Annotated in this window: 38 protein-coding genes; 33 read left to right on the top strand and 5 right to left on the bottom strand. The window is 34.7% G+C overall.

What is annotated here, in order from left to right; all coding sequences use genetic code 11:
* The 5 genes from HOG71_10100 to HOG71_10080 all read left to right on the top strand — a co-directional run.
* Window positions 1-219: hypothetical protein (locus HOG71_10100; protein ID MBT5991188.1), on the top strand; the 219-nt coding region annotated here is incomplete at its 5' end.
* Window positions 216-1,193, top strand: coding sequence for an alpha-ketoacid dehydrogenase subunit beta (locus HOG71_10095; GenBank protein MBT5991187.1), 978 nt, complete (start codon window positions 216-218; stop codon window positions 1,191-1,193). The genes HOG71_10100 and HOG71_10095, both read left to right, overlap by 4 nt.
* A 12-nt stretch (window positions 1,194-1,205) precedes the next feature.
* A complete protein-coding gene (locus tag HOG71_10090; protein ID MBT5991186.1) occupies window positions 1,206-2,486 on the top strand; it encodes a 2-oxo acid dehydrogenase subunit E2 in 1,281 nt (426 codons plus the stop codon).
* Window positions 2,487-2,629: 143 nt separating this feature from the next.
* A complete protein-coding gene (lpdA, locus tag HOG71_10085) occupies window positions 2,630-3,976 on the top strand; it encodes a dihydrolipoyl dehydrogenase (GenBank protein MBT5991185.1) in 1,347 nt (448 codons plus the stop codon).
* 11 nt (window positions 3,977-3,987) lie between these two features.
* Entirely contained in the window at window positions 3,988-4,611 is a 624-nt protein-coding gene (locus HOG71_10080; GenBank protein MBT5991184.1) for a hypothetical protein, read from the top strand.
* A 53-nt stretch (window positions 4,612-4,664) separates the two neighbouring features.
* On the opposite strand, the gene HOG71_10075 is transcribed toward HOG71_10080, so the two are convergent.
* Window positions 4,665-5,015, bottom strand: coding sequence for an acetyl-CoA carboxylase biotin carboxyl carrier protein subunit (locus HOG71_10075; GenBank protein MBT5991183.1), 351 nt, complete (start codon window positions 5,013-5,015; stop codon window positions 4,665-4,667).
* A gap of 12 nt (window positions 5,016-5,027) precedes the next feature.
* Window positions 5,028-6,575, bottom strand: a complete 1,548-nt coding sequence (locus HOG71_10070; GenBank protein MBT5991182.1) for an acyl-CoA carboxylase subunit beta — start codon at window positions 6,573-6,575, stop codon at window positions 5,028-5,030.
* 229 nt (window positions 6,576-6,804) lie between these two features.
* Here HOG71_10070 and HOG71_10065 point away from each other — a divergent pair, with 229 nt between their 5' ends.
* From HOG71_10065 to HOG71_10035, 7 genes are all read left to right on the top strand, one after another.
* On the top strand, window positions 6,805-7,422 hold the full coding sequence (locus HOG71_10065; GenBank protein MBT5991181.1) for a hypothetical protein: 618 nt from the start codon (window positions 6,805-6,807) through the stop codon (window positions 7,420-7,422).
* A 1-nt stretch (window position 7,423) separates the two neighbouring features.
* A complete protein-coding gene (locus HOG71_10060) occupies window positions 7,424-7,675 on the top strand; it encodes a hypothetical protein (protein ID MBT5991180.1) in 252 nt (83 codons plus the stop codon).
* Between the two features lie 51 nt (window positions 7,676-7,726).
* Window positions 7,727-8,200, top strand: coding sequence for a hypothetical protein (locus HOG71_10055; protein MBT5991179.1), 474 nt, complete (start codon window positions 7,727-7,729; stop codon window positions 8,198-8,200).
* Window positions 8,181-8,900: a hypothetical protein gene (locus tag HOG71_10050; protein ID MBT5991178.1), complete on the top strand. Its 720-nt coding sequence runs from the start codon at window positions 8,181-8,183 to the stop codon at window positions 8,898-8,900. The genes HOG71_10055 and HOG71_10050 overlap by 20 nt, the downstream gene beginning before the upstream one ends.
* A gap of 4 nt (window positions 8,901-8,904) precedes the next feature.
* Entirely contained in the window at window positions 8,905-10,302 is a 1,398-nt protein-coding gene (locus HOG71_10045; GenBank protein ID MBT5991177.1) for a redoxin domain-containing protein, read from the top strand.
* A 112-nt stretch (window positions 10,303-10,414) separates the two neighbouring features.
* Window positions 10,415-11,428, top strand: a complete 1,014-nt coding sequence (locus HOG71_10040) for a zinc-binding dehydrogenase (GenBank protein MBT5991176.1) — start codon at window positions 10,415-10,417, stop codon at window positions 11,426-11,428.
* Between the two features lie 103 nt (window positions 11,429-11,531).
* Window positions 11,532-11,987 carry a hypothetical protein gene (locus HOG71_10035; GenBank protein MBT5991175.1) on the top strand — a complete coding sequence of 152 codons (456 nt, stop codon included), beginning with the start codon at window positions 11,532-11,534 and terminating at the stop codon, window positions 11,985-11,987.
* Here the strand turns inward: HOG71_10035 and HOG71_10030 are convergent.
* The gene (locus HOG71_10030; GenBank protein MBT5991174.1) at window positions 11,958-13,748 is read right to left on the bottom strand and encodes a Na+:solute symporter; all 1,791 of its coding nucleotides are present in this window, start codon (window positions 13,746-13,748) and stop codon (window positions 11,958-11,960) included. The genes HOG71_10035 and HOG71_10030 overlap by 30 nt on opposite strands.
* Before the next feature lie 228 nt (window positions 13,749-13,976).
* Here HOG71_10030 and HOG71_10025 point away from each other — a divergent pair, with 228 nt between their 5' ends.
* From HOG71_10025 to mtaB, 8 genes are all read left to right on the top strand, one after another.
* Complete coding sequence (locus HOG71_10025; GenBank protein MBT5991173.1) at window positions 13,977-14,516, top strand: hypothetical protein; 540 nt, start codon at window positions 13,977-13,979, stop codon at window positions 14,514-14,516.
* A gap of 319 nt (window positions 14,517-14,835) precedes the next feature.
* A complete protein-coding gene (locus tag HOG71_10020; GenBank protein ID MBT5991172.1) occupies window positions 14,836-15,705 on the top strand; it encodes an SPFH domain-containing protein in 870 nt (289 codons plus the stop codon).
* A gap of 26 nt (window positions 15,706-15,731) precedes the next feature.
* Window positions 15,732-15,884 (top strand): Arc family DNA-binding protein, encoded by a 153-nt coding sequence (locus tag HOG71_10015; GenBank protein ID MBT5991171.1) that lies wholly within the window; start codon window positions 15,732-15,734, stop codon window positions 15,882-15,884.
* A 159-nt stretch (window positions 15,885-16,043) separates the two neighbouring features.
* The gene (locus tag HOG71_10010; protein ID MBT5991170.1) at window positions 16,044-16,670 is read left to right on the top strand and encodes a hypothetical protein; all 627 of its coding nucleotides are present in this window, start codon (window positions 16,044-16,046) and stop codon (window positions 16,668-16,670) included.
* Between the two features lie 101 nt (window positions 16,671-16,771).
* Window positions 16,772-17,443, top strand: coding sequence for an oxidoreductase (locus HOG71_10005; GenBank protein MBT5991169.1), 672 nt, complete (start codon window positions 16,772-16,774; stop codon window positions 17,441-17,443).
* Between the two features lie 12 nt (window positions 17,444-17,455).
* Window positions 17,456-18,883 carry a MiaB/RimO family radical SAM methylthiotransferase gene (locus tag HOG71_10000; protein MBT5991168.1) on the top strand — a complete coding sequence of 476 codons (1,428 nt, stop codon included), beginning with the start codon at window positions 17,456-17,458 and terminating at the stop codon, window positions 18,881-18,883.
* A gap of 67 nt (window positions 18,884-18,950) precedes the next feature.
* Window positions 18,951-19,343, top strand: coding sequence for a four helix bundle protein (locus tag HOG71_09995; GenBank protein MBT5991167.1), 393 nt, complete (start codon window positions 18,951-18,953; stop codon window positions 19,341-19,343).
* 137 nt (window positions 19,344-19,480) lie between these two features.
* Window positions 19,481-20,761, top strand: coding sequence for a tRNA (N(6)-L-threonylcarbamoyladenosine(37)-C(2))-methylthiotransferase MtaB (gene mtaB / locus HOG71_09990; protein MBT5991166.1), 1,281 nt, complete (start codon window positions 19,481-19,483; stop codon window positions 20,759-20,761).
* Window positions 20,762-20,931: 170 nt separating this feature from the next.
* Here the strand turns inward: mtaB and HOG71_09985 are convergent, their stop codons facing one another.
* Window positions 20,932-21,423: a superoxide dismutase gene (locus tag HOG71_09985; protein ID MBT5991165.1), complete on the bottom strand. Its 492-nt coding sequence runs from the start codon at window positions 21,421-21,423 to the stop codon at window positions 20,932-20,934.
* Window positions 21,424-21,540: 117 nt separating this feature from the next.
* Between HOG71_09985 and HOG71_09980 the strand changes: the two genes are divergently transcribed.
* The 13 genes from HOG71_09980 (at window position 21,541) to HOG71_09920 (ending at window position 39,993) form a co-directional block, all read left to right on the top strand.
* On the top strand, window positions 21,541-22,797 hold the full coding sequence (locus HOG71_09980) for a 2-oxo acid dehydrogenase subunit E2 (GenBank protein ID MBT5991164.1): 1,257 nt from the start codon (window positions 21,541-21,543) through the stop codon (window positions 22,795-22,797).
* A gap of 17 nt (window positions 22,798-22,814) precedes the next feature.
* Window positions 22,815-24,872, top strand: a complete 2,058-nt coding sequence (locus HOG71_09975) for a 2-oxoisovalerate dehydrogenase (GenBank protein MBT5991163.1) — start codon at window positions 22,815-22,817, stop codon at window positions 24,870-24,872.
* A 231-nt stretch (window positions 24,873-25,103) separates the two neighbouring features.
* Complete coding sequence (locus HOG71_09970; protein MBT5991162.1) at window positions 25,104-25,607, top strand: flavodoxin; 504 nt, start codon at window positions 25,104-25,106, stop codon at window positions 25,605-25,607.
* A gap of 126 nt (window positions 25,608-25,733) precedes the next feature.
* Window positions 25,734-26,885 (top strand): signal peptidase I, encoded by a 1,152-nt coding sequence (gene lepB, locus HOG71_09965; protein ID MBT5991161.1) that lies wholly within the window; start codon window positions 25,734-25,736, stop codon window positions 26,883-26,885.
* A 33-nt stretch (window positions 26,886-26,918) separates the two neighbouring features.
* Window positions 26,919-28,733: a hypothetical protein gene (locus tag HOG71_09960; GenBank protein ID MBT5991160.1), complete on the top strand. Its 1,815-nt coding sequence runs from the start codon at window positions 26,919-26,921 to the stop codon at window positions 28,731-28,733.
* Window positions 28,734-28,793: 60 nt separating this feature from the next.
* Complete coding sequence (locus HOG71_09955) at window positions 28,794-29,111, top strand: diacylglyceryl transferase (protein MBT5991159.1); 318 nt, start codon at window positions 28,794-28,796, stop codon at window positions 29,109-29,111.
* Window positions 29,112-29,317: 206 nt separating this feature from the next.
* Window positions 29,318-32,446: a leucine--tRNA ligase gene (locus HOG71_09950; GenBank protein MBT5991158.1), complete on the top strand. Its 3,129-nt coding sequence runs from the start codon at window positions 29,318-29,320 to the stop codon at window positions 32,444-32,446.
* Between the two features lie 115 nt (window positions 32,447-32,561).
* Window positions 32,562-33,086, top strand: a complete 525-nt coding sequence (locus HOG71_09945) for a flavodoxin (protein MBT5991157.1) — start codon at window positions 32,562-32,564, stop codon at window positions 33,084-33,086.
* A 229-nt stretch (window positions 33,087-33,315) separates the two neighbouring features.
* Window positions 33,316-34,638: a pyridoxal phosphate-dependent aminotransferase gene (locus tag HOG71_09940; protein ID MBT5991156.1), complete on the top strand. Its 1,323-nt coding sequence runs from the start codon at window positions 33,316-33,318 to the stop codon at window positions 34,636-34,638.
* A 98-nt stretch (window positions 34,639-34,736) separates the two neighbouring features.
* The gene (locus HOG71_09935) at window positions 34,737-38,000 is read left to right on the top strand and encodes a T9SS type A sorting domain-containing protein (GenBank protein ID MBT5991155.1); all 3,264 of its coding nucleotides are present in this window, start codon (window positions 34,737-34,739) and stop codon (window positions 37,998-38,000) included.
* A gap of 170 nt (window positions 38,001-38,170) precedes the next feature.
* Entirely contained in the window at window positions 38,171-38,584 is a 414-nt protein-coding gene (locus HOG71_09930; GenBank protein MBT5991154.1) for a response regulator, read from the top strand.
* Window positions 38,585-38,667: 83 nt separating this feature from the next.
* Window positions 38,668-39,525, top strand: a complete 858-nt coding sequence (locus tag HOG71_09925; protein ID MBT5991153.1) for an MBL fold metallo-hydrolase — start codon at window positions 38,668-38,670, stop codon at window positions 39,523-39,525.
* Window positions 39,526-39,534: 9 nt separating this feature from the next.
* Window positions 39,535-39,993: a hypothetical protein gene (locus tag HOG71_09920; protein MBT5991152.1), complete on the top strand. Its 459-nt coding sequence runs from the start codon at window positions 39,535-39,537 to the stop codon at window positions 39,991-39,993.
* On the opposite strand, the gene HOG71_09915 is transcribed toward HOG71_09920, so the two are convergent.
* Complete coding sequence (locus HOG71_09915; GenBank protein MBT5991151.1) at window positions 39,990-40,697, bottom strand: nicotinamide-nucleotide amidohydrolase family protein; 708 nt, start codon at window positions 40,695-40,697, stop codon at window positions 39,990-39,992. The genes HOG71_09920 and HOG71_09915 overlap by 4 nt on opposite strands.
* Window positions 40,698-40,803: the final 106 nt, after the last annotated feature.

Below are 40,803 nucleotides of genomic sequence, written 5' to 3'. Positions count from 1 at the left end.
TATTTAAAAAACAACAAGCTGGATGGTGATATTGATGAGGAAAAACTCATTGAACAATATAAACAGGAAGTTGACCGACAATTTACAGAAGCAGAAAACTATCCGAAATATAAACTAGAAGATGCTTTCAAATATATGTATGCTGATATGCCTGATGATCTAAAAAATCAAATGGTCGAACATGAGAATTTCTTAAAGTGGAAGGAGGCAAGAAAATGAAAGTAATGAATATGGTTCAGGCTGTTAACGATGCTATCGATATAAAAATGGCTGAGGACAAAGACATTATCGTTTTTGGAGAAGACGTTGGAGTTGAAGGAGGTGTTTTCCGAGTTACTGAGAATTTACAAAAAAAGCATGGAGCCGATCGTTGCTTTGATACTCCTTTAGCAGAATCCGGAATTATTGGAACAGCTGTAGGAATGTGTGTAGCAGGATTACGCCCTGTTGTGGAAATGCAATTTTCTGGTTTCCTCTACCCTGCTTTCAATCAAATTGTTTCTCATGCAGCTCGTTATCGCAATCGGACAAGAGGCAGATATAAAACACCCATGGTTATTCGAATGCCCTATGGAGGTGGTATTAATGCATTGGAGCATCATTCCGAAAGTATGGAAGCATTTTTTGGTCATACACCTGGATTAAAAGTAGTAATTCCTTCAACACCATATGATGCTAAAGGTTTGTTAACAACCGCAATTGAAAGTGATGATACCATTATTTTCATGGAACCAAAAAGAATTTACAGGGCCATTAAACAAGAAGTCCCTGAAGAAAAATTCAGTATCCCTATTGGTAAAGCAAAAGTATTAACTGAAGGTACTGATGTGACTATCGTGGCTTATGGCGCTTTAATCAGAGAAGTCCAAAAAGCAATGATATTGGCAAAGCAGGCTGGTATTTCAGTCGAGTTAATTGATTTAAGAACAATCTATCCTTTGGACAAAGAAACAATTGCTAAATCTGTAAAGAAAACTGGTCGTATTATCACGGTGGCAGAAGGACCAATTAGTTTTGGTGTTGGAGCTGAAATTACTGCTGTTGTTAATGAACATGCTTTTTTAAGTTTGGAAGCTCCACCAAAACGTGTTCAGGGATTTGATACAATAGTACCTCTTCCAAAAGGAGAGCATTATTATATGATTAGTCCAGAAAAGATATTTTACGAAATCGAACGGACCGTTAAATTCTGAAAAATATAAGCTATGAGATATATTTTTAATTTTCCTGATATTGGTGAAGGATTGGATGAAGGAACCATCGCTGAATGGTATGTGGAAAAAGGCCATCAGGTGAAATCAGGTGACCCACTAGTCAAGATGGAAACCGATAAAGTTGTGACAGATATTCCTTCTCCTAAAACAGGCACCATCGTAGCTGTTTATGGACACGTTGGTGACACTATACATGTTGGCAATCCATTAGTTGAAGTTGAAATCGAAGGCATTGAAGGAGAAGCTGCACAAGATGAAGCGAAAACTGATTTGACAACTGAACCTATTGAAGAAGGCGCTGGAGTTGTTGGAACACTTGAAGTTGCAGGTAATGCTGCTTTTTTACCATCGAGCACAGAAGGAATTGCAGAAAGCAAAACAGACGAAAAGAAAACAACACAGAAAGCTTTAGCTACACCTGTTGCCCGAGCAATGGCAAAGGATTTGGGTATTGACATCAATCAAGTTTCAGGCACAGGACCTGGAGGAAGAGTAATCATTAGTGATGTCAAGAAATTCCATGAAAGCTTTGGTCAGGCAAGTATTGCACAAACGATTATTCCTGATCAGACAGAGCGAGTTACTTATGAACCACTGACTCAGATAAGAAAAGCTATCGCCAGAAATATGCTGGCTTCTAAGCAGAATGTTCCTCACATGACCGTACATGATGAAGTTGAAGTAACTGAACTGATTCATATCAGAGCAAAATTCAAAGAAGAATATGCAAAAAAAGAAGTTAAACTCAGCTATCTTCCCTTTGTCGTAAAAGCCACAGCCTTAGCATTGAAAAAATTCAGAACTATCAATGCCCAATTGGATATGGAAAACGAACGCATGATTTTTAAGAATTATGTAAACATTGGAATTGCCGCTGATACCGAAGATGGATTAGTAGTTCCAGTAATTAAGGATGCTGATAAAAAATCAATTTTTGAGCTTGCAAATGAAATTAATGAAATTGCTAAAAAAGCAAGTAAAAGAGAATTAAGACTTGAGGATATGCAAGATGGAACCTTTACCATTACTAATTACGGATCAATTGGAGGTATGCATGCAAATCCTATAATTAATTATCCGCAAGCAGGCATACTGGGTGTGGGTCGTTTAGTAAAAAAACCAGTTGTAGTTGGAAATGAAATTATTCCAGGAACCATCCAACCTCTTTCATTAGCTGTTGATCATAGAATAGTTGACGGAGGTGATGTGACTCGTTTTTTAAATCAAATTATGGAATTCTTAGCAGATCCCATTTCAATGCTAATGGATTAATAAAATTGCAAAATGTTAAACTGTCAAATTATTAATATAGAATTGAACAATAAAATACAACGAATACTATATTCTCAATTTTACAATTTCTCAGTTTATCTATCACTTAATTAAGACTTAAACAAACAATCAATTCTCGGATTATGGAATATGATGTAATTATAATAGGTTCAGGACCTGCAGGTTATGTAGCAGCAATCAGAGCCGGACAAGTTGGATTAAAAACAGCTTTAATTGAAAAAAAACACATTGGTGGTATGTGCTTAAATTGGGGTTGTATTCCTACAAAAGCGCTTATTGAAAGTGGCAAATTTTATCACAAACTAAATCAAGCCAAAAAATTTGGTATTGATGGAATTGATTTGCAAGAAGTAAGTTTTAATTGGGAAAATGCCAAGAAACGAGCAAATACTATCATTAAGAAACTAACAGGTGGCGTTGAGTATTTGCTCAAGAAAAATGGAATTGAAATCATTATTGGAGAAGCAAAAATTACATCCAATAATTCTGTTAGTGTTAACAATAGGACAATTGAAGCAAAAAACATCATTATTGCCACTGGTTCCTATCCTAAGCCAATTAATGCTAATATTCCTGATGATATTCAGGTTCAAATGGACAGATTATTTGAGCTGAAGGAGATCCCTCAAAATATTGTCCTTACAGGTTATGGGCCCACAGTAGCTGAAATGGCACAGTTCTTTAAATTCATTGGAAAGGATGTAACAATACTTGTAAATGAAGAATTCATTATTCATGATGCCGATCAATATTTATCAAAGTATCTGGAGAGAAAACTAAAAGAGGACAAAATAAAGATTATTCATGTAGATGAAATTGGTGGTTACAAAAATGGACAATTACTAGTTGGAGAGAATAAAATAAATTGCGATAAAGTAGTCAATTGCAACTATCGGAATGGTATTACTCCGGTTACAGATATCAAATTAGAGATCAATGAAGATGGTTTTTTACAGACTGATGACAATCTTCAAACAAATGCAGCCAGAATTTATGCCATAGGTGATGTTAATGGTAAAAGCTATTTAGCGCATGCTGCATCTGCCCAAGGCATTTGGTTAATCAATCATCTTAAAGGGATAAAGAATACCTTAAACATGAAGCTTTATCCTTTGAATATTTATACATCTCCTGAAATTGCTCAAATTGGCATGAGTGAAGCCGAGATTAAGGAAGAGGGATACGAATATAAGATTAATGAATTTCCTCTTACAGCAAATGGCAAATCGCTTACTGAAGGCAATTCAGATGGTCTTTTACGCTTATTATCAGAAACGAAATATGGTCAGGTATTAGGTGTTCAAATTATTGCAGAGCATGCAACAGATATGATTGCTGAAGCTTCTGCTTATATGCAACTTGAAGGGACAGTATATGATATTGCGCAAACCATACATGCACATCCTACCGTTTCAGAAATATTTATGGAAGCAGGATTTGATGCAGTTGATCAGGCAATTCATAAGTAGATAATTAGTATTTGATTAAAAATCAACCACCTAACTTCATGCAAATTCAGGTTAATGAATATGATCTTCCGGATATTTCCATACTAGATGATGAAAATTGGCCTGATTATAAATTCTTCACATGGTCACCAGAAAGAATTTATTTGATTCTTGGTCAAAGTAATAAAACTGAAAAATCCTTAATTATTGAAAATGTAATTAAGGACTCAATTAAAGTTTATAAGCGCCCTTCGGGTGGAGAATCAGTGATCCTCACTCCAAACACTCTAGTTATTTCAACATTAATAAAATCTGAAAAACTTGAGAATCCTGCCAAATACTTTGAAACTGCTAACAAAAAAATAATTGAAATACTTTCCTCACTAGGGATCAATAATCTTAAGCAAAAAGGAATTTCTGATATTGCAATTGGTGAAAAGAAAATTCTGGGATCTTCCATTTATCGCAAAACAAACAATGTATTTTATCATGCCGTACTAAATATCTCCGAGGAAACAGATTTAATGGAAAAATATTTAGCCCATCCAGGTAAAGAACCTGACTATAGATTGGGGAGGAAACATGAAGATTTTGTCACCTCAATTCATGCTGAAAATCATAAAATAGAATCAACTAGTATTGCGGCCAGCTTTTAGTCAAAAAAAAGGCTCATCATTTCTGACAAGCCTTTATAACATGAAAGTTGAACTTATTCCATCTCGATAAGCACTGTCAATTTCGGGACAATAGCACCTTCCTTAACTAATACACTTTTGATGATTCCATCCATAGGTGCAAGAATTTGATTATACATTTTCATTGCCTCCAAAATAAGCAGGGTATCACCTAATTTCACTTCATCTCCCTTTTTAACATTAATTTTTCCGACATTTCCAGGAATTAAAGCTTTAATTAGTTTATCATTTGCCGGCACCCATTTCTTCCTCTCTGTAAAAGACTTTGTCAATAAAGTTTTATACTTTGCAGTATGTATGACAAAGGTTGAATATTTGGGTTCTTTGTTAGGCTCAACTTTTTTGATTTCTACTTTCTTAGCCATCAGTCGTAAATTTTAAAATGGTGGTATACCATGTTTTTTCTTAGGTCCTTCTTCTGATTTGTGCTGAGAAATCTCAAGAGCATGAATCAGAAAACTTCTTGTTTCTGTTGGCTCTATGACAGCATCAACATAACCATAAGCCGCAGCAACATAAGGATTTGCAAATTTTTTCTTGTATTCCTTAATTTTCAACTGACGTACTTTATCAGGATCTTCCGCATTTTTAATTTCATTTCTAAAAATGATATTAGCAGCACCCTCAGGACCCATAACAGCAATTTCAGCAGTTGGCCAGGCAAATACAAAATCAGCTTTTAAATGTCGAGAACACATTGCAATATATCCTCCTCCATAAGCTTTTCTGACAATAACAGTGATTTTTGGAACCGTAGCTTCTGAATATGCATACAGAACTTTTGCACCATGACGAATTACACCAGCATGTTCTTGATCTACTCCTGGTAAATAGCCAGGGAGGTCAACTAATGTTACCAAAGGAATACTAAAAGCATCGCAATAACGAATAAAACGAGCTGCTTTATCAGAAGAATCAACATCCAAAACACCCGCCAAAAAGAGAGGCTGATTTGCGACAAATCCAACAGTTTCTCCATTCAATCGACTAAAGCCTACCACAATATTAGGAGCAAACATGGCTTGCACCTCCAAAAAAACAGAATCATCTCCAATGGATCTGATAATGTCTCTTACATCATAGGGTTGCTTGGCATCGCTTGGGAAAATCTTATCAATATTATATTCAGCTGTTTTAGGTTCTTTCTTCAAATAAGGAAGAGCTTTCCGCATATTATTCCAAGGAATAAAGCTTACTAATTGTTTTATTTGCTCAAAACATTCTTGCTCACTTTCAGCAAAAAAATGTGCATTTCCAGTTTTCTCGGCATGTACACGTGCTCCGCCTAATTCTTCCATGCTTATTTCCTCTCCCAACACAGTTTTGATAACTTCCGGTCCGGTAATAAACATTTTAGAAATATTTTCTACTACAAAAACAAAATCGGTTAAGGCTGGTGAATAAACTGCTCCCCCAGCACATGGACCTAAAATCACTGAAATTTGAGGAATTACACCAGATGCTTGGGTATTGCGATAAAATATTTCACCATAACCTGCTAATGAATTAACTCCTTCTTGAATACGGGCTCCACCTGAATCATTAATTCCAATCAACGGAACTTTCAACTTCATGGCATGATCCATAATTTTGGTGATCTTTTTAGCATGCATATACCCTAAAGATCCACCTGCAACTGTAAAGTCTTGTGCATATATGCAAATAGGATATCCATAAATAGTTCCGGTACCAGTAATTACCCCATCTCCGGGTAAATACTTTTTATCCATATCAAAATCTTTCGCAGCATGCTCAACAAACAAATCATACTCATGAAATGATTTAGGATCTAATAATGCGATAATCCTCTCACGTGCAGTCATCTTTCCAACAGACTTCTGTTTCTCAATGGCTCTTTCGCCACCCCCCTCAAGAGCACCTTTCATTCGCTTCTTCAGATCGTGTGTTTTCTGTTTAATTGACATAAAAATGTTTTTAGTTTAGAAATATTTATTACTCAAAGCAACAGATTACTCCAAGCTCGGCAAAAATAAACCTTATTTTTCAACTTAGTTGCATAAGTCTATTGATATAACTCACCTTATGAATACATCTTATTGTTTATCTGCCATTTACACAATAGCATTCCAAACCATAATCTGACTAGAAAAAAGAATATTTTCAATTTTTTTTCGTTATTAAATAATGAAAATCATGACAATACTTCAAATATTTATCCTATTGCTACTGATAATTTCTTGCTCATCTTCAAATAAAACAGATCATAATCAAATCAAAGCTGATGAGATTGTTGATGCACAAATTAATGAAGTAGATCCTCGTGAAATCATCAATCAGGTAAAATTAATTCCTGCACCAGAATCATACTCTCGAGTTTTAGTCAAGGAAAATTCCTTCGCTGAATATTTGAGAAATCTATACTTAAAAACTGAAAATAATGCTGTCGTATTATTTGATGGAAATTTAAAAGAAAATCAAACCGCACAATATAGGGTTCTTAAAATGGATGTTGGTGATAAAGACTTGCAACAATGTGCTGATGCTGTAATGAGACTATGGGCTGAATACTTGTTTGAACAAAAATTATTTGAGGAAATTCATTTTAACTTTACCAGTGGTGATGTAGCCAAATGGAATGAATATGCTGAAGGCTACAGACCAACAATTTCAGGAAATTCAGTAAGCTGGAATAAAACAAAGGATGAAGATTATTCATACCCAAACTTTAGAGAATATTTGAATCTGGTTTTTAATTATGCTGGTTCTTACTCATTAAGTAAGGAGTTAAAAACATGTCCAAAATCCATCTGATATAAAGGCAGGAGATGTTTTTATATATGGAGGATTTCCCGGACATGCAGTTATTGTTTTGGATGTTGCCTTAAATAAAACAAGCAGCGAAAAAGTTTTCTTACTTGCTCAAAGCTATATGCCAGCTCAGGAAATACATATTTTAATAAACCCTGTAAATGACACCATATCTCCTTGGTATCAATTACCCGCTGATGGAATATTGTACACACCTGAATGGACCTTTGAACTAGAAGAGCTAAAAAGCTTTTAAGAATTTTAATTCTCTTATCATTATTCGATTAAATTTGTATTCATAATTATTATGAAGAAAAGCGATTTATCGGTGTTCAAGACTATATTATTCATGGCTGTTTCCATGATTTTAATGCTGTTTATTGGATGGTTAATTATTCCACGCTTAGCCGCTATTTCAATCAGTTCCAAAGCCGACCTCGCTCCTATCAATAAAATGATTGAAAAATCTGATCTGGAAAGGGAGGAATCTATTGAGTTGATTGAAAATATCACCTATAGAGATCTTGAAAATGCTTTGTTACTGGCAAATGATACAATGATAACAACATCAGAAAGGAAATCAGTTTTCATTAATAGTTTAATTCAAAATCAGGATATTGCCATTCAGTTTAACACGCATCTTTCTGATAAACAGTTTATGGAAATGCTTGATAAAATAAACACAAATAAAAAGCTGATCCCTTTATTAATTCCATCATTTAAAAATCTTCTTATCAAACAAGTCGAAAATTACTATGATCATGAAAATCAGAATAATTAATATAGTATCCATTTCAATTTTGATTGGATTAGTAGCCTGTACATCAAGCGAAGTTGCTGATTCAAAAGATGTTAGTCAGTCACAGATTTATCAAAAGTACTATGCTTCATGGGATGCAGAAAATGAAAGCACTTATGTAGAAGCTGTGTATCGTTTTGGTGGTTCGAAAGGAACTTCATTGGTTTTGTCGCAACCAAGTACGATTACAGTGAATGATAAAGAATTAAATGGAACGAAAAAACTATTGAGAGGCTATGTATATGGTAATAAGTCGATCAAGTTTAACACTGAAGAAATTGAATTCTCGTTCACAAATACTGAAAACATTCGTTATAAAAACGCCTATCCTATTATTCCCATTGCTCTTCAATCGCTCCCTGATAGTTTCTACAGAACCAATGGATTACGCTTAACAATATCCGGTAGGCCATTAAATGCAAGTGAAGAATTTCATGTTAAAATAAAAGACTCAAAAGGCCTTGATTTTACCTTCAAAACTGACTTAAAAGGAAGTAGTACCATTTATATCGAGCCATCCGAACTAACCGAATTAAATGCTGGACTTATCAATATTCAGATAACCAGGGTATTTCAAGAAGAATTAAAAGATTGTGCTGAAATAGGTGGTTTTTCAGAAATAGAATATCATTCAAAAATATATACAAGTAGAATTTCCTATAATCAAATTTCAAATAGTTAAAAAGATGAAAAAAAGTATTTTATTGCTAATATCAGGCTTCGCATTTGTGCTTATGTCTTGTACGGATATGTCTAAAACAGCAATTGTCAATGGAATAATTGACAATCAGGTAAACGAAGTAGTCAGTCTGACAAACCTTTCAGACGAATTATCAAAAGCAGATACAGCTATCCTGAATAAAAAAGGAAAGTTCCAGTTTAAAATTGATATTGATGAAGAGGGATTTTACATGTTACGTCATGGTCGTGAAAGAAACATCATTTATTTAGCACCAGGATATAAGCTGAAATTTGAAGTTGAAGCAGAAAAATTAGCTGGAAAACTAGATATAAGTGGAAACGGAAAAGATATTAATCTGTATTTAATGGAAGAGAAGTTATTTCTGGCAGAATTAAAACCCCAGAACCCAATGCTCTATGGTCTGGATGAAGAAATGTTCATTCAAAAGGCAAACGATGTTTTAAAATCATGGCAGGGCTATATTACTGAACAGGAGAATTTGAGTCCAGAATTTAAAAAGAAAGAACTTTATGTGGCTTTATACGATTGGGCATTAACCAGACTTTATTATCAGCAAGCACATCGCTATTTTAGAGAAAACGATAGCTTTATTGTGAGTTCAACCTATTACAATTTCTTGGATACATTGGAAACAAACAATCCCGAATTTCTGGAACTACAAAATTATCGCAGCTTTATTCAGATGAATTTTTCACGAGTTGCAGAGAATATTCTCAAGGAAAATCCAGAAATAAGTGAACGACCTGCAGGAAAAATTTGGGCAAATTATGAAGCTGCACTCTCCTTGTATCCACATCATCAAATTAAATCATATGCATTGTTTCGTGTATTGAAGGAACAATTAGATTATTATGGAATTGATGAAATTGATGAAATATATCAGAATTTTATGATTGAAACAACTGTTGAAAAATATAAAAAATATGTAAAAAAAAGCTATAATAAATGGAAATCTATTGAAGCTGGTAATCAAGCTGATGAATTTAGTTATCCCGATATAAATGGGAAAGAATACGCATTAAATAATTTTAAGGGCAAATACCTTTACATTGATGTATGGGCAACCTGGTGTGGTCCTTGTAAAGTTGAAATTCCCTATTTAGATACACTCGTTAATGAATTAAAAGGAAATAATATTGAGATAATTTCAATCTCCATTGATGAAAACAAGGCAGATTGGGAAGAAATGATTAATGCTGATAAACCTGACTGGCTACAACTTTATGCAGGTAGCTGGAATACAGAAATCACTAATTTTTTCCTGATTCGATCAATCCCTCGTTTTATACTTCTTGATCGTGAAGGTAAAATTATTGATGCAAATGCAGCCCGTCCTTCAGAAAACATCAAGGAGCAAATTTTGGCATTGGAAGGAATTTAAACAAATAAGGATTGAGGATTGAGGATTTCAGATTAGATAGAAATACCTCTCAAATTTTCATTATTATCTATGATCCTTTGCACGAAACAGACGAGTAACGAGTAACGAGCACATGAAAGCCCTAATCTTAACTGAATACCAGTCCAACCTATCGGCTATGCTAAAAGGTTTGAAGGTAGAGGAAATTGAAACGCCTAAACCAACAGGCAACCAGATTCTGGTAAAAATAGATGGGAGTCCTTGTAATCCTTCTGACATTGCATTTATGCGGGGCATGTATAACATTAAGAAATCACTCCCAAAAGTTGCAGGTTTTGAAGGAACAGGAATTGTTGTTGAAACAGGTGATAATCCTGAAGCCAAGCACTTGCTGGGTAAGCGGGTCAGTACGTTTAGTCAGCAAAATGAAAATGGAACATGGTCTGAATACTTTCTGACTAAAGCTAATAATTGTATTCTATTAAAAGATGAAATGCCAGCTGAACAAGCAGCTTGTTTTTTTGTCAACCCTTTTACAGCTTATGGATTATTTGAAAGAGCACAAAAAAGAGGTGATAAAGCTATCATTCAAAATGCTGCAGCTGGAGTAGTAGGTGCATTTGTTCACAAATTGGCAGAAAAAGAAAGAATTCCTTTAATTAACATTGTCAGAAGACCAGCTCATGTTGACTTATTAAAATCGCAAGGAGCTGAATTTGTTCTCAATTTAAGAGATAAAGAATTTGAAAATGAATTCAACAAATTAGCTCACAAACTAAAAGCGACTATTGCTTTTGATGCTGTTGGAGGAGAACATAGCGGCCAATTGCTAAACAATATGCCATCAAATTCTAAAGTCCTGCTTTACGGTGGTTTAAGCGGCCAAAATGCCTCCAATTTTGATATTCTAGGTACCATATTTCATAAAAAGAGTTTTGAAGGTTTCAATCTGGGTGACTGGATGAGAGAAACTAAACCCGAGCATTTCAATGAAGTTTCCAATTTCTTACAGGATTTGATCATCAACAAAGAAGTCGAAACAAAAATCCAGAGAGTCATTAAATTGGAAGATGCATTTGATGGCCTTTATCAATACGTAACTAAAATGTCGGATGGAAAGGTGATTTTTAATCCCACAATCATTTAGGCAATTAAGAAGTTTGCACCAATATCTCTATCATATTGTCAGGATACAATTCCTATTCTTAAGTATAAAAACATTTATTTACATTTGACGAATAAATATTTTTATGATTATTGACAACAAAACAGGAAGAGCATTTGGCCCTGCAGCAATTTTTGCAGGCTATATTGTATTTATTGCAGGTTTCTTTTTTTCATGGTTCGCCCCTATTGTCGTTTTAATTGGAGCATCTATGGCATTTTCTTTTAAAGGCACGAGGATAGATACAGAAAATAAGCGATACAAATCCTACACAAAAATTGCAGGACTATTCAGGCATGGCAAGTGGGCCGACCTGAGCGTCATGGATGAAATTCTCATTAACACCACTGTTGAGCAATATGGTGCATGGAGCCAGACCATGCGATCGACAACATTTACTGAAAAAAATGTTAAGGTAGTGATGCAAGGAGAAACAACTGATTACAGTGTTCCTGTGAAACAATGCAAAACAAAAGAATTAGCCATTCAGGACGCAAGCAAATTAAGTAAACTACTCCATTTCAGATTTGAGACTGAATAACAACAATAATAAAGATGCTATAGCTACAGCGGCATAAACAAAAAACTCATTCCATTCCCTAAAAATCAATTTACCAGATGCAAACAATACGGAGTAAGTCATTATAACTGCACTACCCCAACTAAGAAACAGCATTCCTAACTTGCTTTTGTGAATGTGAGTGGATTGATGTCCAGTAAATATCCCACTCCAAAATCCTTCAGGTTTAACTCTTTTGTAAAAATCGTGTAAAGTTTTACTTTTCTCAGCAGGAGTTAAATAGGTCACAATTATCCATGATACTGTCGTGAATAAAACGGTAAAGAAAAAACTATTTGGAAACTCAATCCCCATTCTAATCTTGAAAATATAATAGAATAAAAAGGGAGCTACAGTAGCTGTTATTTCGCTCCAAACATTAATTCGCCACCAATACCATCGTAAAATCAATACCAATCCTAATCCAGCACCACACTCGATAATAAACTCCCATGTTCCTTTAATAGTTTCCATTTGTGAGGTAGCATAAATAGCAACAAGACTTAACACCACAGTAATGATTCGTGAAACTAAAACCAATTTTGTTTCTTTTCGTTTATCAATAAATCGTTTGTATAAATCGTTCACCAAATAACTACTTCCCCAATTCAATTGAGTCGAAATAGTACTCATATAAGCAGAAACAAAAGCTATTAACATCAATCCTCGCCAACCATTTGGAAGATAATCTCTCATGGCCATCACATAACCCAGTTTTTTGTCATCTACCCCCAATTCGGGATAAAGAACCATGGCGCCTAAGGCCACAATAATCCAGGGCCAGGGACGAATACAGTAATGAGCAATCTGGAAAAACAAAGTAGCAAACAAAGAATGTCTTTCGTTTTTTGCACTCATCATTCGCTGAGCAATATAGCCTCCCCCACCCGGTTCTGCTCCCGGATACCAACTGGCCCACCATTGCACACTGATATAGGCCAAAAAGGTTCCGATTCCAATACCTACAAATTGGCCAGTTCCTTTAATATTTGAAATATGGGGCAGAAACTTCAAGGCATTTGGATCCAATTGTTCTTTTAAACCAGTAATTCCTCCAATTTCGGGTGAACGAAGCATAAAAATGGCCAATACAATACTCCCTGTCATAGCAATAACAAATTGCACCATATCATTAATGGCTACGCCCCACAAACCAGCCAATGAACTGTAAAAAGCTACAAACAACATGGCAATAGCTGCATAATACTCTATTCTGAAATTGAAGACATATTCATTCCCAAGAAGTGAATAGGCTAAGGGAGTTACATCGGGTAAATTGAAAAATATTTTTAAAATGGAAATAAAAGCCAGATTCACCCAACCCATGATCAAAACATTCATAAATAAACCAAGGTATATACTTTTAAATCCTCTTAAAAATGAAGCAGCAACACCTGAATAGCGTAATTCAATGAATTCAACTTCAGTAAGAATATTCGCTCTTCGCCAAAGTTTAGCAAAGAAAAAAGTAGTCAGCATACCTCCTATCAACATATTCCACCAAAGCCAGTTTCCAGATACTCCATTCTCACTGACCAATTCTGTAACAGCCAAGGGAGTATCTGCAGCAAATGTGGTGGCCACCATGGAAATACCAGCAACATACCAGGGAAGTGATCTTCCGCTTAGAAAGAATTCCGTAATACTTTTTCCTGCTCTACCCGATAATCGAATTCCAATAATGATAGATACAAGGAGGAAAAAAACAATGACTATCCAGTCGAGTGTACTCAATATACTCATGAATGTTTCGTATTTATGAAAACAAAGATATTAATATCCAAATGTTGAATTGCATTTAGTTTTGAAACGCATGTGGATTATTTATGCAAATTGACAGAAAAAGAATTCAGCTTATAGATATTGAAGGATTTTTTACATGAGAAATAAATTAATAAAGGACATGATATAAACTAATTTGTTTATCCGATTCTCTTCTATATCTTTGATAAAACCAATAAATCAAATTCTATGAAAAAATTTCTCCTATTTGCTATTATTTTATCGGCTCTTGCTAGTCAAAGCTGTTTAAAAAACTATGGAACCATTAGAGTGCCCCTTACAGTTGAACAATATTTTGATGTTAATTTAACTTCTGGAGTGACCACTTTTTCTGAAATGAAATTAATAGATCTTAGTCAGGACAGCACACTGATTAAATACGAATCTAATATCAACGAATACATCATTAAAAGTGCAGAATTATTTGTAACATCATATACAGGTTCTCAAGACTGTAGTTTTACAGGAGATATTTCCTATAGTGCAGACAATAGCAATACGCCCATTGCATTCGCTTCAGCATCCAATTTCAAATTCTATGAACTTTTCGTAAGCGGTGATGCCTATACTACAAGCCTTATTATTGAGGAGCAAAGTAATTTCTCAGATTTAATAATTAGCGATAAAAGTTTCTTTGCTTATATGAATGGTTCGGTAACGGATTCTCCTATTAACACAACCATCAAACTAGTTCTTGAAATTGAAGTTGTTGCTAATATACTTGAGTAGGAGATAGTCTTAAACATATTGAAGAGGCTTTACTTATAAACGCCTTTCTCACATTATCACTGAAGTCAGGATAAATCAATAAAGTGGGAATCTCTTTGTTCAGAAAATGAGATTCCCATTTTTTTTAATAAAATTTTATTTGGCAGGCTGCGTAATAACCTTAATCAGCAGAATGTTTGACTTTTGAATCAGCCTCCTTATATTGTTTATGTTTTGATTGTTTTTATCAAATTCATTTTTTTTCAAAAATAATTTGGAAATCTTCAATTCGTATCGTATCATTGTGATATCATTTTGATATCATTTAAAATACAAACACATGAAAGAAGAAAAAGTTTTTATGCCAAAATCAGGATATTTATTCCTTTTCCTGTTTTTATTGGGTATTGCTGCCAGCGTGCTGGGTATTGTTTATTTGCAGGATAATGTCTTACTCTTAGTCGCATCTATTTTATTAGGGGTTTTCTGTCTGTTTTTTCTTATTGGATTATTTGTTATCAATCCCAACGAATCCTTAGTGTTGGTTCTTTTCGGAGCATACAAAGGAACTGTCAAAAACAATGGTTTCTTTTGGGCAAACCCATTTTATGTACGCAGGAAAATCTCACTTCGCGCTCGTAATCTGGATAGTGATCCAATTAAAGTCAATGACAAACTGGGAAATCCAATTATGATTGGTGTTGTTTTAGTCTGGCAAGTAGAGAACACCTACAATGCAGCTTTTGATGTCGACAATTACGAGCATTTCGTAGAAATTCAAAGCGAAGCTGCTATTCGTAAACTGGCAGGTGCTTACCCTTATGACGACATTGAAGATGAAGATGCAAGAATCACCTTGCGTGGTGGTGGTGAAGAAGTAAACGAAGAGCTAGAAAGAGAACTTCAGGAAAGGCTGAATATTGCCGGTATTAAAGTTATGGAGTCAAGAATCAGCTATCTGGCTTATGCACAGGAAATTGCTGGAGCAATGCTCCAAAGACAACAGGCAACAGCAGTTGTTGCAGCCAGAACAAAAATCGTTGAGGGTGCTGTAGGCATGGTGGAAATGGCTCTTGACATGCTTTCAAAAAAAGAAATTGTTGAGTTGGATGAAGAAAAGAAAGCAGCTATGGTTAGCAACCTACTGGTGGTACTTTGCTCAGAAAAAGGAACCAGTCCTGTGGTTAATACGGGTACCTTGCACCACTAAAATCTTTTTTGAAACGAAATTGAGTTATGAGCCAAAAGAAATCTTTCGCCCTACGAATAGATCCCAAACTTTTTGATGCCATTGAAAAATGGGCTGCTGATGAGTTTCGAAGCACGAATGGACAAATAGAGTGGATCATTTCAGAAGCACTGAAAAAAGACGGTCGTAAACTGAAATAGTTTTATTTGAAGAACTTTATTTAAAAACGAGCATGTGTATAAGTCTACTCACACACCTGTGCCGAAACACTTCAGTATGCAGGCACAAGAGAATGATTATAATACGAGTTCTCCCGATAAATCGGGACAGGCTATCTAACCTTTAAAACAATTAGACACATGAAGGCTAAAGTCACTGAATCCTATATCCAGAATCTAAAACAAACCCTTAATCCATTAGGAATAGAGGTCGCTTTCTCGAATGACAAAAATCGGTGGGGACAAGTTCAATCAAAACTAACACTAACCACCTATTATAAAGGAATCAGGTTTATGCTGGCTTCATTTGATGCTGGGGATAATAATAGTAATTATGCCTATTCAGGATTATTCATACCCGTTCAAATAAAGAAAAAAGACTTTTTTAAGATGACAAAGTATTATTTACTGAGTCATCTATTTTCTTTTCTTACCAAAACTGTCAAATCCTCGTATGACGAAATAAACAAATCATATTTAATATATGGAAAAGACAGCTTCTTTATAAATAAGCTATTGATGAATAGTGAAGTCCGAAAATTTATTCTCCTAAATTCAAAATACAACTATGGTCTTCGACCTTTAAAAAGAAAGCTTTTTCATGAAGCTGGATTAAAATCAAGGAATGATATTCTTTACATTACAACCAGAACACATGCATGGATTACTGATTTAAATCAGATGGTTTTACTGATTGATTTTGGAAAAACAATAATCGACCATCTGATACAAAAGAGATCAATTCGTAGCCCAGAATTCATTAATTAGACAGATTTTAATCAAGCTTCTCTATTCTTTTGAAATTCATTAATTTTGCTATTCGAAAAACAGGCTTTTTTAGCTTGTTTTTTGCTTTATAACTCGTCTCTATTAATAATAGTAAAATGAATTTGAGAGAAAATAAAATATTCAAAATACAGGAAATCAGAGAGCTCACCGAATCTGCTTTTGTATTGAGATTCGACAGACATAGATTAAATTTTGTCGCTGGTCAGCATATATTAATAGGACTTGATGAAAGTGCAGAATTAAGAGAATATTCAGTTTATAGCGGTGAGAAAGATAATTTTTTAGAAGTATTGGTGAAAGAAGTTGAAGACGGAAGTGTATCGAAACAACTCAAAAAGCTCAAAGTTGGAGACCCAATTCAGGTAGAATCAGCAGTAGGTTTCTTCAGAATAGGTAAAGAAGATATTGATAAGAACCTACTATTTATTGCAAGCGGAACAGGCATTGCTCCTTTTCATAGTTTTGTAACCTCATACGATGACCTCAATTATACATTACTTCATGGAATCAGGTATGCAAGTGAAGCCTATGAATCTGACATCTATGAAAATCATCGTTACATATCTTGTGTTTCAAAAGACAATAAAGGAACTTTTCAGGGTCGTGTTACTGATTATTTGAAAGAAAACAAAATTGACAAAAACACTTTGGTTTATCTCTGTGGAAATAGTGATATGATTTTGGAGAGTAAGGACTTACTTGAAGAACAAGGAATTTCCAACGAGCACATATTTACTGAAGTTTACTTTTAAGATATAGAAATGATAAAATATCATTTAGTAACTCTGGGTTGTCAGATGAATATGTCTGACAGTGAACGCGTTCGGGCTGTTTTAGATGGATTGGGTTACATATGGACAGATAAAGAAGAAGAAGCAGGACTAGTAGGTATTTTGGCTTGTTCTGTTCGTCAGAAAGCAATTGACAAAGTTTACAATCGTATTTCCAAATGGAATAAATGGAAAGATAAACGAAACCTAATTACCTTTGTTTCCGGATGTTTACTTCCTGCTGATCGGGATAAATTTTTAAAACTATTTGACTTGGTTTTTCCCATGTCAGAATTGAACCAATTTCCAGATATGATCAGGCAATATGGAGTAGTAACTCCTTTTGGATTGGAACAGGAACATTCTTCTGAAAAAGAAGTTATAAAAAAAGCGCAAGCCATACCAGATTTCGTCTCTCCCAAAAAAATAGAGTTTAACACAGGCAAAAAAATGTCTGAGTTAAATATTCATATCGAGGATTTTTGGGATGTGGAACCAAATTATGCATCAAATTTCGAAGCTTTTATCCCAATCCAAAATGGTTGCGATAAATTCTGTACATTTTGTGCGGTTCCATATACAAGAGGTCGTGAAGTATCCCGATCCTCTGAAGATATTCTGAATGAACTGAAAAGAATAGTTGATCAAGGTTTCAAATCGATAACCCTTTTAGGGCAGAATGTAAATTCATATGGTTTGGATAAAGGAGATGAAGAAATCAGTTTTACAGAATTACTTGAAAAAATTGGGGAATATGGCAATCAATCTGGCAAAGAATTCTGGCTATATTTCACTTCACCACATCCACGCGACATGGGAGAAGAAGTAATCGAAGTAATCTCAAAATACAATTGCTTGGCCAAGCAAATTCATCTTCCTGCTCAATCTGGGGATGACAATGTACTTATTCGGATGAACCGAAAACATTCAGTCGATAAATACTGGCAAATTATTCATGCTATTCACAAACATATACCTCAGGCAACAATTTTTACAGATATCATTGTTGGTTTTACAGGAGAAACAGACGAGCAATTCCAAAACACACTCAAGTTAATGGAAGAAGTGAAGTTCAACATGGCTTATATAGCTATGTACTCTCCTCGTCCGGGTGCAGCAAGTTCTCGTTGGTCCAATGACATTGATCAGGAAATAAAGAAAAAACGATTACATGCATCATCTGAAGTTCTCAGAAAACATTCATTGGTTTATAATAAAAAGCTTGTTGGCCAATCACGTAAAGTGCTCGTAAAAGGTCAGGACAGGAAAGAAGGTTATTTATCAGCTTATACAGAAGGGCGGATCGTTGTTCGTTTTAAATCAACAAATACAAAACAAATTGGCTCGTTCGTTGATTTAAAAATCACATCCGCTACTTCCCTATCTATTGAAGGAGAATTAATTGAGACTTGGAAAGATTGAGAAAGACTTGCAAGACTGAGAAAGATTGGGTAAGATTTAAGCTTGGGAAACCATTAAAAATAAGAATATGCACAATTTCAGGGAATTAAAAATTTGGGTGGAATCGATCCAACTGACTACTGATGTTTATAAGTTAACCAGTAAATTTCCAAAATCAGAACAGTATAATCTGATATCGCAAATAAATAGGAGTTCAGTATCAATCCCTTCAAATATTGCAGAAGGTAGCTCTCGTAGAACGACAAAAGGCTTTATTCAATTTCTTGACATTGCATTAGGATCCACTTATGAATTGGAAACACAATTAATTATTGCAGGGAAACTTGATTATATTCAAAGTAATAATTTATCAGAGATACTAAACAAAACAATAGAGATTCAGAAAATGATAAATGGTTTTATCAGAAATCTTAGAAATAATGCAACCGGAATTAATAAACTATTGGTAATGACTTTTTAAGACCAAAATAGTCCAGATTAGATTCGTTATCTTTTTATCTTTCCATCTTTCATCTTTTTATCTTTCTGTCTTTTTATCTTTCTGTCTTTCCATCTTTCATCTTTTTATCTTTCTGTCTTTCTATCTAAATTTAGTTCATGAAAAGAATCGCCTTCAAAACCTTAGGTTGCCGATTGAATCAATTTGAAACAGATTCAATTGTCTCTCAATTTCATCATGGTGACTATGAAATAGTTGATTTTTCAGAATCCGCAGATGTGTATGTAGTCAATACATGTACTGTTACCAATCAGGGTGATTCTCGTTCCCGACAAGCTGTAAATTTTGCCAATCGTAAAAATCCTGATTCTTTATTGGTAGTCACAGGTTGCATGGTCAATAATCATACAGATAATCCATCCAATCTTAAGGATGTGACCTATTTTGTTAAAAACGAGCAAAAAAGTTCGATATTTAATATTGTTGATTCACACCTCGAGGGCGAAGTCATCAATCTGGGTGAAATCAAAGCTGACACTTTCAATTACGTCCCAGCAGATAAAACCATGCATACCCGCTCCATGATCAAAATTCAGGATGGTTGCGATAATTTCTGTACTTTTTGTATTGTTCCTAAAGTCAGGGGACGTGCAATCAGTCGTCCTCAAAAAGAAATTATAGATAATATTAAGCAAGTCCTTGATTTCGGTTATAAGGAAATTGTCCTTACCGGAGTTAACATTGGGCGCTACGATTGGAATGATTGGAATTTTGAGAAACTCCTTGAAAGCGTGGTAGACATATCCGGAGACTTTAGAGTCCGCATTTCCTCTATTGAGCCTGATGGATATGGGGATCGCTTTATTGAATTATTGGAACATCCTAAAGTAGCCCCTCATCTTCATCTTTGTTTACAAAGTGGCTCAGATCGGATTCTACTTCAAATGAGGCGAATGTATTCTGTTTCAGAATATCGAAATATCATTGAAAAAATAAAAACTAAAATTCCCGATTTCAATTTTACAACTGATATTATGGTTGGTTTTCCTGGAGAAACTGATCGTGAATTTGAAGAAACAGTCTCATTGGTTAAAGAAATTGGTTTTAGCCATGTTCATACGTTTAAATATTCGATTCGTAATGGAACAAGGGCTGCCAGAATGGAGGATCAAATTGCTGGAAAAGTAAAAACAGAACGTAGTGAAATCATTCGAAACCTTGCCGAAACTAATAAACTTGTCTATCGCAGCTCTTTCATAGACAAGCAACAGCGAGTGCTTATTGAACAAATTAACGATAAAGGATTAGCCAAAGGTTATGGCCAGCATTATGTTCCGGTTGAATTCCCTGCACAATCCTTAAAGCAAAATGATTTCGCAGAAGTACAAATCAAAGGAATAAGTTCAGGAAAAGATCCTATTTTGATAGGATTTTTGTAATAAACCATCATTGCGAATACCCAATTATAAATACCGTCATTGCGAGCGAGGAACGAGCATGGCAATCCCCTCCAAATTAAAACACAACAATATTGTCCGTTTCAATTCAGCAGATTGCTTCTTTCACCATCCTTGCAAAGACGTTCTTACTAATAATTTTGAGATTTTTCCTATTTATGCTCACCTTCCTTATCATGCCTGTGCTCACCAAAATAAGAATGTTCAAAAACAGCAGTTAATTCCATTAGCTTTGCTACGTTTTTAAGATCAAGACTTTGTTTGCTTTTCATCGCATACACCAGGAGTTGATGCAAACTGGTGAGTTGAGCAATATATTTGTCATATGCAAACTGATCTGAACCATCTACGGCCTTTACCCTTTGAGTCATAAAATACTGGTTAACAATATCCTGTATTTTAGTAGCATGTTCTTCTTTCGTATTAACCCATCTAATCATTTGATTATAGTTTACAGGAATTTCTTTTTCTAATTCCTCAATCTGTTTGATTGCTTTTTCAATCGTACTGATGTGTTCATAAATCAGTTCTACGCGTAATTCATCATCATAAATTCCACAGGGAACTTCACAATGAGAAGATGTTTTATGGCTGATAAATATAAAAGACATTGTGGCAAGTACTAATAAAAAATATTTTTTCATATTAAATTATTTTATTTGATTAATGCATGTAAAACAATCAATGTCAAACATTAAACAAATTTACAAGCTTTCTTTTTTATATTATTTATAAATTTGTACTAATTATAAATACGCATTATGGCTAAGTTTGACATCATTATGCCCAAATTGGGTGAGAGTGTAGAAGAAGCAACAATACTAAGGTGGCTAATCAAAGAAGGAGATTTGGTAGAAGAAGATCAATCTCTGGTAGAATTAGCAACCGATAAAGTGGATTCAGAAATCCCATCTCCTGTGGAAGGAAAAGTTGTTAAAATACTTTTTGCTGAAAATGAAGTTGTTGCTGTAGGAAAAGTCATAGCCATTATTGCTCTGGATGGAGAAGATGTAGATGTTCAAGACACTGCTGTTGAAATCAAGCAAGAAAAAGATGTACAAAAAACTCATTTAGCAGTTGAAAAAGACGATAAAAATTCCATCCAACATACTGATCGGTTTTATTCTCCACTAGTAAAAACAATTGCTGCAAAAGAAGGTATCACTCAAGCAGAATTAGACACAATAGCGGGAAGTGGTTCAAATGACAGGCTTACAAAAAAAGATGTATTAAACTTTCTTGAAAACAGAACAAAATCACCACAAAATCAAAAGCCAATAAAATCAGCAGCTCCTATTTCAATTAATGCGGGTGATGAGATTATTCCAATGGGAAGAATGCGGAAACTTATTGCTGATCATATGATTATGTCGGTACAAACTTCTGCTCATGTAACTTCAGTAATTGAAGCTGACGTGACTAATTTAGTTAAATGGCGAAATAAAGTTAAAATTGAATTCCAGAAAAAATATGGACAAAAACTCACCTATATGCCCATATTCACGGAAGCTGTAGCCAAAGCTCTTCGCGACTTTCCTCAAGTGAATGCGTCAACAGATGGGAATAATATCATTCTCCGAAAGCAAGTTAACATTGGGATGGCAGTAGCATTAGAAGATTGGAACCTCATCGTTCCCGTCATTAAAAATGCAGATCAAAAAAACTTGGCAGGTTTAGCAACAGATGTGAATACACTGGCACAAAATGCTCGTAATAATAAACTCAGTCCGGATGACATTTCAGGAGGGACATTCAGTATTACAAATTTTGGTTCCTTTGATAATCTTTTTGGGACACCTGTTATAAATCAACCACAGGTAGCCATTCTTGCCACTGGCAGTATTGTTAAAAAACCTGCTGTTTTAGAAACAGAACATGGGGACGTAATTGCCATCAGACATAAAATGTATCTATCCTTATCATACGACCATCGTATAGTCGATGGGGCTTTAGGTGGCGCTTTTGTTAAAAAAATAGCAGATTATTTAGAGCAATTCGATACAACAAGAAATATTTAATAATAAGAAGCAGATCAATGAAAGTAGATAATAATATTATTCCGAAATTATTTTCCATTAAGAATACAGATAAAGAAAGCCTGAAGAATTGGTTTTATTTAATGACATTAGGTCGCGCTTTGGATGAACGAGCTCCGAACTATTTAAAGCAAGCAATTGGTTGGAGTTACCATGCACCTTACGCAGGACATGATGGAATTCAATTGGCAATCGGACAAGTTTTCGATAAAAATGTAGATCACATGTTCCCCTATTACAGGGATATGCTCACCAATATTTCTGCTGGTTTAACAGCTACAGAAATCATTCTGAATGGGATTTCAAAAGCGACAGATTTAGCCAGTGGTGGACGTCATATGTCGAATCATTTTGGTAAACCAGAATGGAATATCCACAATGTTTCTTCTTGTACAGGAAATCACACACAAACTGCAGCAGGTACAGCTCGTGCAATAAAGCATTATGGAACTACTGGTGTTGTATTTAGTTCACAAGGTGAATCATCCGTTTCGGAAGGTTATGTGTATGAGGCAATCAATGGTGCATCTAATGAGCAACTTCCTGTTGTATTTGTATTTCAGGACAATGGTTATGGAATATCCGTGCCCAAAAAAGATCAAACTGCCAATCGCAAAGTCGCTAACAATTTCTCAGGATTCAAAAATCTAAGAATTATCCACTGCAACGGAAAGGATGTTTTTGATAGCATGAATGCTATGACAGAAGCCAAAAAACATGCACAGGAACAACAAAAACCTGTTATTGTTCAGGCAAACTGCGTTCGGATACATTCACATTCAAATTCTGATCGACATGATCTTTATCGAGATGATTATGAAATGAATTATGTGAAAGAATACGATCCGATGGGTAAGTTCAGACGCATGCTGTTGCGTTATGATCGATTATCAGAAGCAGAGTTAAACGACATTGAAGAACAAGTTAAAGTTGAAGTTAAAAAAGCACATAAAGCAGCTCTGGCAGCACCAGATCCTGATCCAAATTCCATTCATGATTTTGTCATTGCAGAACCATATGTAACTGAAAAATATCCAACAGGAATTCATACGCATGAAGGAGATAAAAAGAAATTTATTGAGGCTTTAAATGAAACCTTAAAAGCTGAATTCCGTCATAATCCCGATACTTTTTTATGGGGACAGGATATTGCCAATAAAGACAAAGGCGGTATATTCAATGTATCGAAAGGCATGCAAAAAGAATTTGGAATTGGACGCGTATTTAATGCACCAATTGCCGAAGACTATATTATGGGAACAGCTAATGGTATGAGCCGATTTAATAAAAACATCCGTGTTGTTGTTGAAGGTGCTGAGTTTGCCGATTATTTTTGGCCGGCTATGGAGCAATTTGTTGAAACAACTCATGATTATTGGAGAAGCAATGGAGCCTTTTCACCCAACATTACAGTCCGTTTAGCATCAGGAGGTTACATTGGTGGAGGATTGTATCATTCTCAAAATATTGAAGGAGCATTAACCACTTTCCCCGGTTGCCGTGTAGTTTATCCCTCTTTTGCTGACGATGCAGCTGGATTATTAAGAACATCCATACGATCAGAGGGGCTGACTGTTTTTATGGAACCCAAAGCATTATACAATGCACCAAAGGCTGCAACTCCTATCCCTGATGATTTTGAAGTTCCTTTTGGAAAGGCAAGAATCCGAAGAGAAGGAAAAGATATGAGCATGATTACTTACGGAAATACAACACATATGTGCCTTGAAGCAGCTGAAAAAATTGCACAAGAGTCAGGATATGAAGTTGAGGTTTTAGATCTGCGTTCATTACTTCCTTTGGATGAGGAAGCCATTATTAATACGGTAAAGAAAACAAGTAAAGTATTGATAGTGCATGAAGACAAAATATTTTCAGGTTTTGGCGGAGAGATTTCTGCCTTAATTAGTGATAAAGCTTTTGAGTATTTGGATGCACCTGTGAAGCGGGTTGGGTCAACTTTTACACCTGTAGGTTTCAACCGAATTCTTGAAAAAGCAATTTTGCCAGATACCGATAAAATTGAAAAAGCAGCAAAAGAGCTGTTGGCTTATTAAATTAAATTTTGCATAAATGAGTCCACACGGAAAATCAAAAAAAGAAATATGCCACTAAGACTCGAAGGCTCAAAGAAACACAACGCAATGATAATCAACATGTAGCTCTTTGTGAAATCTTAGTGCCTTTGTGGCAAAAATTCACTTTTCAAAGTGGAATCAATGATTGAACAATAGAACATTTGAATATCGAATTAAGAACTGAAACAACAGAACACAAATAACAAAAAAATGAAAACAGCCATCATATACAGTTTCAATACCACCAAATCAAAAAAGGCAGCAGAAAAAATTAGCGAGGTATTTGGTAAGGAAAAGATAGAAGCCATCAATGCAGAAGAAATCACAGGTGATTTATTATTAGCATACGATTTACTTATTCTTAGTCTACCAACTTGGTTTGATGGCGAATTGGCAAACTATTGGGATGAATTTGTTCCTGAACTGGAAGACATGGATTTAAAAGGAAAAACCTTTGCACTTTATGGTTTAGGTGACCAAAAAGGCTATCCTGAAAACTTTGGTGATGCATTAGGAATCATGGCCGAAATTCTCGAAAAAGGTGGAGGAAAACTGATTGGATTCACTTCAACTGATGGCTATGAATTTGAAAGCTCTAAAGCAATAAGAGGAGATCAATTTGTGGGTTTATTGCTAGATCAGGAAAATCAAGCAAAGCTTTCAGCAAAAAGAATAAAGGACTGGGTTGCTCAAATACAAAATGAATTGATGTAAAATCAAATCACTCTATTTTTCCTTTTCATATTTCTGTATTTTCTTCAAGACTATTCATTGAATTCTTATAATGATTATCTTTAACCTGCCTTAATCAGGTTAAATAAACTATTAAAATAGATTTTAATGAAAAGGAAAAATCCATGGATAGCTTTTTTGCTTTCTATACTAAGTTTAGGATTAGGTCAGCTTTATAACCACCAAATTAAAAAGGCCATTCTTGTTTTTATTACAATGAATATTTATGTGAATATTCTGATATTCACAAACTTTTTAAAAACATTTCCAAATTTATACATTTCACTCATTCTTTCTATTGGTGGTTTATTGTACATATTTATTGATGCAATTGTCGTTTGTAGAAAGACAAAAGAAGTAGACATAAAAAAATGGGATAAATGGTATATTTATGTTGCAATAATATCAATTCAAATCGCCATTTCTATTCTTTTTTATGGGACAGAGGTAAAAAGCAAACTGCCTGTCCAATCCTATATAATTCCAACATCATCCATGGAACCAAGCTTACTGATCCATGATGTTTTCACAGTAGACAAAGAATTCGAATCCATCGAACTGGGAGACATAATCGCTTTTATCAGCCCTACATACAATCAAGATATTTTCATCAAAAGATGCCTGGGACTCCCGGGTGATGAGGTTGAAATTATCAATGGACACGTTTATGTTAATAACATATCATTTCATAATGAAAATCAGTTGAAGCAAAAATATCTGATAAAAACATCTACTCCATTTAATCCAACATTATTAGAAAAACATGGGATAACAGAAATCATGTCAGATAATGAAATTGATTACATTATTTTTCTAACTATTGAACAAGTAGATTATTTAAGCCAAAAAAAAGAAATTATTTCTATTGATCATATTCTGGAAATGAGAAATGCCAGAGACGAAAACATCATTCAGCCACAAAATACAAATTGGAATATGGATTTCTATGGCCCTGTTCAAATACCTAAAAGTGGAGATATCTTAAAATTAGACAACAATAACATAAAGTTTTATTGCAATCTAATAACTGATTTTGAAGGCAATACTCTTGACTATGACAGCAATAGTATTTGGATTAATGGTGTTTTAACTTCCTCTTATGAGGTTCAGAAAAACTACTACTGGACTATTGGAGATAATCGACCTAATTCATATGATTCAAGAATGTATGGCTTCGTCCCTGAAGAAGATATTGTTGGAAAAGCATTGTATATATACTGGGCAAAGGAAAAAAACAGAATCGGCAAAATCATAAATTAGATTATTCTAAATCAAGCAGACTTAAATGGCTCAATGAACAAATTAATATTCCTTTTTATTATTTTCACTTGTTCTTTTTTTACAGGAAAAACACAGTATTATGTCTCAATTTCAGGTAATGATAATAATCAAGGGACAATCTCCTCCCCTTTTAAAAGTATTCAAAAGGCTGCTGATGTTATAAAAGCTGGTGACACTTGTTATATCAGAAAAGGTATTTATAGAGAGGTAGTTACCATCAGAAAAAATGGCACGTCAGAATCCCCAATTATTTTCACTTCCTATCAGAATGAAAACGTAATAATTAGTGGTTGTGTAATGGCATCTGATTGGGAACTCCATCAAAATAATATTTACAAAACTTACATTCCTAATGAAGTTTTACAATTAATGGTTAATGATGAAATTGCATTTGAAGCTCGTTTCCCAAACAAAAATCAGGAAAATAGATTTATACTGGACGATTGGCTTCATGTAACAGCCGATTCAAACGGAAGTGTATTTTTTGAAGATGCCACATTTCCCAGAAACCATTGGATAAGGGCCTATTGCATCATCCTAACAGGAGAAAAATGGGTCACACAAATCGGTCAGGTTTCTACTTCAGATAGCAATCAGCTATTTTGTAAAAATCGGAGTCACCAGTGGAATGCAAAAGGGCAAAAAAATTATTTAGGTGATGGGCAGACCTATATCATTAAACACATAAATGCTCTTGACCATGAAAATGAATGGCACTGGCAACACGACACTTTATATTATTACACTACTAAAAATATTGACGAACTTAACATAGAAGCTCGGATACGAGAATTTGGATTGGTAGCTGATCATCAATCTCATATTCAGCTCATCAATTTGCGTTTTGAGAATGCAAATATCTCATTAAATATGGCTACAAATTGCTCGATTGAAAGTTGTAGTATCCTCTATCCTGTTCCATTTTTCACTTTCAGTCGGAGTTTTGATCGGGGAATGCAAAACAGTGATTATTCAATTGAACATTGGGATGGAGCCGGCATTCAAATCAGCGGAAGAAACAATAAAATTTCGGATAGTTATATTGGGCATAGTTGGGGGGATGGTATAAGTTTAGGAGGACATAATAACCAAGTGCAAAATTGTATTATAGAAGATTGCAATTGGATGGCAACCAATGCTGCACCTATTGCGCTGGTCGGTGAAAACCATAAAATATTGCACAATACAATCAGGAATACCGCAAGAAGCGGAATTGTACATAACGATGCTAAAAAAGTTCAAATCATGTATAATGACATTTCCTTATTTGGCTTGCTTACACAAGATCTTGGTGGAACATATGTTTTTAAAACAGATGGTGAGGGCTCTGAAATAGCCTACAATTGGATACATGATGCGCAAACGCAAAAAGCTTGTGAAGGAGTGTATATTGATAATTATTGCTCAAATTACAGAATTCATCACAATGTTATCTGGCATGTTGAAACCGGAATCCGCACAAACAAGCCAGCAAGCAATCTTAGCATTTATCACAATACAATATGGTTAAGTCGCTACATACAAAAAACAACAGGTGGAATACAGTTCTCAAACAATACAAACCAGCATGTATTTAATAATTTAAGCTCCCATCCCATGTCTGAGGGAACGCTCAAACAAAACAATCTATCCATTTCAAGACCAGCATTTACAAATATCCATGTGTTTGATTTTTCACTAAAATCTGGTTCTGAGGCAATTGATTATGGAATTATTGTTAAGGGTTTGACTGATAAATTTGAAGGATTAGCACCAGATGCAGGTGCATATGAATTTGGATTAAAAAGTTGGAAAGCAGGATCCAGTTTAGATTATTCAAAAAATTAAAAATCATTGAATTAGATTCACTTCAAATCATACCTTTGCCGAATGAAAACACCAATGTGGATTGAAAAGCTTAAAACAAGATGGGGCATTAAAGGCACTTTCCATGTTGTGATTATTCTTGTTGTTTTTGCTCTTACAGGAATGTCTACTTTAAGAGTTGAAGGATTTATCAGTCATGGGCTAAATCTTACTGATGATCCATCTTTCATGAACCGTCTTTTGGTTTTTATTTTCCTGACTCTTCCAATTTATAATATTTTGCTGATAGTAATAGGTACAATATTCGGTCAATTTAAGTTCTTTTGGAATTTTGAAAAACGATTTTTCAGCTCATTTAAAAAGCTATTTAGACTAAGAAAAGCAAGTAAAAAGAACTAATCCCAATTATTTATATTGAATACTTATCTTCACCCTGAATTTATTTCATGATCTAATAAATGCTGAATCAAGTTCAGCATGATGATTCATCCTCCATTATAGCTTAAAACAAAAGATCCCATTTTCATTTGATTAAATTTAGCACCAACAAAAGAATTGGAATCCTTAATTTTGCCTGCTAATTACACAAAAGAAATAAGCAAAGAATGGCTGAATATAAATTCCAACAGATAGAAAAGAATTGGCAAGAAACCTGGCACACTCAAAAAACCTATAAAGTTGAGATTGATAAGAACAAACCAAAATTTTATGTTTTGGATATGTTCCCCTACCCTTCAGGTGCCGGACTTCATGTTGGTCACCCTTTGGGTTATATAGCCTCCGATATTTACAGCCGCTACAAAGTTCTGAAAGGATTCAATGTTCTTCACCCAATGGGTTTTGATGCTTTTGGTTTGCCTGCTGAGCAATATGCTATTCAAACAGGTCAGCATCCTGCTGTTACAACCGATGAAAATATCAAAAGATATAAAGAGCAATTATTCAAAATAGGTTTTGCATACGATTGGGATCGGGAGGTCAGAACATCTGATCCTTCATATTATAAATGGACTCAGTGGACATTTATTCAACTATTCAAGCATTATTACAATAATGAATCACAGAAAGCTGAACCAATAGAATCTTTGGTTAAAGAGTTTTCTCAGAATGGAACTGCTCATATTCAAGCTGCCTGTTCAGAAGAATTAAGTTTTACTGCAGCGGAATGGAATTCCAAATCAGAAAAAGAACAACAAGCCATATTGATGAATTATCGATTGGCATTTCAGGCAGAGACCACAGTAAACTGGTGTCCTGAATTAGGGACAGTATTAGCCAATGATGAAGTTAAAGATGGCTTGTCGGCACGTGGAGGGCATCCGGTGGTTCAAAAACCAATGACTCAATGGTTACTTAGGGTATCTGCATATTCTGAAAGACTTTTGCAAGGACTCGATCAGGTGAACTGGTCCGATTCCTTGAAAGAAATGCAACGAAATTGGATTGGCAAATCTACTGGAGCCAGCATAGAATTTCAGATTGCGGCAGCGCCTTCGACAAGCCCAGGGAGGCAGAAAGATTGCGAATTTCAGATTGAGGTTTTTACGACCAGACCAGATACTTTGTTTGGATCAACCTATATGGTTCTTGCTCCAGAGCATCCATTAGTTAGTAAAATAACCACTTCTGAGTTTAAAGAAAAGATAGAGCAATACATTGAAATTACCAGCAAACGGACAGAAAGAGATCGAATAGCAGAAACTAAAAACGTAAGTGGGCAATTTACAGGTGCCTATGCCTTTCATCCTTTCACAAATGAAAAGATGCCTATTTGGATTGCAGATTATGTCCTTTTTGGTTATGGAACTGGAGCTATCATGGCTGTTCCTGCACATGATAGTCGTGATTATGCTTTTGCAAAACATTTTGATCTACCCATTATTGAAGTTGTCAGTGGTGGCAATATTGATCAAGAATCATATGATGCGAAAGCAGGAACTCTTATTAATTCAGATTTTCTGAATGGGCTTGAGGTGGCAGATGCAATGCATGTAATGAATACTAAACTTGAAGAACTTGCAATAGGAGAATTCAAGATTAACTATCGGATGCGAGATGCTATTTTCAGCCGTCAACGTTATTGGGGAGAGCCATTCCCAGTATATTATGAGAATGATATACCCAAAGTTCTGGAGGAATCTGAGCTTCCATTGGAATTGCCGGAAGTCGACAAATACTTACCAACAGAGGATGGAGAGCCGCCTTTAGCACGAGCCGAAAACTGGAAAACAGCTAAAGGATATCAATTGGAATTGGATACCATGCCAGGTTTTGCAGGTTCAAGTGCATACTATTTAAGGTATATGGATCCTCAAAACGATCAAGAGTATTTTTCACAAAATGCTGTACAATATTGGCAGGATGTAGATTTGTATATTGGTGGGACTGAACATGCTACAGGACATTTAATTTATTCACGCTTTTGGAATAAATTTCTTTTTGACCTCGGATTAAGTTGCAAAGAAGAGCCCTTCAAAAAGTTAGTCAATCAAGGAATGATTCAAGGTCGTTCAAATTTTGTGTATCGTGTTAACCCTGAAAAATATGCTGAATATCTTCTTTGGGAACAAATCAAGGAACTCAAAACAGGTATAAAATTTCACCGTAAATACAAAGAAGGTCATCGTGAATTTGATTTTTTCAGTCAGGATGCAAAAATTGTATTGGAGATTAAACAGCATAAAAAACTTGAAAAGCTGGAATCCAGATATAAAGAATATTTTGATCAAAATGATTACAACTTACTTCTTATACCAGTTATCAGAATTCTAGAAAATCTGGATGATGTTATTAATAAGATCAAAGAAATGGCTATAGGTCAGGATGTTGAGTCGTATTTAACCCGAGAGCACAAAGAACTCAAGCCAATTTTTGTTTCTGCCGGCATCAAAGACAAAGACTTGTATGCTACCCCTTTGCATGTGGATGTAAACATTGTTGAGAATGACTATCTAAATATAGACTCTTTTAAATCCTGGAGACCTGAGTTCAAACAAGCTGAGTTTATTCTGGAAGATGGCAGATATCATTGTGGATATAGCATTGAAAAAATGTCAAAATCCATGCATAATGTTGTTAATCCTGATTTAATAATCGACAAATATGGAGCGGATACTTTTCGTATGTATGAAATGTTCCTCGGCCCTATTGAGCTTCACAAACCTTGGAATACAGATGGCATTGAAGGTGTTTCAAAGTTCCTGAAGAAATTTTGGAATTTGTATTTCAATGAGCAAAATGAATTTGAATTATCAGAAGAAAGATCAACCGACCAGGAGTTAAAAGTACTACACAAAATTATCAAAAAAGTTGGTGATGATATTGAACGACTTTCCTTTAATACATCTGTCAGTTCATTTATGATAGCCGTCAATGATTTAACTAAATTAGCTTGCACAAAAAGAAATATTTTGGAGCCATTAATCGTTTTAATCTCTCCATTTGCACCCCATATTGCTGAAGAATTATGGGCTATGGCAGGTCATCGAGCAAGTGTTACAAAAACTCAATTCCCAAACTTTAATGAAGATTATATGAAGGAAGATGAGCATGAATACCCCATTTCTTTCAATGGGAAAATGAGATTCAAACAATCCTTTCCAACACAAATTTCAAGAGAGGAGGTAGAAAAGGAAATATTGAATAACCCCCAATCTAAAAAATGGTTAGAAGGAAAAACAGTTCGAAAAATTATTTTCGTCCCCAATAAAATCATTAACATTGTTGTGTCATAATTATTGATATTAATCAACTTGATAACACATCAACTCAATAATTAATGTTACGATAAAACATTAACTTTGTACAATGAGCCAATGTGCTCAAACAACAAAAACTAATATTAATCAAATGAAAAAAATTGGATTATTTTTCGGATATACTGGTGGCAATACAGAGGACGTTGCTAATATCATTGCTAATAATTTTGAAAAAAAAGACATTGATGTTTTAGACCTCTCCAAAGTATCGTTACTAAAACTGGAAGAATATGATCAATATATTTTCGGCATTTCTACAATTGGAGCTGATAATTGGTCGGATGCAAGTACCAAAAACCTTTGGGACAATTTTTTCATGCTTATTCAAAAGGTAGAGCTAAAGGGTAAAAGAGCGGCTATATTTGGTTTAGGAAATCAAGTTCTGTATCCTGATCATTTTTGTGACGATATGGGACCCTTGTCTGAAAAACTTAAAGAACAAGGAGTTAAAATTATCGGGCATTGGCCTGGCGACAAATATGATTTCACCAGTTCACGAGCCTTTGTTAAAAATCAGTTTGTAGGACTCCCTATCGACCATGATAATTATCCAGAGGATACAAATGAACTCATTGCAGAATGGACTGCTTTGTTGAAAACACAGTTTAAGAAGTAACAACTTCATTATTTCCAATTTCTTATTGCTTTCAATTTCTCATGTATTGATTTGAGCTGTTGCTATATTTCTCAAGCGATTCTCTTTTCGAGCTTGTTATTCCTCATTTTATGCTCATCGTAAATTATTACAATTATTTATTGTTTTACTTACATGGACATTATATAAATTTCATGTAGGTTTGTGTTTACAGCAATACTTTAAAATAGACAGTAAATTATTCTTGAAAATGAAAAACACACCTATAAACTATCAAATAGTCAAGCAAAAAATAGAAGAAAGTGGTGTTCAAAATATTGGAAAAGCCAGCATTCGTGAATTGCTAAAAGTGGTTAGTCAGATTGAAAAAGAAACTGGCGAGAAATTTATCCGCATGGAAATGGGTGTCCCCGGGCTTCCACCTGCAAAAATCGGAGTGGAAGCTGAAATTGAAGCTTTACGCAAAGGAGTAGCATCTCTTTATCCGAATATTGAAGGAATACCCGAACTTAAAGCGGAAATAGTTCGTTTTGTTAAACTATTTTTAAATATTGATGTGGATCCTAGCGGATGTATTCCAACTGTTGGTTCTATGCTTGGTGGATTTGCTTCATTCATGACTTTAGGAAGATTGTATGAAGGAAAAGACACTACCCTGTTTATCGATCCCGGATTTCCAGTTCAAAAACAACAACATCATGTACTTGGTCAAAAATATGAGAGTTTTGATGTATATAACTACCGTGGCGAAAAACTTAGAGAGAAACTCGAAAGCTATTTGAGTAAAGGAAATATTGTCTCCATTATTTATTCCAATCCAAATAATCCGTCATGGATTTGTTTTACAGATGATGAACTGAAAACAATTGCAGAATTAGCCGATAAGTACAATGTAGTGGTAATCGAAGATCTGGCTTATTTCGGAATGGATTTCCGTAAGGATTATTCTGAACCGGGTGTTCCTCCATATCAGCCAAGTGTTTCACAATATACTGATAATTACATTTTACTTATTTCCAGTTCCAAAGTTTTCAGTTATGCCGGGCAACGAATTGGTATGCTGGTCGTTTCTGATAAAGTTTTCAACACACAATCAGCTGATTTAAGAAGATATTTTTCTTCAGACTTGTTTGGTAGAGCACTGATATTTGGTTCTATATATGCCTTAAGCTCAGGTACAGCCCATTCTCCTCAATATGGTTTGGCTGCCATACTAAAGGCTGTGAATGAAGGACAATATAAATACCGTAAAGATGTATTGGATTATGCAGAAAAAGCGAAAGTAATGAAAAAGTATTTTCTGGATAACGGATTCGAAATTGTTTATGACACCGATATCGATCAACCCATAGCCGATGGTTTTTATTTCACTATTTGCTACCCCGGTTTTAGTGGTGAAGAATTGGTTGAAGAATTACTTTACTATGGTGTAAGTGCTATTTCTCTGGCCATTACAGGAAGCGAACGTCTGGAAGGATTAAGAGCTTGTGTTTCGCAAGTAGATCGAAACCAATTTGCAGATCTAGCATTTCGATTGAAAAAATTCAAAGAGGATCATCCTTATAATGGTTGATAATTTGACTTAAATTATTAATGCCGCATTTTACCTCTTAGCTTATCTTTGAAATCCCATTAAAGGATGGAATATTTTAAATAATTAACGATTATATAATGAAACGATTATTAACCTCTATAGCTCTCCTGTTATTTGTTTTCTGTGGTTTTGCAAATCCGATTAACTCCAATTACGCAAAAAAAATTGCGAAAAATTTGTTTTTCGAAAGAGCCAGTGAATTCCACAACATCAAACTGAAAGATATACACACCGAATTGGTATTTACCAAAACGCAAAACAATTCCAATCTTTATTTTGTCTTTAATATTCATAGTTCTGTTGAAGGATATGTTATTGTTTCAGCAGATGATGATGTTTATCCAATTTTAGGTTATTCATTTCAAGGAAACTATTTGGTTGAAAATCAGCCTCCCTCTTTTCATGAAATGATGATTATATATGAAAAGCAAATTCTAAAAGTTATTAGCAATGGCTTAAAAGCTGATAGAAACATTCAAAATGAATGGGCCAATCTTGAGAAACAAACAGTATATAGAGGAAACTATCGTAGTGTAAGTCCATTAGTTTCTGCCCATTGGGGACAAGGTCAATATTACAACAGAAATTGTCCTGTTGATGCTAGCAGCAGTTACGACAATAGGGTTTTAGTTGGATGTGTAGCAGTTGCTATGGGTCAGGTAATGCATTACCACAAATCACCAACAAAAGGAAGCGGATCTAGCTCCTATTACCATTCAAGTTATGGAACATTAGCTGCTAATTATGGCATGACAACATACAATTGGAGTGGAATGCCAAATTCACTCTCCTCCAATAACAGTGCTGTGGCTACTTTGCTCAATCACTGTGGTGTAAGTGTTGAAATGAATTATGCACCAACTGGAAGTGGTGCATATACTTCAGATGCAGCTTCATCATTGAAAAATTATTTTGGTTATTCATCTACCACTCAATATAAAGATAAAAGTAATTATACAAGTAGCGCTTGGGAGAGTTTATTAAAAACTGAAATTGATAATTCCAGACCAATGATCTACCGTGGTCATGGTTCGTCAGGTGGTCATGCATTTGTTTGCGATGGCTATCAAGGAACATCAAATAACCATTTCCATTTCAATTGGGGATGGCAAGGTTCACAGGATGGTTATTTTTACGTTTCAAATTTAAATCCTTCGACCTATGACTTTTCAACCAGCCAGGCAGCTATAATTGGTATCAAACCGGGTACAACTTCTTCCATCATGTTAACATTATATGATGGAATCACAAAAACGCCCACTACACTAACTCAATATCAGTCAGCAACAATATGGGTTCAATTATTAAATAATTGTGGCACCAATTTTACCGGAGATATTCGGGTTGCATTGTATAGTTCATCAGGTCAATTTGTTGAACTGATCGATAGCTTTAACAATTTATCATTAACCGATGGATACTATTATTCATATGGACATGATTTTGAGAGCAGCAGTATATCTGCATCACCTGGCACTTATTTAGTTGCAGCTGAATTCAGACCAAGTGGCGGAAGTTGGACTCTAGTCGATAAAGGATCATATTCAAACCCTGTATCTGTAACTGTTCAAGGGGGAACTTCAGCCTGGGACATTAGACTATATGACTCTATTTATGCTTTCCCAAAACCATTGGTTCAATATGATTCAGCATTTGTTTGGTTTGATATGGCAAATTTTAGCGGTTCCACATTTAATGGAGAATTAACCGTTTCCTTGTTTGATGTATCAAGTGGTCAATTCGTTGAAACGATTGAAACAAGAAGTAGTATAAGTTTACCTACCATGAGTCATTGGACAAATGGTATATGGTTTGTTAGCAGCTCTATCCAAGCAGCTCCAGGTGATTACATTTTAGCTGCTCATTTTAAACCTTCAGGTGGCAACTGGACACTTATTGATGAAGATTCCTATTTAAATCCTATTCCAATAAAAATTATTTCAACAGCCCAATATCCAGATCCATATGAGGTAAATAATACAGAAAACAGTCCGTATACATTTACACCTACTTTTGTAGCTGATAAAGCCACTATTACAACTGTTGGCTCAAACTTTCACAATGCAAGTGATATTGATTTTTACAACTTCAATTTAGCCAGTGGTTATAATTATACCATTAGCATGCGCTTACATGATAGTTACAACAGTGGAACCGGTTATACTTACAGCTGCGATGCAGTTTTTGCTTATAAATACGGAGCTAATTGGTCTGCCTATTTTGATGATGACGAAGCATCTGATTTTAATGTGATCGGTGCCGGTACAGTTAATTTCGAAGTCAGTCCCTATTTTTCAGGAATTGAAGGAACCTATCTTTTCGAAATTGAAATCACACGTGTTATAGCTGGCGATCCAGACCTCATAGCCTATGATGAAACCGTTTCGCCTTCAACAATTCAGGCTGGCGAAAACCTAACAGTTACTTGCGTAATTAAAAACCAAGGAAGTTCTGTTGCTGCATCTTCTGTAGTAAAATACTATTTATCAGCAAACTCAAGCTTTGATGCAGGTGATATGGAAATGGGATCAGATAATGTAATTAGTCTGGCTAAAGATGGCAGCATGACTGTTGCTGAAATTTTCCAAATTCCAGTTAACACAGCTGCTGGTAACTGGTATGTTCTCATTTACGCTGATGCTAATTTAGCAATCACAGAAGACAACGAAAACAATAATATTGCTTCTTCTCAAATTACTGTTTTTAAAGGTCAAGCTGATTTGATCATTCAGTCAAAAAGCGTTACACCAGCAACGGTTAATGTTGGAGGTGTTTTAACAGCTAATTGCACCATTAAAAACCAGGGTCAGGGAGATGCAGGAAGCAGCATTTTAAAATACTTTCTTTCTTCAAACACCCAATTGGATGGAACTGATATTGAATTGGGATCAGACAATGTGTTGAGCTTAACAGTCAATAGCTCAAGCGCATCCAACGAAAATTTAATTATTCCAAACAATACCGCCAATGGCAATTGGTTTATTTTGTTTGTAGCTGATGCATCCGATCAAATTGACGAATCTGACGAAACAAATAACATTGAGAGTATGTCCATTACCATTACAGGAAATACAGGATTTGATGAAACAAATAACCTACTTGATGCTATACGCATGTATCCGAATCCTGTCACAGATTATTTTGTAATAGAAACAGGACAATTGAAAGATCAATTGAATATTGAAATTTTCGATATGAATGGAAAATTAGTTTACAAAGTTTACCCTACTAACAATTTGAATAATCAAAAAATAGATGTGAGTTCATTCAGTAGTGGAATGTATCAACTTAAAATTGGATCAAACCAGCAATACAAATTAATTAATTTCATGAAGAAATAAATATTTTCTAGATAAATGAATTAAAAAGGAATCCAAATTGGATTCCTTTTTTTTTGACAGAATGCAATAAAGATTGATCAGAATTCTATTTTTAGACAGAAAATCAATAAATTAGAGTGCTTATAACATAGCTGATTCTTTTGAATTTATGCTATTAAAACATTACACCAATGGAAACAAATACTTCGAAGCCTGCAAAGCCAGATCAATTTTTACAAGGTTACACAATTTTAGTTGCAGAGGATGAAGAATTCAATTATCGTTATCTTCAAAAGTTATTGTCAATGCGCGGATGCCAAACAATTTGGGCTAAAAATGGCATTGAAATTTTCGAAACAATCAATAATAATATTGATTTTGATTTGGTATTAATGGATATTAAAATGCCCAAAATGGATGGTTATGAAGCCAGTACAAAACTCAAACAAATTTTACCAGACCTTCCAATAATTGCCCAAACTGCCTTTGCTTTATATGGTGATAGTGAAAAAGCCTTTGAAGCCGGTTGCGATGATTACATTGCAAAACCAATCATGTTGAATGACTTGATGGCAAAATTAAAGTTTCATTTAAAATTGAACTAGCAGATATTTTGAGTCTAACAAAATCGATAGTTTTCATTCTAATTTATAGTTTATTATCTGGCACAGCGGCTGTTTGTCAAATGATGGACAGTGCATCTGGTCAAACTCAAATAATTTTTCTTGGAACAGGTACGCCAAATCCTGATCCAGCACATGCAGGGTCCTCCATTGCTATTGTTGTTAATAATCAAGCTTATCTTGTTGATTTTGGACCAGGATTGGTCAGGCAAGCTGCTGCTTTGTCTCCACGTTATGGAGGAAATATTGATGCTTTAAGTGTCAAGAATTTAACAATTGCATTTCTAACGCATTTACATTCCGATCACACTACAGGTTATCCTGATCTGATTTTCACACCCTGGGTTATGGGTAGAGATAAGCCACTGGAAGTTTATGGCCCAGCGGGAATTCAGGACATGACAAAACATATTCTAAAAGCTTATCGGGAAGACATCCGAATAAGATTAGATGGTTTGGAACCTGCTACCGAAAATGGCTGGAAAGTAAATACACATGAAATTAAGGATGGAATTATTTACAAGGATCAAAATATTGAAGTAGAAGCATTTTTAGTTGAGCATGGCAATTGGGAAAATGCATATGGTTTTATTTTCACAACCCCTGATCGCAAAATTGCTATATCAGGTGATACAAAACCATGTCAGAAATTAATTGACAAATGCCAAGGGGTAGATGTGTTGATACACGAAGTGTATTCCCAAGAACAACTTCAGTACCGAACAAAGTTCTGGCAAAACTATCATCCACAATTTCACACATCAACAGTTGAGTTAGCTGAAATTGCCAATCAAATTAAACCAGATCTTCTCCTACTCTATCATCAATTAGCGTGGGGTACTACAGATGAAGAATTGGTAAAGGAAATCACAAAAACATATACAGGTAAAGTTATTTCTGCTAAGGACTTAGACATATTTTAAAGCAATTATATGCAACTAATAAAAATGATCATCATTACCTCCTTCTTTTTTACAGTTTTTCATCTGTCAGGACAAGAAGTCGACTACAATAAAAAAAACAATGAAGTTCGTATCGATGGAGTTTATAGCTTCAAAATCATCAAACACGGATGTGGATTTGAACCAGATTGCTATTTTGACATATATGATAAGGATGAAGTTAAAGTACTTAAAATAGTCTACAAATCTTTTAAATCGCCAGTTGAAATCTCTCAATCAAATCCTGAAGGAATTGTTCGCTATAGTCAGTTTATATTTTTAGAAACTGAAAAAATAGCAGAAATTGGTGCTGTTTGGATGAAAGAAAAAAAAATAGCAGCTTATATTGCAAAAAACAGCTTATTCAAAAATGGAAAATTGGATGAAGCAACTGTACATGAATTTGTTCTGATGAAAGCAACTCCCTATTCCGATCGGATTAAGTTTTAATTCAATTGTAAAATAAGCTTCCTCAACATATTCAGCACTGTCATTGTTGAAAACTGAATATTTTGTAAACGGCCTCTATCAAATACAATCATTTTACTGATAACCGAATTTTCAGATGCAACTGCCAGCCATACGGTTCCAACTGGTTTATCTTCTGTTCCACCATCTGGTCCTGCAATACCCGTAGTAGCAATTGCATAATTTGTATTGAATTTATTCCTGACACCTATTGCCATCGCTTCAGCACATTCTTTACTGACCGCTCCGAAAGTCTTAATAATAGATTCTTCCACTTGCAATTCGCTTACTTTAATTTCATTGGAATAGGCTATTACACCACCATTAAAATACTGAGAACTACCTGATACTGAAGTAATCGTATGCGCAACAAAACCACCAGTACAACTTTCAGCAATTGACAAATTAGATCCTCTACTTCTTAACAATTCCCCCAAAGCTTCTGAAAATGTAATATCACCAAAGCCATAAATATAATTTTCAATTCGACTGACAATTCTATTTTGAATTTCTTCCATTTCTGCAAGAATTAAACTCTCTTTGCCATTTTGAGCTGTTAATCTTAATTTTACTTGTCCAATACTAGGCAAATACGCAAGTTTTATATAAGCAGGAAGTGAATCTTCAATATCTTTGATTTTTTGAGCAATAACAGATTCTCCAAGTCCAATTGTTTTAATATTCAAATTGACCAATTTAATCGAATCTGACAGATTTTGTAACTAATCAGGGATATATGTAGCAAGGCAATTTAAGCCCTCAAGAACATTGTTTCTAGACTTGATGATTGTA

This window comes from Bacteroidota bacterium, assembly GCA_018698135.1.
Taxonomy (GTDB): Bacteria; Bacteroidota; Bacteroidia; order CAILMK01; family JAAYUY01; genus JABINZ01.
The sequence above is the reverse complement of the archived record's forward strand: the minus strand, read 5'-3'. Positions and strand labels throughout refer to the sequence as shown.

Bases quoted from the DNA above. Each gene is read 5' to 3' on its own strand.
- HOG71_09935 (MBT5991155.1), top strand. From the start codon at position 34,737: ATGAAACGATTATTAACCTCTATAGCTCTCCTGTTATTTGTTTTCTGT.
- HOG71_10010 (MBT5991170.1), top strand. From the start codon at position 16,044: ATGAAGGCTAAAGTCACTGAATCCTATATCCAGAATCTAAAACAAACC.
- HOG71_09950 (MBT5991158.1), top strand. From the start codon at position 29,318: ATGGCTGAATATAAATTCCAACAGATAGAAAAGAATTGGCAAGAAACC.
- HOG71_09945 (MBT5991157.1), top strand. From the start codon at position 32,562: ATGAAAAAAATTGGATTATTTTTCGGATATACTGGTGGCAATACAGAG.
- HOG71_10090 (MBT5991186.1), top strand. From the start codon at position 1,206: ATGAGATATATTTTTAATTTTCCTGATATTGGTGAAGGATTGGATGAA.
- lpdA (MBT5991185.1), top strand. From the start codon at position 2,630: ATGGAATATGATGTAATTATAATAGGTTCAGGACCTGCAGGTTATGTA.
- HOG71_09960 (MBT5991160.1), top strand. From the start codon at position 26,919: ATGAACAAATTAATATTCCTTTTTATTATTTTCACTTGTTCTTTTTTT.
- HOG71_10050 (MBT5991178.1), top strand. From the start codon at position 8,181: ATGAAAATCAGAATAATTAATATAGTATCCATTTCAATTTTGATTGGA.
- HOG71_10020 (MBT5991172.1), top strand. From the start codon at position 14,836: ATGAAAGAAGAAAAAGTTTTTATGCCAAAATCAGGATATTTATTCCTT.
- HOG71_10035 (MBT5991175.1), top strand. From the start codon at position 11,532: ATGATTATTGACAACAAAACAGGAAGAGCATTTGGCCCTGCAGCAATT.
- HOG71_10070 (MBT5991182.1), bottom strand. From the start codon at position 6,575: ATGTCAATTAAACAGAAAACACACGATCTGAAGAAGCGAATGAAAGGT.
- HOG71_10030 (MBT5991174.1), bottom strand. From the start codon at position 13,748: ATGAGTATATTGAGTACACTCGACTGGATAGTCATTGTTTTTTTCCTC.
- HOG71_09995 (MBT5991167.1), top strand. From the start codon at position 18,951: ATGCACAATTTCAGGGAATTAAAAATTTGGGTGGAATCGATCCAACTG.
- lepB (MBT5991161.1), top strand. From the start codon at position 25,734: ATGAAAAGGAAAAATCCATGGATAGCTTTTTTGCTTTCTATACTAAGT.
- HOG71_09920 (MBT5991152.1), top strand. From the start codon at position 39,535: ATGCAACTAATAAAAATGATCATCATTACCTCCTTCTTTTTTACAGTT.
- HOG71_10015 (MBT5991171.1), top strand. From the start codon at position 15,732: ATGAGCCAAAAGAAATCTTTCGCCCTACGAATAGATCCCAAACTTTTT.
- HOG71_09930 (MBT5991154.1), top strand. From the start codon at position 38,171: ATGGAAACAAATACTTCGAAGCCTGCAAAGCCAGATCAATTTTTACAA.
- HOG71_10075 (MBT5991183.1), bottom strand. From the start codon at position 5,015: ATGGCTAAGAAAGTAGAAATCAAAAAAGTTGAGCCTAACAAAGAACCC.
- HOG71_09970 (MBT5991162.1), top strand. From the start codon at position 25,104: ATGAAAACAGCCATCATATACAGTTTCAATACCACCAAATCAAAAAAG.
- HOG71_09980 (MBT5991164.1), top strand. From the start codon at position 21,541: ATGGCTAAGTTTGACATCATTATGCCCAAATTGGGTGAGAGTGTAGAA.
- HOG71_09925 (MBT5991153.1), top strand. From the start codon at position 38,668: ATGGACAGTGCATCTGGTCAAACTCAAATAATTTTTCTTGGAACAGGT.
- HOG71_10065 (MBT5991181.1), top strand. From the start codon at position 6,805: ATGACAATACTTCAAATATTTATCCTATTGCTACTGATAATTTCTTGC.
- HOG71_10095 (MBT5991187.1), top strand. From the start codon at position 216: ATGAAAGTAATGAATATGGTTCAGGCTGTTAACGATGCTATCGATATA.
- HOG71_09975 (MBT5991163.1), top strand. From the start codon at position 22,815: ATGAAAGTAGATAATAATATTATTCCGAAATTATTTTCCATTAAGAAT.
- HOG71_10025 (MBT5991173.1), top strand. From the start codon at position 13,977: ATGAAAAAATTTCTCCTATTTGCTATTATTTTATCGGCTCTTGCTAGT.
- mtaB (MBT5991166.1), top strand. From the start codon at position 19,481: ATGAAAAGAATCGCCTTCAAAACCTTAGGTTGCCGATTGAATCAATTT.
- HOG71_09940 (MBT5991156.1), top strand. From the start codon at position 33,316: ATGAAAAACACACCTATAAACTATCAAATAGTCAAGCAAAAAATAGAA.
- HOG71_09985 (MBT5991165.1), bottom strand. From the start codon at position 21,423: ATGAAAAAATATTTTTTATTAGTACTTGCCACAATGTCTTTTATATTT.
- HOG71_10040 (MBT5991176.1), top strand. From the start codon at position 10,415: ATGAAAGCCCTAATCTTAACTGAATACCAGTCCAACCTATCGGCTATG.
- HOG71_10055 (MBT5991179.1), top strand. From the start codon at position 7,727: ATGAAGAAAAGCGATTTATCGGTGTTCAAGACTATATTATTCATGGCT.
- HOG71_10045 (MBT5991177.1), top strand. From the start codon at position 8,905: ATGAAAAAAAGTATTTTATTGCTAATATCAGGCTTCGCATTTGTGCTT.